At 43.6% G+C, this 46,904-nt stretch carries 33 protein-coding genes and 1 pseudogene; 12 read left to right on the forward strand and 22 right to left on the reverse strand.

From position 1 onward, the window contains the following. The 12 genes and pseudogenes from H589_RS21260 to H589_RS0109995 all read right to left on the reverse strand — a co-directional run. A pseudogene (locus H589_RS21260) lies at positions 1 to 434 on the reverse strand (sulfite exporter TauE/SafE family protein); the annotation flags it as partial. A gap of 313 nt (positions 435 to 747) precedes the next feature. Beyond that, positions 748 to 1,884 carry a succinylglutamate desuccinylase/aspartoacylase family protein gene (locus H589_RS0109945; protein ID WP_245577098.1) on the reverse strand — a complete coding sequence of 379 codons (1,137 nt, stop codon included), beginning with the start codon at positions 1,882 to 1,884 and terminating at the stop codon, positions 748 to 750. A 137-nt stretch (positions 1,885 to 2,021) separates the two neighbouring features. Next, the gene (locus H589_RS0109950) at positions 2,022 to 3,290 is read right to left on the reverse strand and encodes a sensor histidine kinase (protein WP_027721873.1); all 1,269 of its coding nucleotides are present in this window, start codon (positions 3,288 to 3,290) and stop codon (positions 2,022 to 2,024) included. Then, positions 3,280 to 3,966, reverse strand: a complete 687-nt coding sequence (locus H589_RS0109955; protein WP_027721874.1) for a response regulator transcription factor — start codon at positions 3,964 to 3,966, stop codon at positions 3,280 to 3,282. Before H589_RS0109955 ends, H589_RS0109950 begins: the two co-directional genes overlap by 11 nt. A 110-nt stretch (positions 3,967 to 4,076) precedes the next feature. Continuing rightward, positions 4,077 to 4,421 (reverse strand): DUF4405 domain-containing protein, encoded by a 345-nt coding sequence (locus H589_RS20425; RefSeq protein ID WP_051249706.1) that lies wholly within the window; start codon positions 4,419 to 4,421, stop codon positions 4,077 to 4,079. A 226-nt stretch (positions 4,422 to 4,647) separates the two neighbouring features. After that, the gene (locus H589_RS0109965) at positions 4,648 to 7,761 is read right to left on the reverse strand and encodes a multidrug efflux RND transporter permease subunit (RefSeq protein WP_027721875.1); all 3,114 of its coding nucleotides are present in this window, start codon (positions 7,759 to 7,761) and stop codon (positions 4,648 to 4,650) included. Between the two features lie 22 nt (positions 7,762 to 7,783). Beyond that, positions 7,784 to 8,983, reverse strand: coding sequence for an efflux RND transporter periplasmic adaptor subunit (locus H589_RS19600; RefSeq protein ID WP_051249707.1), 1,200 nt, complete (start codon positions 8,981 to 8,983; stop codon positions 7,784 to 7,786). Between the two features lie 352 nt (positions 8,984 to 9,335). Continuing rightward, positions 9,336 to 9,800: a Cys-tRNA(Pro) deacylase gene (gene ybaK / locus H589_RS0109975; protein ID WP_027721876.1), complete on the reverse strand. Its 465-nt coding sequence runs from the start codon at positions 9,798 to 9,800 to the stop codon at positions 9,336 to 9,338. 106 nt (positions 9,801 to 9,906) lie between these two features. Next, a complete protein-coding gene (locus H589_RS0109980; RefSeq protein WP_027721877.1) occupies positions 9,907 to 10,305 on the reverse strand; it encodes a DUF2391 family protein in 399 nt (132 codons plus the stop codon). A 35-nt stretch (positions 10,306 to 10,340) separates the two neighbouring features. After that, positions 10,341 to 11,237: a YitT family protein gene (locus H589_RS0109985; protein WP_027721878.1), complete on the reverse strand. Its 897-nt coding sequence runs from the start codon at positions 11,235 to 11,237 to the stop codon at positions 10,341 to 10,343. A gap of 370 nt (positions 11,238 to 11,607) precedes the next feature. Beyond that, a complete protein-coding gene (aldA, locus tag H589_RS0109990; RefSeq protein ID WP_027721879.1) occupies positions 11,608 to 13,044 on the reverse strand; it encodes an aldehyde dehydrogenase in 1,437 nt (478 codons plus the stop codon). A gap of 268 nt (positions 13,045 to 13,312) precedes the next feature. Further along, the gene (locus H589_RS0109995; RefSeq protein WP_084146940.1) at positions 13,313 to 14,614 is read right to left on the reverse strand and encodes an MBL fold metallo-hydrolase; all 1,302 of its coding nucleotides are present in this window, start codon (positions 14,612 to 14,614) and stop codon (positions 13,313 to 13,315) included. A 192-nt stretch (positions 14,615 to 14,806) separates the two neighbouring features. Between H589_RS0109995 and H589_RS0110000 the strand changes: the two genes are divergently transcribed. From H589_RS0110000 to H589_RS19610, 6 genes are all read left to right on the forward strand, one after another. Further along, positions 14,807 to 15,808 (forward strand): LacI family DNA-binding transcriptional regulator, encoded by a 1,002-nt coding sequence (locus H589_RS0110000; RefSeq protein ID WP_027721881.1) that lies wholly within the window; start codon positions 14,807 to 14,809, stop codon positions 15,806 to 15,808. A 107-nt stretch (positions 15,809 to 15,915) separates the two neighbouring features. Continuing rightward, entirely contained in the window at positions 15,916 to 16,917 is a 1,002-nt protein-coding gene (locus H589_RS0110005) for a C4-dicarboxylate TRAP transporter substrate-binding protein (protein ID WP_027721882.1), read from the forward strand. Between the two features lie 60 nt (positions 16,918 to 16,977). Then, positions 16,978 to 17,463, forward strand: a complete 486-nt coding sequence (locus H589_RS0110010) for a TRAP transporter small permease (protein ID WP_027721883.1) — start codon at positions 16,978 to 16,980, stop codon at positions 17,461 to 17,463. Positions 17,464 to 17,475: 12 nt separating this feature from the next. Then, complete coding sequence (locus H589_RS0110015) at positions 17,476 to 18,756, forward strand: TRAP transporter large permease (protein WP_027721884.1); 1,281 nt, start codon at positions 17,476 to 17,478, stop codon at positions 18,754 to 18,756. 14 nt (positions 18,757 to 18,770) lie between these two features. Then, positions 18,771 to 19,712: a glycerophosphodiester phosphodiesterase gene (locus H589_RS19605; protein ID WP_035075710.1), complete on the forward strand. Its 942-nt coding sequence runs from the start codon at positions 18,771 to 18,773 to the stop codon at positions 19,710 to 19,712. Positions 19,713 to 19,774: 62 nt separating this feature from the next. After that, positions 19,775 to 22,948, forward strand: coding sequence for a hypothetical protein (locus H589_RS19610; RefSeq protein ID WP_035075713.1), 3,174 nt, complete (start codon positions 19,775 to 19,777; stop codon positions 22,946 to 22,948). Between the two features lie 138 nt (positions 22,949 to 23,086). Here the strand turns inward: H589_RS19610 and H589_RS0110030 are convergent, their stop codons facing one another. From H589_RS0110030 to H589_RS19615, 3 genes are read right to left on the reverse strand one after another with little or no spacing between them, the layout of a single operon-like run. Further along, positions 23,087 to 25,141 (reverse strand): acetate--CoA ligase family protein, encoded by a 2,055-nt coding sequence (locus H589_RS0110030; protein WP_035075716.1) that lies wholly within the window; start codon positions 25,139 to 25,141, stop codon positions 23,087 to 23,089. A 12-nt stretch (positions 25,142 to 25,153) separates the two neighbouring features. Then, positions 25,154 to 27,667: a 2-oxoacid:acceptor oxidoreductase family protein gene (locus tag H589_RS0110035; protein ID WP_342664913.1), complete on the reverse strand. Its 2,514-nt coding sequence runs from the start codon at positions 27,665 to 27,667 to the stop codon at positions 25,154 to 25,156. Positions 27,668 to 27,696: 29 nt separating this feature from the next. Then, positions 27,697 to 28,677, reverse strand: a complete 981-nt coding sequence (locus H589_RS19615; RefSeq protein ID WP_051249709.1) for a phosphoglycerate dehydrogenase — start codon at positions 28,675 to 28,677, stop codon at positions 27,697 to 27,699. A gap of 842 nt (positions 28,678 to 29,519) precedes the next feature. Between H589_RS19615 and dctP the strand changes: the two genes are divergently transcribed. From dctP to H589_RS0110075, 6 genes are all read left to right on the forward strand, one after another. Beyond that, positions 29,520 to 30,575 carry a TRAP transporter substrate-binding protein DctP gene (gene dctP / locus H589_RS19620; protein ID WP_051249710.1) on the forward strand — a complete coding sequence of 352 codons (1,056 nt, stop codon included), beginning with the start codon at positions 29,520 to 29,522 and terminating at the stop codon, positions 30,573 to 30,575. A 205-nt stretch (positions 30,576 to 30,780) separates the two neighbouring features. Further along, positions 30,781 to 31,269, forward strand: a complete 489-nt coding sequence (locus H589_RS0110055) for a TRAP transporter small permease (RefSeq protein ID WP_156891709.1) — start codon at positions 30,781 to 30,783, stop codon at positions 31,267 to 31,269. An 8-nt stretch (positions 31,270 to 31,277) separates the two neighbouring features. Then, complete coding sequence (locus H589_RS0110060) at positions 31,278 to 32,552, forward strand: TRAP transporter large permease (protein ID WP_027721888.1); 1,275 nt, start codon at positions 31,278 to 31,280, stop codon at positions 32,550 to 32,552. A gap of 84 nt (positions 32,553 to 32,636) precedes the next feature. Continuing rightward, complete coding sequence (locus tag H589_RS20430; protein WP_051249711.1) at positions 32,637 to 33,383, forward strand: FadR/GntR family transcriptional regulator; 747 nt, start codon at positions 32,637 to 32,639, stop codon at positions 33,381 to 33,383. Positions 33,384 to 33,839: 456 nt separating this feature from the next. Then, on the forward strand, positions 33,840 to 35,141 hold the full coding sequence (locus H589_RS0110070) for a cytidylate kinase family protein (RefSeq protein ID WP_035075791.1): 1,302 nt from the start codon (positions 33,840 to 33,842) through the stop codon (positions 35,139 to 35,141). Positions 35,142 to 35,452: 311 nt separating this feature from the next. Then, complete coding sequence (locus tag H589_RS0110075; protein WP_027721890.1) at positions 35,453 to 36,637, forward strand: pyridoxal phosphate-dependent aminotransferase; 1,185 nt, start codon at positions 35,453 to 35,455, stop codon at positions 36,635 to 36,637. A 187-nt stretch (positions 36,638 to 36,824) separates the two neighbouring features. Here H589_RS0110075 and H589_RS0110080 read toward each other — a convergent pair whose 3' ends face one another. The 7 genes from H589_RS0110080 to H589_RS20915 form a co-directional block, all read right to left on the reverse strand. Then, positions 36,825 to 39,236 (reverse strand): acetate--CoA ligase family protein, encoded by a 2,412-nt coding sequence (locus H589_RS0110080; RefSeq protein WP_027721891.1) that lies wholly within the window; start codon positions 39,234 to 39,236, stop codon positions 36,825 to 36,827. Positions 39,237 to 39,600: 364 nt separating this feature from the next. Continuing rightward, positions 39,601 to 40,821, reverse strand: a complete 1,221-nt coding sequence (locus H589_RS0110085; protein ID WP_084146947.1) for a PAS domain S-box protein — start codon at positions 40,819 to 40,821, stop codon at positions 39,601 to 39,603. Beyond that, a complete protein-coding gene (locus tag H589_RS19630) occupies positions 40,821 to 43,865 on the reverse strand; it encodes a chemotaxis protein CheB (RefSeq protein ID WP_051249712.1) in 3,045 nt (1,014 codons plus the stop codon). The genes H589_RS0110085 and H589_RS19630 overlap by 1 nt, the downstream gene beginning before the upstream one ends. A gap of 481 nt (positions 43,866 to 44,346) precedes the next feature. Next, positions 44,347 to 45,165, reverse strand: coding sequence for an SPOR domain-containing protein (locus H589_RS0110095; protein WP_027721893.1), 819 nt, complete (start codon positions 45,163 to 45,165; stop codon positions 44,347 to 44,349). Between the two features lie 10 nt (positions 45,166 to 45,175). Then, positions 45,176 to 45,562, reverse strand: a complete 387-nt coding sequence (locus tag H589_RS0110100; RefSeq protein ID WP_027720180.1) for a DUF4280 domain-containing protein — start codon at positions 45,560 to 45,562, stop codon at positions 45,176 to 45,178. A 2-nt stretch (positions 45,563 to 45,564) separates the two neighbouring features. Beyond that, positions 45,565 to 46,221, reverse strand: a complete 657-nt coding sequence (locus H589_RS0110105; RefSeq protein ID WP_027720179.1) for a toxin-antitoxin system YwqK family antitoxin — start codon at positions 46,219 to 46,221, stop codon at positions 45,565 to 45,567. Between the two features lie 48 nt (positions 46,222 to 46,269). Then, the coding region (locus tag H589_RS20915; protein ID WP_027721894.1) for a bacteriophage T4 gp5 trimerisation domain-containing protein at positions 46,270 to 46,904 on the reverse strand (635 nt) is incomplete at its 5' end.

The following is a 46,904-nucleotide window of genomic DNA, read 5'->3' on the forward strand; positions in this document are numbered from 1 at the left end:
TCATGCTCGTGACTGTGGTCATGCTCGTGACTGTGGTCATGCTCGTGACTGTGGTCATGCTCGTGACTGTGGTCATGCTCGTGACTGTGGTCATGGTTATGATCATGGTCGTGATTATGCAAAAGCTCAGGCTTAACAATCAGAATTCCACCTAAAACTACAAGTATACCGATAGTTATAATATCTACGACATACCCCAGAGATTGCGGGATACTTAAAGAAATGGATCCAAGAGTAAATCCTATAATGAGGCAGGCTGATGATGTCCCTAGAATAAAAGCCGAAGTGAGATTGAAAACCCGCTTTCCACTCTTTTCACCATAAACAAAAGGGGCCAGAATAAGCCATGAATGTCCACAGGGATTAACCCCGTGTATCAAGCCCAGAAAAAAACTGGACTGCATAGCTACTAAAAATATTGTTTCGAATTCCATACTGTCTCCGTTTAGTTTGAATATCAAATTAAATGATGTCCAAACTTCTTGCCAAACTTTAGTTTGAACGTCAAACTATTTTAAAAAAATAAAGCCGGAAAAAATATTCCGGCTTTATATAAATAATTTATACTTAAAAATTTATAATATTTTAATCTGTAATACGAAGTAGATGTCATCAATTAACACCCATAAAACAAGTTTAAAACTGACCGACATAATGCAGTTGAATACGTCTACAGCGTATTAAAGATCCTATACAATCCTGACAGGTAACTTAAAATCATGACTTATCTTTAACCTACTATCTTTTTTACAAATACCCTTCTTCATACTGCTGTAACTTTGATTCAATCTCAAATTCACGTTGAAATGAATCAAGAGCATTTTCTGCAATATCCATATCACTGATACTGGCAACATGACTGACTGCATCTCCTTTATGAACAAGTGGACTTTGCAATTGCCCGATAACTATACCGCTGGCAGGAGATAGGATTTGATGTTCATGCTCTCCCAGAGGATCAGTAACTATTCCAATCACCTGTTTTTTATTTATAATATCACCTAGATTTACACGTGGTAAAAAAACTCCGCTAGATGATGCTCTTGCCCATGTTGAACTTTTAGCTAGAACTGAAGGAATACGTTTTGAATGAGTCTTTGCTTTCGGAAGCATCCCCAAGTAGCGCATTACCGAAATAACACCCTGTACTCCAACACGAATAGGAATCTGGTCAAAACGCATAGATTGACCACCTTCAAACAAAAGCATGGGAATATTTTTGTCATATGCAGCACTACGCAATGATCCATCACGAAGTTCTGCATCAAGCACGACCGGAGCACCGAAAGCCATTGCCATTTCTTTAACCTTCGGATCGCTTACGACAGCCCTGATTTGCGGCAGATTACTGCGCATATTGGCACCTGTATGAAAATCAATGCCATGCGTTGATCGCAAAACAACTTCTTCCATAAAAATAGAAGCAAGCTGTCCGGTCAAAGACCCAGTTGGAGATCCTGGGAAAAACCGATTAAGATCACGACGATCAGGTAAATAACGAGATCTATTAACAAAACCGAAAGAGTTAACTACCGGAACGGCAATAAGTGTCCCCCGTAAGGAGTTCAATAGTTTAAGCTTAAGCAGGCGGCGGATTATTTCAACACCATTTATCTCATCACCATGCACTGCGCCGGAAACAAACAATACCGGACCGTCAGATTTTCCATGCACGACATGAATGTTCATGAATAATTCATTGCGGTTATAAAGTTTAGCCGCAGCTATATCAATAGTCCCACGTGTCCCCGGATCAATAGATTCTCCGGCAATACTGAATGCTTTACGTCCTCTTCTCACTTTATCACGCGCCTCAAATTTAGTTGTCAAAATGTCTTTTTCATTTCTATTTGCTGCAATGAAGTTATCTACGACCTTCTTCAAAATTTAATTGTCTGGTTTTTCTAATAAATCTGTTTATAGATCTTTGCTTAAAAATCTTCCACACAAATAAATGCAATTGAGATGTTAACTCCAGTCGGCACACTAACTATTGGGCACAGATAATACTTTCTGAAAAATTACTTTAATGAGTGCATGTACAATATAGCAGAGTAAGAATCCGCCCCCTCTTCAAGAACCAGCTTCCAGCCTATACTTTCAATCAACTCCTGAATAAGCATCAGCCCTAGCCCGAAACTGTCACTAGAATCTTCACCGGCATTAGAAGCAATAGCATTTTTAACAATCAGCACTCCATCTAAAAGACTGATTTCAACGTCCCCCTCATAAGAGTGCTGGAAGGCATTACGGATAATGTTACTCCAGATTATCCTTCCCAGTATTTCTGGAACAAGCATGCTTTGGGCATGTATATCTTTCCTGACATGAACATCTTTATCAGCTAATAGATATGAATTTTCTTCAATAATACCAAGTAAATCTTTATCTACACATACTTCATGTCTGGGAACTGAACTCACATCCTTTTTCTCCACCCACAGCAGAGTAGCTATAAGTTCCTTCATATTCTTTACAGCTTTCCGCATGCTGCGGAAGGGTCTCTCAAACTTCTCGTCGCTTCCTACCCCCAGACGATTCAACCAGTCCAAATTGGTTTGCAGCACGGCAACAGGAGTGCGCAATTCATGACTGGCATTACGCAGAAACCGTTTCTCCCTTTGAATACTAGCCATTTGACGGCGCATATTATCCTGATACAGAGCGGCAAGTTGATTAAGCTCTTTATACTCAAAGTTTTGTGCAGAATCCTCCACATTGTCTTTATTGAGTTTAAAAGCCCAATCCACCAGATGGGAGACAAGTCTTGCAATACGGCGCATCATCAGCATGGCAACGAGGATTATTACCAAAAGTGATATCAGGCCTGTAGCTATGGAGTAATATAAAATCCCGTGAGCAGTTGAATGTATAATTTCAGACCTATCCGCATCACCCAGACTATATACAAAGTACAGGACCACATCATCCTGACGTTTCCATGAATAAACAAAATGAAATGTATCCTCATCATCTATATTAGGTTTAACTACGATAAATTTTCCTATTGGAAAATCAGAAGGGCTAAAAACGTCCTTAATGTCGGGAGATAAGTCATTATACTTTTCAAAAGTTCTAAAATTAGCTGCTTCGGGAAGTCTTGCCGCATGGTCTTTATCGTACGCTGCAGAATAAGAACTTGCCTCCAATTCCAGGCGATGCTGTACAGCAAGCCCCAAACCTTTTTCAAAAAAGATATTCACTAGTACAGAGTAAGAAACCACCATTACCGAACATGCAATAAGAACAAAAACAACAACAAGTTTTTTTATGCTCTGACTATTCTGCACATTCGTCCTCCTGTCTTAGAACAACCCCTACTCCGGGAACAGTGTGGATGATTGGACAGAAATCAGGACCGTCAACTTTCTTGCGGAGTTTATTTAGATAAACCTTCAAAAGACTCTGAGACGGAATTGAATCACCCCAGACAGCCTGTTCCAGTTTGGCACGTGAGACAACTTTGGGACTGTTCATCACAAGTTCCTGAAGCAATTTCCACTCAGTAGGAGTCAAATTGAGAGACTGCCCATTACGCCATACTTCATGAGTATCAAGATTCATTTCCAGACCGGCAGCAATAAATTTGCGTGACTGACGACTATAGCGCCTGGATAAAGCTCTAATACGAAGCAGCAATTCTTCCATATCAAAAGGTTTCGTCAGATAGTCGTCCGTACCCGCATTAAACCCGGCAGTTTTATCATCAAGTGTATCCAATGCAGTAAGCATCAGAACAGGGGTATCCAAGCCCTCCTTCCTCAATTTATCGCACAAACCAATTCCGCTCAATCGAGGAAGCATTACATCAAACATCAGGACATCATAATCATTCTGGGTAGCTAATTCATACCCATGCATCCCATTGGAGGCGTGGTCACAACTAATACCTTCAAGCTCAAGAGAGCCTACAACAGCTGCGGCTAAATCATAATCGTCCTCTACAAGCAATACGGATATTCCCACCGAATTCTCCTTTACAACTTTTCATCCTGCAATCAGGGAGACACATGAGTCGCGACTTAATCAACAACTCTATAAAATCAGCATTTACTTAAAAAATCGATAGCAAAAACCTATTTATGCAATCCCTCACTATAAATGACTCCACCCTTATGAAACTGATGACTGCCATTCCTATTTTTACCCCCCAACACAGCACAGGTAAGAGTCAAAACAATTGTCAGGATCAAGGCAACGTGAGCTTCCCTTTTGCTGAAATATTTAAGCAGGCATCTCCAGTTAACCATAATATGGAATGAGCAAAAGATAATAAATGCAAGACCAAGCCACTGATGAATACCTTTAATACCATCAAAGCGAACATGGAACAGCAAAAATAACCCAGACAAAGCAACCGGGATAAAAGTAAAAGCCACTGCCGGAGAAAGAAACGAACGGTCTGCAATTTTTTCAAACATATTATATCCTGCCAAACTTAACTTTAAACATACACTTATAAGTTTATATTAACTTTTCCCACCATTTAAATATCAATAATTAACAATAGCTGATGATGGGTTAATGCAAAGTCAACAAAAAGACATTTACCCTTCATCACGAAAAAAGCCGGAGAAAAACACTTTGTTTTCCTCCGGCAATACCTATTTATTATTTTATAACTAATTATTTTTCTGAAATGCAGTATTATGCATTTTTTCTTTTAAAAAACTCAACGACTGAAAGTACCCCGACAAAGAAAACAGGAGCGAAAATAACACCGAGTCCTGTTGCGCTGATCATACCCCCGATAACACCTACACCAAGAGCCTTCTGACTTGCTGCTCCTGCTCCTGTTGCAAGAGCAAGAGGAAGAACACCTAGAATAAAAGCCATAGAAGTCATAATGATCGGCCGGAAACGCAAACCGGCACTTTTAACGGCTGACTCCTTCAAACTGTAACCATCAGCATAATACTGTTTGGCCACTTCAACAATAAGAATAGCGTTTTTTGCAGCAAGGCCGATAATAGTGATCAGTCCAACTTTGAAGTAAACATCATTGGACATATGTAAAATGGTTACAGCAGCAACCGCTCCTAAAGCTCCAATTGGGACAATGAGCATAACGGAAAACGGAATAGCCCAGTTTTCATACAGAGCAACCAGTAAAAGAAAAACGACAAGCAGCGCGAGAGCGAACAAGATAGGAGCCTGCCCTCCTGCATATTTTTCCTGATATGAAAGCTCTGTCCATTCATATCCTATTCCGGGAGGAAGATCTTTCATAATCTTTTCAAGTTCGGCCATAACTTCTCCGGAACTATGTCCCGGAGCAGCATCCCCCATTATTTTGAAAGCATTGTAACCGTTATAGCGGACAATCTGTACAGGTCCGGTCTCCCACTTAGTGTGGATCAAAGACCTCATAGGAACCTGCCCTCCTCTTGAGTTAGGCACATACAGATTGTCCAGACTCTTAGGATTCTTACGACTTTGAGCATCAGCCTGAATAACGACTCTTTGCACCCTTCCGGCGTTAACAAAGTCTGCGACCATATTTGAACCGTAAGCACTGGAGAGCACTGTCTTGATATCAGCAAAACTTACTCCAAGAGTTTCCGCTTTCTCACGATCTATAACCAGTCGAAACTGCGGAGCATCAGGCAGCCACTGAGGCATGGCGTAGGCAATGATAGGGGAAGCATTAGCTTTGCCCAAAACCATTCCCAAAGCTTGTGTGAGCACAGCTCGACCAACGTTGGCTCGATCCTGAAGACGTAAGGCAAACCCGCCGGTATTACCCATCCCGTCAACAGGAGGGGGGTTAACAGTAAAAATAGAACCGTCAGTATTCTGGGAAAGGACTCTGTTGGCCATACCTACTTCATCTTGTGCGGACTGTCCCTTTCCACGTTTTGACCAGTCCTTTAAAACAGGAACTCCAAGAGCGGCATTTTCACCCAGACCGGAGAAACTGAATCCGATAACAGTAAAAGTCGATTCAACGGCAGGGCGTGATTTAAAATAACCTTCAACATCTTTTATAACATCAAGTGTTCTTGAATATGTTGCCCCAGGAGGAAGCTGAACACTGACAAAAAGGTTCCCCTGATCCTCTGTCGGAACAAATGACTCAGGGAGCTGCATATAAAAATAACCAAGAACAACAAGCATAATACCATATACAAGCATACATCTTACTGTCCGTGTAACAAGTGCTCCAGTCAACTTTTGATAACGACTTCCAAGATTAGCAAAAAGCCTGTTAAACCATCCAAAAAAGCCACCTTTCTCTTCATGATGTCCTTTTGGAATAGGCTTAAGTATTGTCGTACAAAGAGCTGGAGTCAGTGTCAGAGCCAAAAATCCGGAAATCAAAATTGAAACAGCAACTGAAATTGCGAACTGGCGATAAATAACACCGACAGAACCGCTCATAAAACCAAGCGGAAGGAATACAGCAGAAAGAACCAGAGTAATACCGACGATTGCGCCTGAGATCTGCCCCATAGCTTTGATTGTTGCTTCACGTGGCGGCAACCCTTCAGTAGACATTATGCGCTCTACGTTCTCAACAACAACAATCGCATCATCAACAAGAATACCGATGGCTAGAACCATTCCGAACATAGTCATCATGTTGATGGAGAAACCAACTAAATTCATAACTGCAAATGAGCCAAGCACGCACACGGGGACAACAATGGTAGGAATAATTGTATAGCGAAAATTCTGCAAAAACAGAAACATTACCAGAAAAACAAGTGCGATAGCTTCCAGCAGGGTATGAAGAACTTTCTCAATAGCAACATCGACGAAAGTGGAAGTATCCAGTGGAATGGCTATTTCCATATCCGACGGTAAAGTTTTGGCCAGCTCATCAAGACGAGCCCTAACGCGCTGGACTGTTCCAAGAGCATTTGCCCCGGGAGCGAGCTGAACTGCGGCAGCAGCAGCAGGAGTACCATTCAGACGGGAAACAACATTATAGGACTCAGGGCCTATTTCAATCTTAGCAACATCGGAAAGATGAACAGTTGAGCCGTCAAGTCCGGCATGAAGCAAAATTTTTCCAAATTCTTCAGGAGTTTCAAGAAGACCCTGAACCATGAATGTCGCTTGAATCTCCTGATCTGAAGCCACAGGACGCGAACCGAAACTACCTGCTGGGACCTGAACATTCTGAGCCTTAATAGCCGAGGCTACATCAGAAAGATCAAGTCCGAAACTGAGAAGCTTCTGAGGGTCGACCCATACACGCATTGCACTTTCTGAAGCAAAGAACTGCAATGTACCCACGCCGTCAACACGGCGAATTTCATTATTCATATTACGGGCCATAATATCTGCCAGAAGCTGACGATCTTTACCTTCGTTATCTTTTTTATAACGCAAAGCATAAATCATCAGAAAGCCGGAGTTGGCCTGTTCAATTGTAACACCCTGATCTCTTACAGACTGAGGTAGACGAGATTCAGCCTTTTGAACACGGTTCTGCACATCAACTTGAGCCATATCCGGGTCTGTTCCGGGCTTGAAGGTAACTGTGATCTTCGCAGAACCGGTAGAGCTACTGGTAGATTCATAATACAATAACCCTTTTGCTCCGTTAAGTTCCTCTTCAATGAGACTTACTACGGATTCGTTGATAGTCGTTGCTGAAGCTCCGGGGTATTGTGCGTCAATAGTAATCTGCGGAGGTGCAACCTGTGGTAACTTTTCCACGGCCATACCGGGAATAGACAAAACCCCGGCCAATAAAATAAATATAGCGACAACCCAGGCAAAGTTGGGCCTATCAATAAAAAATCGTGACATATATTTTTATCTCTAATCTGATTTATTGCTGTTTACTGTCAGTTTCTTTTAATGCGACGGTAGAATTTTCCACTTTCTTTATAGAGACGGTCATTCCCGGCTTAAGCTTACCGGTTCCGTTAATGACTACGCGCTCTCCAGCTTTAAGACCTTCAGTAATCTGCCAGAGACCACCCTCTTCCATAGATCCGGTTTTAATTGCGCGAGGCTGAACTTTATTTTGACTGTCGACAACGTAAACCTGTGCTGTTCCGCCATGACCGACCATTACGGCTCTCTGTGGGACCAAAATAGCATCACGGCTGTTGCCTAGCTTGATCTTTATGCGCACGAACATACCCGGAAGCAGCATCCCATCATCGTTAGGAAATTCACTTCTAAGAGAAACCTGTCCACTACTTTGATCGACTGTAACGTCAGAAAACAAAAGCTTTCCTTTTGCAACATAATCAACATTATCAACAGAAACAGTCACATCGGCAGCACTATCTTCGTGCACTGCCTTGTTCATTGCAGCCTTGAGTTTAAGGTATTCCGAAACAGGTTCATTAATATCTGCATAGATTGGGTTAAGCTGCTGGATAGTTGCCAGATGAGTAGCCTCGCCCTCACCTACGAGCGCACCTTCTGTTATAAAAGCACGCCCGATCCTACCAGAAATAGGCGCTACAACGGTTGCGTAACTGAGATTTAAAGAAGATGAACGTACTGCCGCCTCTGCTGCATCCTTACTCGCCTTCGCAGCTCTGTATGTGTTTACAGCAGTGTCATACTCTGACTGACTGATCGATTTAGTCTTGATAAGTTTACTGTAACGTTTGGCAGTTGCTTCCAAGTCAACCATGTTAGCTTCAGCTTTTGCAAGATCTGCTTTCGCCAAGGACAATGCTGCGTTAAACTGGGCAGGGTCTATGTGAAATAAAGGCTGTCCTTTTTTCACGTGACTGCCTTCTTTGAAATCTCTGCTAAGAACAATTCCTGCGACTCTTGCACGAACTTGTGCAATTCTGCGAGCTGAAATACGTCCAGGGAGTTCGATTTCTTTACGTAAAGAGGTTGTCTTAACCTCAGCAACATCAACTTGAACAGCTCTTTGCTGAGGTTTTTCCTTAGCCTGCGCCGTCTCGGCACTCTTACAACCGGAACTAAAAAACACCATCACCATCATGCTCGCAGCGACTACAGTCGTAATATTTTTCAACTCTTTTATATAACTATTCATATATACTCCTGAGATATTTAATGCCCTCAAATAAGGTACGTAATTACTATTAAAAATTTAACGATTATAAAATTAAGATCGTGTAAAGATACCATTTGACAGGTTAACTAATGGTTAATCATTGTAAGAATCAGAGATATAATCTCTAAAATTCATGAACTAAGTATGATAACACGCAACCGATAAAAGAAACTAATCCCCATGGTTTTAATCTATAACGCATAAAAAACCGTATTAACTGACTACGATAAAGTCAGCTAATACGGTTCACACATGTACTATGCTTTCAATTCACTCAAAAACAGACCACCTGCCAGCCATAAAAAACAAGAACAAAAATTGATTGAAAAAGTTATTTAGCGAACGCTTTGTAGGATGCCTTCAGAAGTTTAACAAGATCATCTGGAGAAAGTTCTATATCCACTCCCCTGCGTCCGGCACTGACAAAAATGGTTTCACACCCTTCTGCTGAACTATCAATATAAGTCGGGAGCAATTTTTTTTGGCCGAGAGGACTGACGCCACCGACAACATACCCTGTTGTCCGTTCCACAATCTTTACGTCCGCCATGCCTACCTTTTTTACACCAACAGCTTTCGCCAGCAATTTAAGGTCTAACCGCTTCATAACCGGAACAACTGCTACTATCAGATTCTTGTCATTTGCCACTACAAGAGTCTTAAATACTCTGTCGGGGTCAACCCCCAGCTTTTCAGCTGCTTCGACGCCGTATGATTCAGCTGCCGGATCGTGTTCATATTCATGGACAGTAAATAGAATCTTTTTCTTTTTGGCTATATTAATTGCAGGAGTCATATACCAATTCTACAAAATGAAACTTTGTTTTGCAATATACTATTTTTCGCCTTCATCTATCCCCGCCAGAGAAAACAGTCTGTTCAATGCTAATGCACGACAAAAATCACTCTTTATCAAGGCCATCAACAACAATCGCGCCCATAGAAGCCGGCATTGCAACTACTATCAATCTTCGAACGGCAATCAGAGGCTCTGTAGCCATTGGAAATTTATCAATAGACGTAAGGACTAAGGCAACGACGACTCCGGTGATTATATAAGCCAAAAAGACTCTCAAGATAAAACCCAAGCGTCTTTTCTTGATTTCTCCTTGAAAAACGACTTGATATGTAAACAAAGCTAAGCTTAAAATCGATAAACCGGTAATATAGACCAAATTCAATACCGGCAAAGTCTCACCCAGACGCCAGGCTTCTTCGGAGAATGATATGGGGACAGCCAAGGCAAAAGCCCCTATGGACAATTGACTCAGGTCTTCAAAATTGAAACTCCATTCTTTCATAAAGCCTCCTTAGGATATTGCGGAAAACTGTACTCCTAATAAACTTTACGCCTTGAAAAACTTGATCCCATCACAGAGAAAGTGTTTTCAACAATCAGTAGTACCTTTTCATCGTGCCTGAATGCGATTTCTTCCAACTTTTTGAGCTGAATATTATTGACTACTGTCATCAAAATATTTGTATCCTCACGTAAATACGCCCCCTGCCCTTTGATAAAAGTGGCACTCTGCTTCATCTCATGAAGAATATCGTGGCAAATCATTTCAATACTTTTAGAAATAATAAAAACAACTTTTCTCTGGCTAAACATTGAAAGAGTTTGATCAACAACAACAGAAGAAATAAAAACAAGAATAAATGATGCAATAATCACATCAAGAGAGAGCTCAGTTAAACTCAGGCTGAAAATAACTGCATTAAAAATAATGTAAACCTTACCAATTCCAATATTAAATCTTTGAAAAAGGTATACGGCAAGTACATCAAGTCCACCGTTTGAACCTAAAGAACGTAAAACTATACCGGAACCTAGTCCGACCAAAGCCCCACATGCAACAGCTGCGTACAGCTCATTATGCACAGGCATAGGAATTGTGAGTAACTCATAAGCTGCTGTAGTAGTAAAAGTCGCGTAAAGGCTATACCAGAAAAAGCGTCTACTGACCTTCACCCAGGCAAAGATAAAGAGCGGAATACTAAGTAAAAAATAAATCCAGCCGGGAGAAAGCAGTTCGGTTATATAATAAATAAGTGAAGCTAATCCAAAAACACCTCCAGCCATAAACTCATAGGGTACAGCAAGGCTTTTAACAGCTACGGCAGTGATTACTGTTCCGCATGTAATCAAAAAAAGATTCCACCAGACGGAATAAGCAAACTCTATATGAAATGAAGACCCTTTGCCTAAAACAGATTTAATTGGTTCTAACATATTCTCTTTTAATTTTTATTTAATATTTTCCATCGCCGACTAAAACCATATACTTAAAGTTAAATGGAAACCCAAAAACACAATATGATTTGGACCTACATTACATTTGTGAATATAATTTTAAACATCAAGAAAAAAATTATATGTTTATAAATTATTCTTAGCTGAAATTATGAATAAGTACTTAAATTATATAATCTTATCATTAGCTTAAAAAATATTTAATAATTAAGACGAAGCTCCCACATAAGAAAAAAGCCGTCCCTTACATATCTAACTACGATAGCAAGAAACGGCTTATTTAAGGTCAAGATAACTTTAGTGTCAGTGATAACATCAGGACTTTCTGCTTTATAAAAGATATCGCAGATTAATACTGAATATAAGCTACATGAGTCTGAAGATACTCATACAAACCGTGCTTACCATCAGCACCACCGATACCGGATTTACGCCATCCAGCATGAAATCCCTGAATAGCTTCAAAGTGCTCTCGGTTTACGTAAGTTTCACCGAACTTAAGTTCATTGATAGCACGCATCATTTTACTAATATTATTGGTAAATATAGATGAGGTCAAGCCGAACTCACAATCATTAGCCATATTAAGCGCCTCATCGAAATCAGTAACTTTTACCACAGGCAGGACAGGACCAAAGATTTCTTTGCGTATAATCTCCATATCCTGTGTACAACTGGCCAGCAATGTCGGCTTGTAGAAAAATCCTGTAGGCTGATCTTCACAACGTGATCCTCCGACAAGGACTTCAGCCCCTTCTTCCAGGGCCTTAGCCACCATTCCCTCAATTTTGGTGAGCTGAGCCGAATTAATCTGACAAGACATATTCGGAGCTGGATCAGCAAACGGATCACCGTAAGCAACCGCAGCCATAGCTCTGGTAACTTTATCCATAAATTCATCGTAAACAGGAGCCTCGACGTAGACACGCTCTGCGCAGTTGCAGACCTGTCCTGAAAAAATAATTCTTGAATCAACTACAGCTTTGACCGCCATATCCATATCGCAATCTGCACAAATAATAACAGGGGCCTTACCACCCAACTCAAGTGATGTCTTGGTGATGTTCTCAGCAGTGGATGCAATGATTCGCTGACCGGTTTCAACACTACCGGTAAGAGTAACCAATCCAACCTGTGAACTGCGAACCAAAGCATCACCCAAAGTGCTGCCACCACCGGAAACAAAATTAAGTACTCCGTTTGGCAGACCTATACTGGAAACCAATTTAGCAAACTCAAAAGTCGTATTAGGCGTCTCACTACTTGGCTTAAGGACAATAGTGCAACCGGTAAGAATGGATGGAGCTACCTTGCGGGCCATTACGAAAAATGGAAAGTTCCATGGGCAAATCCCCACAACCACACCAATAGGCTGGCGATAAAGGAGTATATTTTCATTGGTCCTGTCACTCTCAATGACCTCGCCCTCGTATTTACGTGCCCACCCTGCATAATAATCAAAGTATTCAGCTGTTGCATCAATTTCAACTTGAGCTAAAGGAAAAATTTTAGCCTGTTCTTCAGCTAAAGTCCGAGCCAACATTTCTCGATTTTCCCGGATAACCTCTGCCATTTTCTTCAAGAAACCAGCACGCTCTATGCAAGATTTAGCTGCCCACTCCTTCTGGGCCACGCTAGCAGCTTCCAGAGCAAGTTCAGCATCATGCTTGCCTCCTTTCGGAGCCATGGCTATTATCTTCTCGGTAAAAGGATTGATAACCGCAAACTGCTCATTGGAATCCGCATTACGGAATTCACCATTAATGTATTGCTGATAAGTGTTCATACAAGGGCTCCTGAATTTAAAAGTTTTATGTAAAACACATATAATTTTTAAGCATCCAATCTAGTCACCGGGAGTTATACCTATATACAGCGTATAAATTCAATACTTTTTTATCAGGTTACGTAATTATTATTTATAAAAATATATTTTAATAGTCCTCACTTCTATATTACCAACAATACAATAGACATAAAATCCTAAAAACAGCTCTCTATCATACAAAGAGAACAGACTACTATTACTGCCATGATTAACTATCCTATCGCTATCAATTCCAAGCGCCATCCAAAACATAAAGAACCCCTTCCTGCGCCAGAGGAAACGGACTGTTCTCAAGAAACGGGGTGTGGTAGCCGAGAACTTTTCCGGAGATATTCTGCTGAAGAGATTCAACCTGTTTCCAGTGGGTATGAACACTTTTGGCATTATCAAATTCAATCTCATGAAAAACAAGATCACACGTAGCGAACCACTCTGCTGTCAATTCTTTACGCTTTAAGATACGGTTGATCGTTTCATCATATTTGGTATCACCTGAATAGCCGAAACTCCTTCCGCCAGCGGATATCCTGAGACCTAAAGTTCCATAAGGCAGAATGTGATGATTCCATCGACTGTCAATTTGCAGAGATCCCAGCTGCAAAGGATTCCCAGGCAGCAACGGAAGCATGTTGATATGGTCTTTCAGGTCAGGAAATAATGGAGTATAAAGATCAATTAAAACTTTGAATACGTTATCTGCAACCAACAGGTTCAGCTTGCGTCCAGTCATACGGGCGCGGTACATACAGGCAGTGAAACCCTGAACATGGTCTTCATGATTATGAGTAAACAAAAAGTGAGTAATATCATCCCAATGAATATTATGTCGCGCAAGAGTATGTGCTGGATAACCGCACGGATCTATCCAGATTACATATTCTCCAAACCTGACTATGGTATTGGCAACAGTCCCGGAAACACCGTTACCACAACCAATTGGAAGAACCTCCAGGCAGTCCCTGTGTACTCCGTCTCGGGGAATGCTTGTCAGCAGAGATTCAATTTTGTCATCGGGAGATTCATAAGAATCAAATTGTTTGCGGTCATAAACAGTGCTTCCACCTTCATAAATAGTAATATTTCCATTATCGCAACAAATCTGCACATCACCGTGACTATAACATGGGTCAGCTATATTCGGGCTAAACCAGTTCCGCAGCCATTTCTTGCGTACGATAGAAAGACACTTCTCATCAAAAAAATAAGGAAAAATGCGTTCAAGATGGCTATTGACCTGATTGATATTAAATTCTTGACCGACATATTCTTTTAAAACCCCACCCCTGATCTGGGCCTGCCAGAGAATAAACTCTTCACCGGTCCGGTTATCACCTGCCAAAGAGACCTCCCAGTCAGGAACCACCACTGTCTCCTCGCGAAAACCGTGTTCCGTCAAGAATTTCGCAATATCGGGCATACTGCCAATCCGCACTGTTCCGTTAGATGTCCGGACGAGATCTACATGCATACCGCAATATTCAATCCGATGTATCCGGTCTGTCAGCTCTATTAAACAACTTCTTGTCATTCACGCATCCTCTATGAATGTATATGTTTACATTTCAGTAATATTATCGAAAGAAAATTGTCACTACAAGTTATTTAAAATAAGTTAAACATGGCTGATATACCTTTATAATAAACAGTTTTCATAAAATTGTTGACATTTTTGAAAACATACTGCTACCAAAATGTAAACGTTTACACATAGAGGTTGCTTGTGAGTACTATTCTTGATGTTGCACGACTTGCACAAGTCTCGACAGCTACAGTGTCGAGAGTTATCAACTCCCCCGAAACAGTTCGTGAAGAGACTCGAGAAAAAGTTCTACGGGCGATGAAGATGTGTAACTACAAGTACAATGCCCTTGCGCGTGGATTCGCCACCAAAAGATCCAATACTATCGGCCTCATCATCCCCAATATCAACAATCCTGTTTTCGCCAAGTCTACAATGGGAGTTCAGGAATATGCCGATCAGAAGAACATCAAAGTAATTCTCGGCAACACATCATATAAATATTCACAAGAAGAAAATCTTATCAACGCACTCAGGGAAAGTCAGGTGGATGGACTAATTATCACCACGACCAACCCTAAAGGTAAGGTTATCAAGTCACTGGTAGATGAGGGGGTTCCTCTTGTACTCCTTTTCAGCACGATCAAGGGAGGAGCTATCTCGGCAGTTGGTGTTGACAACTACCGGGGGGGCTATCTTGCAACAGAACATCTTATTTCTCTTGGACACAAAAGGATAGGGATGGTCGCTGGAAACTTCAATGTAACTGACAGAGGCTACCACCGCTGGCACGGGTATAAGAGATGTCTCAAAGATAATGGGATTGCTTATGACAAGGAATTACTTGTCCAGACAGAACATTCCCTTATAGGAGGACGGAACTCTATCAAGACCCTCCTCAAACTATCCTCGCCTCCCACCGCAGTTTTCTGTTCCAACGACTATATTGCCCTTGGTGCAAGTAAAGGCGCAAGAGAGTCAGGGCTTAACCTTCCCGAGGATCTGTCAATCGTAGGTTTTGATGATATGCCTACAGCTTCTTACATGGTCCCGTCTCTGACCTCCATACGCCAGCCTGCCTATGAAATGGGGAGACGCGCCTGTGAAATTTTACTGCAGATTATGGCAGATCCGACTACCCCGGTACAACATATGATGGAAACAAAACTGGTTGTCCGAGAATCCACAACGGCAATAGTCTGACGAAATAAAAAGTAGAAAACATAAAAGAATAAACCGTAGCAAGAAGGCGGCTGGAATTGTTGCAGCAACCATTTACGCTAGGCGAAATAACTTTAGGAGGAAGAAAAATGAACTTCAAGAAAACCGTTACCATCCTTTGTGCAGGAGCCTTTCTGGCTCTGTCCATTGGAACCCAGTGCATGGCTGACGACTACAAACTAACCCTGAAACTGAGCCATGTTTTCAGCCCGGCCGAGCAGCTCTCCAAATCCATGGATGCAGTAGCTGAATCCATATATGAAAAAACCGACGGTGCTATTAATATTCAAACTTTCCCACAAGCTCAATTGCCTGCATATAAAGAAGGTGTTGAACAGGTTGTACGTGGCGCCAGATTTATTTCTGTTGAAGACCCATCTTTCCTAGGCGACTATGTCCCCGACTTCAAGGCGCTATACGCACCGATGCTTTATCGCAGCTTTGATGAGTACGTAAAACTGACTCAGTCCAAACTCGTCGCAGATATGGAGGCTAAAGCCGAAAAACAGGGTATCAAGATTCTTGCCCTCGACTATATTTATGGTTTCCGCAATCTGATCACCAAAAAAGTTATTAAGACCCCGGCGGATCTCAGCGGCATGAAAATCCGTACCCCCGGCTCCAAGTCATATATTGACACTCTTACCGCAATGGGTGCTGTAGCTACACCACTGCCATGGGGTGAAACTCTCTCAGCAGTACAGCAGGGGGTTGTTGACGGTCTGGAAGGATCAGAGTTTACCAACATTGGAACAAAAGTATACGAAGGTCCTACCAAGAACGTAGCAAAAACACGTCACATTCTCGGAACCTGCGGTGTATACATCTCCACTAAAGTATGGAGCCAAATCCCTGCTAAATATCAGACTATCATTCAGGAAGAATTCACCAAGGGTGCAACTAATATGGTGGAACTGCTCAAATCGCAGCACGGTGGTGTTGTAAAAGAACTTGAGTCTTACGGCGTTAAATTCAACGAAGTTGACGGCGACGCTTTCCGCGCAGCTCTTGCCCCACTGTACACTGAACAAAAAGGCATGACCCCCGGAATCTTCAAGAAGATATTCTCCGAACTCGACGCAATGAGATAAACAATACTGCCGGTGCATGGGAGGATATATCTCTCATGCACCGCTCTAAAGTGGTGAACAATGTCTACAGCATCTAAAGTTCTTTTAAAAAATTTCGATCTGATTTTAAGCGGTTTTTTTCTATGTATTACTGTATTGGCCGTTATCATCAATGTTGCCCTTCGCTATCTTTTTCAAAGCGGCCTTTTCTGGGCTGAAGAGGTTGCTACATCTGCTTTTATCTGGAGCGTATTCGTTGGTTCTGCTGCTGCGTATCGATACAAGATGCACATCGGAATCGACTTTGTGGCTAAAATAGGCCCCCAAATATGGCAAAATTTTATCGCAGTAATCATCGATTGTATGATGTGCATAATCAATGGATACATCGTTTATCTCAGCATCCTTTACATCCATGCGAACAAGTTAAAACGTACGCCGGTACTCGATATTCCAGCAATTTATATCAACTCCGCACTTACGGTCGGCTTTTCTCTGATGACTATTTATGCTTTGGCTTTCCTGTACAAGGATTTATGCCAGCTTTTCGGTAAACAGGCAGGATAAGGAGAGAAAACCATGCTTACATTCCCAATAGCCATTGTAATGGCCCTATATTTTACAAGTATCCCCATTGCCTTTGCTCTGCTGGCTGCGGCTCTTTCATATTTTACCTTTGGAGATGTGGGAACACCGCCAGACCTGATCCTGCAGAAATTCATAACCTCCACCGCATCTTTCCCTTTACTGGCCATTCCATTTTTCATCATGGCCGGGGAAATAATGAACTTTTCAGGAATCAGTTCAAGCCTGATGAAAATGGCCGACGTGCTGACCGGGCATCTTCGTGGTGGTCTTGCTCAGGTCAACGTCCTACTGTCAACCCTGATGGGGGGAATATCAGGATCGGCTAATGCAGATGCAGCTATGCAGTCTAAAATACTGGTCCCCCAGATGACGAAGAGAGGTTACAGCACTCCTTTTGCTACCGCAATCACCGCGGCATCTTCCGCCATTGCTCCGGTTATCCCTCCGGGAATTAACCTGATCATTTACGCCCTTATTGCGCAAGTCTCTGTGGCCAAAATGTTTATCGGTGGATACACTCCGGGTATTCTCATGTGTTTCGCCCTGATGCTAACCGTACATTTAATTGCAAAGAAAAGAGGCTACAAACCGTCACGGGAAAAAATGGCCTCCCCCAAAGAGATTTTTGCACAATTTAAAGAATCTATCTGGGGACTGCTCCTTCCACTTGGCATCATCGCCGGCATCCGTTTCGGAGTTTTCACTCCTACAGAAGCGGGTGCTATGGCAGTTCTGTTCTGTATTATTATCGGGGTATTTCTATACAAACAGCTGAGATGGGAACATTTTCCAATCATAATGAAAAATACACTGCTGGGCACAAGCTCAGTCATGTTAATCATCATCGCGGCCTCAGTATTCGGCCAATATATGAGCTGGGAACGGATTCCCCACCAGTTGACCCGCAGTATCCTGGCAATCTCCAACTCACCTTGGATGATTCTGGTTGTGATCAACATTCTGCTGCTTGTCTTAGGTATGTTCCTCGAAGGCGGTGCTTTGCTGATCATAGTCGCACCACTTCTGGTCCCACTAGTCAAAAGCATGAATATCGATTTAATTCATTTCGGATTAATCATGATCGTAAATATCATGATCGGAGGGATAACGCCGCCGTTCGGCTCCATGATGTTCACCACATGTGCCATAACCGGTGCTACTGTTGGAGAATTTATCGGTGAGATCTGGCCTTTCATTCTGGCTCTGCTTGTCGTTCTCCTGATAGTAACCTACATGCCATCCGTGGTCATGTTTCTTCCCAACATCATCTAATGGAGACTGATAAAATGATGCTTATTGGACATAGAGGATGCAAATATCCAGGATATAACCAAAATACGATCCGTGCGTTTGAAAAAGTAACATCTGAAAATGTTCCGGCCATAGAATTTGACGTGCAGCTTTGCGCCGATGGAGAACTGGTTGTAGTCCACAATCTCGACCTTGAAGAAGTATCAACGGGTAAAGGTGAAGTATCAACGACGGATTCCAGAACACTGAAAAGCCTTTATGCAGGTGATCCGGAGCAGGGCAAAGACCGAATTCCGTTTCTTCCTGAAGTCTTTGATTTCTTTGCCTCTTGTGAACCGGACAAACGTCCGGCAATCCACCTGGAGCTCAAGGGCAAAAACACAGGCCGGCGGGCTGGTGAGCTGTTTAAAAAATATGTTGCTGATGAAAAACTGGCTATTTCAGACATTCTGGTTAGTTCCTTCAACTGGAAAGAACTCGAAGCCTTTCGTGAAATCTGTCCTACTGCAAAGATTGCGCTGCTCGACGGAGCTATTCGTCGAAATATACTTCTGGCAAAAGCCGGTCCGAAAGCGGAATGCTATTTTGCAAATGTTTTTGCCTATGGTAATGAAGACTATATGCTCCCGAGATTTGCAACTCTATCGGAAAATCTCATGTTGCTCGATGAAAAATGCAGTGACCAGAATATCCGTTCAATCCTGGCACAAGAGATAGAAGACTGCCTTGACGGACGTTTTTACAATGAGAAGCTGCTAGAGACTGCCTGCTCAATGAACGCAACTTCAGTCAATCTCTGGTTCCGTACAGTGTCTGCAGAATTCGTTGAAAAAGCCCACGAAAAAGGACTTTCCGTATTTGTATACACTGCCAATCTCCCGCAAGAATGGGAAGAACTGAACGCCATAAAAGTTGATGGTATCTTTACTGATTTTTACGCAAAGGCTGTCAGCGCACTGGCTGTACATAAATCTTAACTGGACGATTGGGATAGGAGCGAAGTTTCCAGCTTCGCACCTACCCCACGCTTTTCTTTATCATGACCAAAATATCTCCTCTCTTTTTCGATAAACGCGACTACCAGCTACTCCAAATCGTGGACGACGTTCTGAAGCGAGGCCCAAAGTCACGTGCTTTCCGCTCACTATTAGTCGAGCATATGCATCCTCATGGAATAAAAGAGATGGCAGCACCACAGGGACTTCGAGTCGCCTATGCGGTTATCAGCCTGCTTGGGAGTTTTGAAAAAGGTCTGGCCCACGACAGATTAAAAGCACTTCGTTCATTGCGCGACGAAGTATTCCTGTCCTCTTCAACATATTACCGGAAAAATACTGCGCGCGTTCTTCTGCAGATTATGAAAAAGCTGGTTCGCTCAGACAACAGCGAATTACGCCGACTAAAACTGGCCCACGATTTCCGTATGATTTCAGCTGGAAACCCACGCAAAATTAGAAAAGAGCTGGCTAAATATCATCTTGTTGAAATGCCGGAAGAATGGAACCAGTTAGCCTTCGATGACCATGTACACGATGCAAACACTAAGGGCAGAAAATCGCCTACCCATCTGATTATGGATGCCTGGATCAAAGGTATTAGAAATCTTACCGTGGTCTATTATAACTATGTCCGCCCTCAAGTTATCGAAGAGCTTCTTGAAGCAGGGAGTATTCTGGATATCAAAGTTCAGGTCGGCATTGAGCTTTCTGCTCGCTTTCGGGATAAGTATGTTCGTTTTACATGGGAACCAAATGTGCTTTCCGATAGCGCCACCTATAATAATTTTTTAAAAAAAGACCGCGTTATGGATTTCCTTGAAGAAGGAAGAGAAGTATCCCGGTATCAGCAAAAATATGTTTTCGACATACTAGCCGAATTCAACGAAAAACATCGTAAAATACTGAACACAGAACTCAGCTTAAAACTGTCCCCTTTGAGTAAGGATGAATTCCTTAGCTTTGTCGGAACGGGTCAACCTTCCATTCTTCACCTTGGCCGCTTTATCCACAACAAACTTTCGGAACATGTTGAATCGCTTTCTTCATATTCTACAGATAGCGATAGCGAAGAGGGCCCACTTACTCCTGAGCTGAAAGAAAAAATCCGCCGGTTAAGCGTCAAGTCGATCATTGATGACTTCTTTGCCCCTTCTAAAAACCCGGAAGTACATGACCCGACCGAACCTCATGACGATACAGAACTGCCAAAACTTTTACACTGCGGTATTAACGAAATATTGACGAGATTACTGAGACTTCATCCCAGCTCAAAATTTACCCTAAACCTCGCAAACCTCACCGCGCAAGATACATTGGAATTACTTTACGCCGGAGGGGGGATGATTACGCATATAGAAGCATATAACCTTAAAGAAGCCTACCACAGTACAAAAGAAAGTCTTACTGCCGGGAATAAGACTTCCGTAGAAAAGACTTGCCAGCTGGATAAGTGTGAAAGCCATTATATACCAATCGGCAGACTGCAAAAGGCACTGAATGATGATAGCGTTATCAGTCTTAAAAACGCCATTCGCGAAATCATCTATGACTATGAGAGCCAAATATTACAACTGAAGAATGAGATCAAAGTAACCTTACAGATAGGTGAGAATATTGCCGGCTTAGAGGATAAACTCAAGTCGATGCAGAACCGTAAACCGGAACTCATTGAGATTCTTTCAGATCTTGAAAACTTCCACAACAGCTACCGTAAACGCAGCCTCAGGACCAGAATTGGATCGGGCTCTACAGGACAGGCCGAGCACAGTAATGGAATGGGCTTTGTTGTTCTGGATACTCTCCCGTCCAGAGCCCGCAAACCATTTTACCGGAGCAATAGAGGGGATGATCTCACCCGTATTCCAGTAAGCGCTTTAATTACGAAAAACATTCACAACCGGAAAGGATTTGGGAGCCGAAAATTAAGCAGGACCTATGGCAGAAGAAATGGGCCAGAGCGCTGGGTGAACTGGAGTCTTGATGCATTTATGATACATGCCGGAGAACAGGGGAATATCGCGACTCTCGGAGGTCTTAGCAGACAGCCTGACAACGCCATCGCTATATCTCCTAAAAAAAACCAAGAATCCCGGCATACCCCGTGGAAGTATCTAAACACCAATATAAAAAATACAGCTAAAGTTATGCTGGGATTTATTCCAGCTTTCCTGACTTTTTATCTGACCAAAGACTGGTGGCTTCTCTCATATTTCGGAGCGGTTATATGGTTTGCAATCACCGGAGCACGCAATATTATCCAATCCGTCCTCGGTGGAGGAGGATTGAGCCGTTCTCCGCTTCTTCCCTGGAATTCTCTGGTCAGTTGGAGCCGTATTTCGGACTCGCTCCTATACACAGGTTTTTCGGTACCGCTACTGGACTACCTTGTCAAAACTCTGCTGCTTGATAACACATTTGGAGTAACAACGGCCAACAACCCTATACTGCTGTATTCAGTTATGGGACTAACTAACGGCATATATCTGTCTACTAACAATGCAATACGAGGCCTGCCCAAAGGAGCTACCGTAGGTAATTCCTTCCGTTCTATACTCGCTATCCCTGTAGCAGTACTATTAAGCGGAGTTATCAGTTTTCTCCTCGCTTCAGCTGGAGTCCCTGATGTAAGCGGAATCCTGCAGAGATGGGCAACTATTATCTCAAAATTAGCCTCGGATTTTGTTGCGGCTTTAATTGAAGGATTAGCCGACAGACAAACCAACGTCATGGCAAGAATCACTGAATACAAGACAAAAATATCCCAGCTTTTTAAAGTTTTCTCACGGCTGGACCTTATGTTCCCGGAAGAAGATGTTCTTGAAATGCTTCAGACCCCTAAAATCATGATGAAGACTTTAAGTAAAGAGGCTCAGGATCTTGAAAAGCTGATTATTGTTAATGCCTTAGACCTTATGTATTTCTGGCTGTATCAAGCACGATCACGAAAAGCACTGTCTATAATCCTGCAAAGCATGTCCCGCGAAGAATGGCTTATATTCTACCGTTCACAACTGATTCTGAAAAGGCACAAGGAAATAAGTCAAGTCTTTGTTGACGGTCTGGTTGGCAAAAACTTCTCTAAAGCTCTTGCCTTTTATCTGGATCAGTCTCCTCAATACCTGGCTGATATGAAAAAACTAGGCGAGAGATGCGGACAATCAGGTCATTTGCGAGATAAAATTTTGGAATCATCTCTAGCAAAAATACATTTTTAAGTAACATAAATTCGAAAGCTTAGAAGATTTATCTTCTAAGCTTTCTTAGGTGAGGATAAGTCATTAAAGAGGTCATCTGTTTAAGTTAGATCAAAGAGGAGCCCCGCAGAGCAGGACTCCCGTAATAATATTTTAAACTTATTCACAAATGATTCTGGCATCCACAGCATAGATGGCAGAACCAAATCCCTTCAAAGGATTAATATCCATTTCCACAATCTGAGGAAAGTCCGCAGCCAATAGGCTGACACGAACAATTTGATCCGACAGGATGTCCAGATCCATACCTTGTTCTCCGCGCACCCCCTTGATAATGGGAGCTGCTGCAATGGAGTTGATCATACTCATAGCTTCTTCAGGAGCAAGTGGAGCCAGGCGAAACTGAATATCCTTCATAGCTTCGGCATAAATGCCGCCTAGGCCGAACGCCGTAAGTGAACCGAAAGGCTCTTCGCGTTTAATCCCGACTATGACTTCAGTACCCTGAATCATCTGCTGAACCAGCACACCAACAGCATCAGGGATGTCCATCAGCTTATCGAAAGCGGCTTGCGCTTCCGTCAGGTCACCGATGTTTAACATAACACCGCCAACATCAGTCTTATGTAACGGCCCTTCTACTTTCATCACCCATGGAAAAGGAAATTCACCAGTCAGTTCACTCAAAGCTTCTTTTGTCATAACACTTTGTTGACCAGGCAGGTTGATACCGGCAGCAGTCAAAAGATCGGCTACAGTTTCAGCATCCAGAATCCCAGTCTTACCATCCATAATTGTCTTGATTCGGTCCAAATCATATCCTTCCGGTATTTCAGAGGACATAGCGATTTGCGGACGGTTAACGACACGTCCGAGTGCTCGTCCCATGGCTACTTCATCTTCAAAATAGCACTTACCCACTTTGGTAAAGGCTGATAATGCTTTAGCCGACGTTACAGCAGTACAGAAGGAAGGAAAGACAGGCATAGGTAAAGTATCCATCGCCTTAATAATCACGTCATAGATAGCACTGATATCCGAAAGACCCGAATCACCAAGCACCACCATTATGTAATCAATGCTGTCAGCCTCTTCTTCTGCAAGGATCTTAAAGATATCGGCAAAGTGCTGAGCTGTGCGGGCTGGTAGACAATCAATCGGGTTAACCATGCTGGAGCTAGGTAACAGAGCATCTGCCAGACGTGCCTGAGTTTTTGCTTTGAGAACTGGAGCTTCAATGCCCTGCCTATTAAGTTCGTCGGCCAGCATTACTCCAGGACCGCCGGCATCAGTAACGATGCAGACACGTTTACCATCAAGCTTATCTTTGGCAATTCTCATGATACAAGCAATATCCACCAGTTCAATTCGGGATTGAACCCGGATAATACCGGCTTTGTCAAACATGGCCTGCACTGCGGTGTCACTAGAAACCAGCGCACCAGTATGGCTGGCAGCAGCCCGATTGCCTGCTTCAGTAGCACCAGCTTTAATTCCGGCTAGATGACACCCTTTAGCAGCCAGACTCTTAGCGCTTGAAATCAGCTTTTGGGGATCGTTGACAGTTTCCATATACAGAATCTTTACTGTAGAGGATTTTTCATCATAAGATTTATCGAACAACTCCAAAAGATCTGTGACCTCTGTCTGAGCTGAATTGCCAACTGTCATAAAGGAATTGAAGGGCAACCCACGTTTAGTGGCCTGTTCCGCCAGATAATCAATCGTGGCACCAGATCCACTCAGAAAGTCAATGCCTTCCGTAGACATGAGGGGCAGGATTCCAGCGAATTTGCCCGCCACTTCAGTGGTCATAACGCCTAAACAATTGGGTCCAAGCAAAAGCATATCATTAGCGTCAGCTATTTCCTTGAAACGCCGCTCTTCGGCCTTGCCTTCTTCATTGAGCTCGCCAAAACCGGCGGAAAGAATCACTGCTGATTTTCCGCCTTTGGCACACAGGTCTTCAAGGCTTGAGCGTACAAACTTAGCCGGAATTGCCAGATAGGCAAGGTCTGGAATCTCAGGCATATCAGCTATACTTTTATACGCCGGAACACCTTGGACACTATCACTTTTGGGATTTACAACCATGACCCGTCCCTCGTAACCCCTCTCAAGAATATTTGAGAGGAGCCGTCCTCCGGGTTTCCTTATATCATCACTGCCACCAATGATGGCAATGCTTTGCGGGCTTAATAAACGTTTGAGCATATTCATATCCACTTATAATAGTGTGGTGCCTGCCAGGAAGGCGGCGTAGTTAGTATTCCAGATGACCGGCTTAGGGCTGACGCCCTTGAGAGCCATTAGCCAGAACTCATCCGGAAAAACATTGAAAGGAGCGATTTTGCTCATGGCGCCCATCATGACTACGTTAGCACATCGTCCGGTAGGATCACCCAGATTCAAAGCCTGTTGCAACACATCTACGAATACAACGTTATAGTCAGCCAATTCAGTTTTAATGAGTTCCTCAGATGGATAATCGCTGATATTCATGCCGGGAGGCAGAATAGATGTTTTGGCTAGAACCACGGTGCCGTTAGGCTTCAAGAGCTCGACAAATCCGGGCCGGAAGACTTCACTCATTTCCATTGATACCAAGCAGTCAACAGAGCCTGGAACCAGAACTGGACTTAAGCTTTCACCGCAGGCAAAAGTCGAAATAACCGGCCCACCCATTTGTGCCATGCCGTGAGTTTCACCCTTGACGACATTGGAATCACTATAACCGCTTAGAAAAGCTAGTTTGGTCAAGACGCGTCCGAAGAACAGGTTGCCCTGCCCACCAACGCCGCGAACAGCCACTGAAAGACGTCTAGGCAATATATTCTTGTCGTAGGAAGGAGTCTCGATAGCCTCGGGAGCGACTGGTATAGTTACTGAGCTTTTTATTTTTTCTGCTGGTGTCTCGTCTATCGAAATGGCTCCGACAGCGCAACGTTGCATACAGGCAGGTGTCTCGGACACACATCCGGTACAGAGATTAGTGAATTCAGGGATACCCTCTTCGTCAACGCTGATTCCAGGACAGATGTTACACATGCCGCATTTTTTACACTTTTCGGCGTCTACAATCAGCTTCTGACCATATCTATCTTTTGGAACTTTGCGTATACAAGTTCCTTGGATAATCACGGTTGTGAACTTGCCCTCTTCAGCAGCCTTTAAAGCATTTTTCATGGACTTACGGATGCCCTTGTAGTCGTACCCACTAACTTCCACAACGTCGGTACCCTGTGTGCGAACGGCCTCAGCAAGATTGAAAATGGTTGGTTCTCCGGCGAGGTTTACCGGTGAAGAAGCCGAAGGCTGCCCCCCTGTCATGGCTGTCCACTCATTGTCTAAAATAATCTTGACACCTGCAGCATTACGGAAAGCACTGTTACGGGTTCCGTCCATACCGCTGTGGCATTCACAACTATCACCTATGACACTGATACATTTAGATGCTTTTTCCGGATTTGACAGAACATATCCGCAACGTTTGTTTTCACTGGCCCCCATAGCTACACCGGTATCCAAGGCATTCATGAAGTAAAGCAATGAGTTACAGCCAATATCGCCAAATATAGCTTCAATGTCTTTTTTCTTCAGCATGGAACTGGCTATTTCACCGAACAGGCGGTAAGGGCAACCGGCACAAATCATAGGTGGACGCATCAGCGGCTGAGTTTTACTTCCGCATTTTTCGATAGTGTGACCAAGAAATTCAGCTATGGCTGCGGGGTCCCATTCAGTAAGATGCGTATATTCTGGCTTACCAGTAACCTTGATACCCTTACGCTCAATTTCCTCCTGCACATAATGAAAACCATCATCCAGCACAAAAACTTCGCCTTCGATAGATTCGCAGAATTGCTTAATGAGATTCATAGGTAGAGGATTTGTGAACCCCAATGAGAGGATGTCAATATCAGGTTCGTAGAGAGCCTTCACTTCTTTCATGTACATGGTGTTAGGACCGTATACTATGACACCACGCTTGCCGGAACCTTTAATCCATTGGTTCAGAGGACTTTCTTCGACCATCTTGACCAACTCTGGCATACGCTTGTCCATCATCGTATTGTAGTTTTTACGAGTCATCCCCGGCAGGCAGTTATATGCGTGCAAGCTTTCCGGCATAGCGACGGGTTCTCGTGACTGTTCGTCCATAAAGCGGACCAGACCTTCACTGTGACAGAGCATACCGCTGGGTAGAATTACGACACTGGTGTTATATTTTCGACCTATTTCAACTGCAATGGAAGCAGCCTCATGCATTTCCTGATGATCACGAGGCTCAAACACAGGAAGAAAACAACTTTTAAACAGATAACGTGGATCCAGAACATGTTGCGTGGAGCTTGGAGTAAAATCTGTTGCGACATAATAAATAAGAGCTCCGCGATCCTGAGTAAAAAAAGAAGCACTGGTGACAACATCACCCGCCTGCATCAAACCTGGAATTTTCATGGTAACAACACAGTCTTCACCAGCTAGAGTATGCCCAAATCCAACACCTACTGCGACAGCTTCACTGACAGACCATCCCACTTTTATCATGTCCTGAACTTGTGACAATCCTTTGTCGATCACTTCTGAACTTGGAGTTCCCGGGTATCCGTCGGCGCAATGTATCCCGGCACGAACACAGCCGACGGCAAAAGCAATATTACCTTGTAAAACTTCTGGCTGACCACTTGGAGCAGTACACATTTGTTTTATGGGATTCATTTGTTGTGTAGTATTCATTAATGATTCTCCTATTTTTATGGATGAGGTTAACCAATATTGATATTATTGACTGTTGGACGCGGCTGGATCCCACGTGAAAAATCGATTATCTGATCCGTTACTTGCATATCCATGTTGCTGAATGACTCTACCGTAAACGCAGCTGAGTGCGGCATAGCCAGAACGTTATCCAGAGTCAGTAAAGGAGATCCTGTGGGTGGCTCGTTGGTCCAGGCATCAATACCTGCACCGGCAATCTCTCCACTCTTCAGAGCTTCATAAAGAGCATCCTCATTAATGAGTTCACCACGTGCTGCATTGACGACTATAGAAGATTTTTTCATCATCTTAAATTGGTCAGAACCTAGCATCTGGGCATTATCCTTTGTCAGATTGCAGTGAAGGGAAAGAACATCCACTTTCGGCAGCATCTCTTCCCATTTCTCTATACGCTCAATATTCAATGCATCTGCTAATTCGGCAGGCCAGTAAGGATCATACCCTAGAATACGCATTTTGAAGCCATTGGCGCGCATTGCCACTGCCCGTCCAATAGCTCCGACACCGACAAGCCCCAGAGTTTTCTTCCAGAGTTCAGTACCCTTGAAACTGGTATGGTCATATTTACCCTGCCGCATATGGCTATCCCCTTGAGGAATCATTCGCATCAAGCCAAGAATCATTCCCAGAGTCTGATCAGCAACTGCCTGACAATTACAACCGGGTGAATTACAGACCGCAATATTACGTTCGGTCGCAGCAGGAATATCTACCATGTCCAGACCGACTCCGTACTTGCCGATCATTTTCAGACTTTTCATCTGATCCATCAATTCAGAATTAATCTGCAAATCATTACCGTTAAGCAGAACATCTGCCCTGCAAAGATCATCCATAAAGCCAGGAGTATCAATATTTTGTCCCCGGCGATCAATAATTTCCAGATCAGCTTCGCGTAATTTGTTCAACGCATCTTCACTGCCTGCACAATATGGAGGTGCTTGGATGAAAACCACAGTTTTTGACATACTTTCTCCTTTAGCTGTTGAATAATTATAAACTTTTACATGGGTGTGTTTGGCGTTTGTTATTTTTTCTACTGCTCATAATTTAGAGAGAACAGTAGATTTTACACTGACTACTCAGAAGAATTCAAAGCCAGTTCTTATGGGCACATTGAAAATTATCCACTTTCTTAAACTCTGTGCTTTATTTGGTCTGACAAATAGAGCTAACGGCAAGTGGAACCAATAAAGATAAGGGATTAGTGTTAAAGCATGTTCTAAAAATTTTGCTACACCAACTTTTTTGCAAACCATAGCTGCCTCCTTAAAACAATCGATTATCTAGTATTTGTCATACCAATGCTTCTACTCGAAACTATAGATATTAGTATGCTCGTGGTTAGCGGCTGAATGAAAATAAGTTACCTTAAATCTGATCAATATTTTGCATATTTATGCTGATATAATTCATTTTATGCTGCACAATATTAATTTACAGACACTAGTTTCTGAAAAAAAGACTACTTTAACACAGCAAATCCATCACTCCACTTTGCCGCCACCACTAACTTAAATTAATTCTTTATAGCAATAGGTAAGACTTTTAAACTGAGAAGCATAATCATGTCAAGCTAAGTGCAAAAAATTATGCTTAAAACCTATTTTAGAAAATAAAATTCAATGAAAACAATATAAACATGCCAAAAAAAACAAGAGAAAGTACTTTTTTGTAAAATTACTCTTGATATAACATTATTTTTACCATAAGGTTTGACCTAAATTATCCCTTAAACACAAGGGTTTTGTGTGTTTGGAATGACAGAGTGTTCCTTTAAGTTAAACTTTTATCGAGTCGGAGATTAGCAATGCAGAAACGGTTATTTCTCGCACTGATCGTAGCACTAGGATTAATGGTTACTGGAACGGCGTTCGCAGCCAAGCATTGGAAATACGGGCATGTTGCCCCTATCCAAGTAGGTGAATTCATTCAGGGTCATCAGCAGGGATGTTTAGCAATGGCCGAATACGTAAAGAAAAAAACCGATGGAGACATAGAGATAGCAGTTTTCCCCCTCAGCCAGTTAGGTCCTGAACGCAGTATGCTTGAGCAAACTCAGTTTGGACTGCTGGATATGATGGACTGTACAACGGGTACACTTAGCAACCTTGTTCCACAGGTGGGATTGCTGGATCTATTCTTCATGTGGCCAAGTAAAGACGTTGCACACAAAGTAATCACAGATCCTGAATTCATGAAAATCTACGGTGATCTTCTCCTTCAAAAGGGGCTTGTACATGTTGGTTACAGTGAAAATGAGATGCGCGATTTCGATTGCACCAAACGATGCGTAGTATCTCCTGAAGACATGAAAGGAATCCGTGTCCGCGTTATTGAATCTCCAGTATTTCTTGATGGATTTCGCGCTATGGGGGCCAACCCTGTAGGCATGCCATTTGGCGAAGTATATACAGCGCTGCAACAAGGGGTAATTGATATGCAGGACAACCCCAACCCGACTACCGTGGCCATGAAATTCTCCGAAGTTGCCAAATTTCTCACCCGTAGTGACCATGCATACACCTGTCTTTTCAAACTGATGAGCAGAGACCTTTATGAAAGCCTGAGCGATAAAGAAAAAGAACTCATAAAATCTGGAGCTAAAGTTGGACAGGAACTTAACTGGGCTGCCAATAATGAAATTCGCAAGGAAATGGAGAAAAAGGCTATAAAGCAAGAAGGCTGCACCATTAAAGACCTCACCCCCGAACAACGCGAAGCTTTCCGAAAAACTCAGGAAAAGGTCTGGGCAAAATACGCCCAAAAATGTGGCAATATCCCCAATGATTCCAAGTATGGAAAGTATGCCGGGGTAGCCTACTTTGATATGATTCAAGATAAGATTAAACAGTACAGCAATTAATACTATTTGCAGTAGGTGACTTACTCTCCCACGTGACTGCATCTCCGTTAATTTTATGAGGACCTGAAGGTCCTAAGTTTGGGTGCGTTGCATATGGATTAAGGAGCAATTGTTTTTCACGGTTTTAAGAGCAAGTCATTATATAAAACAGCAGGGTGGCGATGGCCAATGTTCAGGTTTCGCCGCCCTCGCAAGGAGAAATGCGGTGAGATTCAACGAAATTTTTAACTCATTCGAAGAATTGTCCATCGGCGGCCTTCTGCTCCTGCTGGCAATGGCAACAACTTTTCAGGTTATAACGCGATATTGTTTTGACATCACCTTTGACTGGATGGCTGAAGGTTCTCGTTACCTAACCATTTTAGCGACTTTTGCCGGAGCTGGACTGGCGGTTAAATCAGGCGCGCACTTCACAATGGATGCTGCAATTCACTTCCTACCCGAGCGGCCCACCTTACTTGTCAAATCAATAGCGCATTTCTTCAGCTCATTCATTATGTTCATTGTGGGCTATCAGGCTTACGTATTAGTCAAGAAATTAGCTCTCTTTGGCATGAGTACGGCCTCTCTTGGTCTCCCCATGTGGGTTGCCTACCTGCCTATCCTGTTCTTCAGTCTGGTCATAGGTTGGCGTTTCTTCCATGAAGGCATCAAGTCTCTTCGTGCCTTCATTAACCCGGCATCAGCCAGCTAGGAGATATCATGGAACTGTTTCTCGTCATCTCCTTCATCTTTCTACTGGTACTTTCTGTTCCCATTGGAATTGTAGTTTTAGCCACTACCGCCGGTGCAGTATACTTCTTTCTAGGAATGCCCCTGACCACTCTAGTACAACAATTGTTCAACGGGTTGGATAATTTTCTTCTCTTGGCCATTCCATTTTTCATCCTCGCCGGAAATATTATGGCCGAGGGGAGAATAGCCACTGTATTGGTTGAAGCCATGAAAGCTCTCACCGGGCGAATACCCGGAGGTCTCGCAATCTCAGGCCTGCTAACCTGCATGTTCTTTGCTGCTATTTCCGGTTCCAGCCCGGCTACAGTTATCGCCATTGGCGGCATTATGATTCCCGCCCTGGTCAAAGCCGGCTATGACGAAAAATTCAGTATTGGCCTCCTGACCAGTGCCGGAACGCTTGGCATCCTAATCCCCCCTTCCATCCCGATGGTCCTGTATGCAATGGTCGGCGACACATCGGTGAGCGACATGTTCATGGCCGGTATCGTGCCGGGTATCCTGCGCGTTGTATTCTTCGGAGTATACGCTATGGTTCTTGCTAAACGCTTTGGATGGTCCGCAAAAACAGTCTATTCATTTCGCGATACAATACGAATTTTTGGACAGGCGACCTGGGGCCTGCTTATGCCGATAATCGTCTTAGGCGGTATTTACAGCGGTATTTTTACACCCACAGAAGCTGCCGGTGTCTCCGTGATATATGCCCTGTTCGTGGAAATGGTCATTTACAAATCCATGAATTTAGCTAAATTCAAAAAAGTCCTTGTTCAGTCGGCGATACTTTCCTCTGCACTTTTGTTCATCATCGCCTGTGCGATGCCGTTCATCTGGCTGCTGACCCGTGAACAGTTACCGATGCAGGCGGCTGAATTCATCGGAAGTATTGTCTCCAACAAGTACGTTTTCCTTATGCTGGTCAACATCCTTTTGTTGTTTATCGGCTGCGTAATGGATATCGTGGCGGCCATTCTGGTCCTCACGCCGATATTCAAACCCATGCTTGCCATGTTCGGCATTGATCCGGTCATGTTCGGTATTATTATGATCTGCAACGTGGAACTAGGATTCCTGACCTTCCCGTTCGGATTAAATCTATTTGTCTCCATGGGATTAACCAAGAAACCACTGACATACATCGCTGCGGCAGTTTTGCCATTCTTAGGCATGTGTGGCATTTGTCTTCTCTTGGTTACATACATTCCCTGGTTATCCCTATGGCTTCCCAATTTCCTGAAATAAACAAATACGGGGCGGGAATGACTTTCTCGCCCCTTTGCCACAAAAAAACTAATTTAACAGGTATGTTCGAATAAAAGAGAAATTATGAGCAAGAAACAGGTATTCGCCAAAAAACAAAAAACAGGACGTTTTGAAGACGTCGTTTCGTTGATCAAACGTGAAATCCTGCTGAAAACGTACAAAGTCGGCGATATGCTCCCACGCGAGGAAGAACTAGCTACACAACTAGGCATCAGCAGACCTATGGTCAGAGAGGCTCTCGCTGTTTTGAAAACAGAGGGCTATCTGGAAGCCAGACGCGGAGTCGGTGGCGGCACTTTTGTTAAGGATATTCTGCAAAGCAGCCAAATGGGTGAACTTATATCCGATCTGATCGTCATGGACCAGATGTCCATTGCTGATCTTTGCAACGCCCGTCTTTTCCTGGAACCGGAGTGCGCACGTGCAGCCGCTTTAAACGCTACCCCAGTAGAGATCAGAACCCTCGCCAAGATTCTCGATAAGACATCCAATGCAAAGAATCGTGTGGAAGCGGTAGAACATACGTCAGATTTCCACAATTACGTCGCCTTGTGCAGCAAGAATATTTATTTTGCAATGAGCATTCGAGCAATGATGGGGTTTACCAGCCTATTCATTGAAACGTTGGTAGATCTCAATGATGATATCCATGACGACAAAGCTCACGAAATTATTTTCGATGCTATTGCTTCCCGTAATCCACAAGAAGCATATGAACAAATGTTCGTCCACGTTGTGGAACTGAAAAAATCCATGTGCAAACTGGAAGCTCATTTTAGAGAAGTCACAAACAATAACATGAGAGAGTAAAATGAGAGTTAAAGACGCATAATTATAGCTGTAATATATAAGGTCCAACTTACTTTGTTCTAAGTCATATGACCAACCTGCAGAACGGTCATATTGGGCGCTTATTATCGTTTCGCCCATAAGCATTACCAAAATATACCGGTATTATTATCCAACGGTATCCCAACGGAGAACCAGCTTGTGTTCAATGCTTTCCGGGTACACGGCCTGCTGTTGATCCCTTCAACTCCTCAATGTGTTTGTCTAGTACGTCTTATGTAACTTCAGCCAATCCTTGGTACTGGTCATACAAAACGACACTAGGACTAAACTTCTCGGGTTATATTCTCGACAAGTGAGTCCATCAAAAGACGTTTTAGAGCGTCATCACGCGACAATAAAAATAAACTTTTACGCTAAACATATAAATCCCCATCCGATCGACAGGATACAGAGAAATTGAAAGGTAGAGCAATTATGAAAATTATGAATATGACTAAACGTACTGTTACTTTTGTCCTTGGTGTTTTCATCATGGCAATTGGTGTGACCTTGTCGGTCAAAGCAAATCTTGGCGTTTCAGCAATTTCATGCATACCGTATATCTACAGCCTAAAGTACAACTTTACTATTGGTGAATTCACAATATTCATGAATATAATTTGCATCTTGCTACAGATCATACTGCTGCGTAAAAAATACTCGCCTGTGCAGCTTTCTCAACTTGTTGCCATAACAGCATTTGGTTATTGCATTGATTTTTCGATGTATCTTCTAAGTGGGATAGATGCTTCGTCGTATTTGTTGCAGGTTGCTTGGTGTTTACTCGGTTGCGTTGCCCTTGCCTTCGGAGTTTTTCTGTTGGTGAAAGCAAATCTCACGTATCTTCCTGTTGACGGTCTTTCTGTTGCAATTTCAGATGTTTTTAAAAAGGAATTCGGGAAGGTCAAAGTTGGAGTTGATTGTTCCCTGGCATCTCTTGGGATTGTTAGCTCTTTCTTATTACTGCATAAGTTGGAAGGGATACGGGAAGGAACAATTGCAGCAGCTCTGTTTGTCGGAATGATGGTAAAATTCTTCAATGCCAAATTACCAATAGTTGATAGGTGGTTAGGTAACAAGACCTTAGAAGAAGAAATAGAAGATGATATTAATGATATAGAAAATTCTTTTTTTGTCATTACTATAGCCAGAGAATACGGCAGTGGTGGACATGGGATAGGAAAAAAAATTGCCGGTAAGCTAGGAATTTCCTTTTATGACGACCAATTGGTCGATATAACTGCAGAGAAAAGCGGTTTTACAAAAGAATATATTGCACAAAATGAACAGAAAATTGCCAATACGTTATTAGATGAGCTTTATGTTCAAAATTATGCATATGTAAATGACCATCTCCCCCCCTCTGACATTCTGTTTCTCAGACAAAGCAAAATAATCAGGGAAATTTGCAGTAAGGAATCTTGTGTTATTGTCGGCAGATGTGGCAACTTTATTTTGAAGGACAACCCCAAATGCTTTAACGTATTTATCCATGCAAATATGGATTATCGACTGTCTAAAATAGTAGATGAATATGGTGTTGAAGCTGAGATATCAACTAAAGAGCTAAAACGTTCTGACAATGAACGTAGCAACTATTGCCTGAAGTACACAGGAAAAGACTGGGCTGATTCTAGGAATTATCACATTGCGATAGACAGTTCACTTGATGACGATGAGGGCATAGCTCAAAAGGTTGTTAATATTCTGCAAGGGACAAATTTAGCCAGCTTTTAGATTGGTGTATTATACATATCTGAAATAGAACTTTTATAGTGCCTTCCCTGAAGATTAGGGCCTGCAGCAAATATGGTTTTACAGCATACAGTTAAATGGATCCCCTTATTGGCCTTGCGCAACCCTTTCTATTTGGATAGTTAATACTGATCTTTTAAACACCGCAATGCAGCGGCCTTCATTGAACTACCGTTCTTTTTCCACACCAGTCAATTACTCCGTTCCCAAGGAGGATGACACCCATCTGATACTGAGAGGTTGTCAAACATCTACCGGAACGTATTGAAATATAAAAAGCCAAGGAGCCTAATATGCAACTCGTATCAGATGAAATGTCGTCTTATGTTGGTAAATCTTCATGGATCCGCAAAATGTTCGAGGCGGGAATAGTACTGAAAAAAAAGTACGGTGAGGACGCAGTATGTGACTTCTCACTGGGTAACCCTGATCTGGCTCCTCCGCCAGCTGTCAAGGAAACATTGCTCAAGATAGCTGAAAACGCTGACAAACCTTTTGCACTGGGTTACATGCCTAATTTCGGATACCCTGATGTACGAGACACTCTGGCACGTAAGGTCACCGAGGAGCAGGAAGTAGAAGTCGCAGGATCAGACATTATCGTGACTTGTGGTGCTGCAGGAGCTCTGAATATCTTTTTCCGTGCGATACTTAACCCCGGCGATGAGGTTATTTGTTCCAAACCAGTCTTCGTAGACTACTCCGCCTATGTAGGCTCTCATGGTGGGATCCTTAAACCGGTATCATGCAATGAATCAGACTTTTCGCTGGACCTGGATGCTATTGAAGCAGGAATTACTGACAAAACCTGTGCAGTACTCCTCAATTCCCCCAACAATCCTACAGGCGTGATCTACAGCGCCAAGCAACTCAAAGAGCTGGGCGAATTGCTGACCCGCAAGAGCGAAGGGCGCAAGCGTCCTATCCTGCTGGTATCAGATGAGCCATATCGATTCTTGGCCTTTGACGGAGAAAAAGTGCCATCCATGCTACAGGCGTATACATACAGCGTAGCGTGCTCTTCTTTCTCCAAGAATCTAGCCCTTGCAGGTGAAAGGGTTGGATACGCAGTAGTTAACCCGGCTATGGAAGGAAAGGAACAGTTAATAAATGTTATGACCATGGCCAACCGTTTTCTGGGCTTCATCAATGCCCCCTGTATCGGCCAGCGTTTGATGCAAGGAGCCATCGACTCGCAGGTAGATATTTCCATCTACGACGAACGCCGCAAGGCCATGGCCGAGGTACTTGACGAGGCAGGATATGAATACCCCATGCCTAAGGGAGCCTTCTACTTCTTTGTTAAGGCTCCGGGAGGCGATGACGTAGCTTTCTGCCAGCGCCTTATGGAAGAAAAGATTCTGGCGGTTCCGGGAACAGGTTTCCAGTATCCAGGCTACTTCCGACTTTCCTTCTGCGTAGACACGGCCATCATCCGCCGGGCTGCTCCTGGTCTCAAAAAGGCTATGGAAGGATAGTTCACAACAATATAAAAAACGCCCCCCAATGCTCTCATTAGCATCGGGGGGCATTTTTTTTATGCTCTTCACATACTCAGCTCTATTATGATGACACTCACCGCCAGAACATCTTTGGCAACAAGAACGGTAGGACTTAACCCCGTCAGATGAACTCCACTCGATAATATTTCTTCAAGCTCTTTATTTAGATGAGTGACTCAGTTCGGATACGTTCGGCATAAAGCCTGGCTTCGATGTAAAGAGACACAGCAGCCACAGCTCGATCGCAGACCTGAAATACAGGAATACCGCTACTGTTCAAAACATCTCGCATAGGATCATAAAGCCTTCCACCATCAATGACACAGATAATAGGCTTTTCACTTTCCTTGGACACCTTAGTCAATAATTGCACGATACCATTATCCGCATCCATATTAAAAGCAGTGTTGTCACTGCCATACAGTGTGTGCATGGCAGGCGAGAGCGGATCTAAACCAATGACAATAGCGTCTATGCCCGCATCCTCTGAAAGGACCTCAGCTACGAACGCGTGGGTCTCATCATCTGACGAAGGATTGATATCCAAAGGATTGTGTACAGTGACCAGACCAGTCAGTTTCTTGGTCTCCAGAATCTCCGTTATCCGCTTGACCGATTCAGTAGAAAACTCGGCCAGCCTAATCTGGTAATCATCGGACTGGATGGAGTCAGCCATGCCCACAGCTTCAAAACCTGCTCCGCTGACAGCAGCCAAACGGTTGCCATTGATCTTTTTGCCGGCCATGTTCTCAGCTAATAAAAACAGATCCTGAAATTCAGTGAAATTGCGGGCCACGATGGCACCGGCCTGCCGTGCGCATGATTCGCATACCATATAGTCGCCTGCCAGAGAGGCTGTATGACCACTGGTAGCGCTCTTACCTTCAGGAGTTCGACCAGCTTTATAAAAAACTACTTCCTTACCAGCCAGCACCGCATCACGTACAGCAGCGCAGAATTCCAGCCCATCCAAATCATTAAATCCTTCAGCGTAGACCGCAATGACGTCCACTTCATCGGAATCCTTAAAATATTTAACCATATCACCGAGGGTTAAATCGGTCTGGTTACCTAATGAGACCATATAAGCAGGGTTCATTTCTGGACACTGGCTGGAACGATGAAGCATAAACGCGCCAGACTGGCTGATCAAGGCCGCCCGATGTTGTAAATTTTTACTGTTCTTGGGCAATTTTTCTTCAGGAATAAACCACGTATCGTAGCGGCCAGGGTGGGAAACAACTCCCATACAGTTGGCTCCTAGAAATACAGGCCCTCCGTCTTCTGTAGCATGGGCTTCATTAATCGCCGCAATAACCTTGGCAGCGCGCTCCTGACTTTCCTCAGTCTCGCCCATACCTCCCGGAATAAGCATCACTGAGTTGGCCGCATCCAAACGCACCACATCATCTACCAGATCCGGGACCTGCGACGCCCCGACAGCAACAACCAGCAGGTCGAGCTTTTCCGGCAGTGCTTTGAGATCGGGATAGCACTTGACTCCATCTATTTCATTCACGCCGCCCTTAAGCAGACAGAGATTCTCTTTAGAAAAACCCTCTGCCAAGATATTGTCCATAATAATGCGGCCAAAGTTCTTACGCTTAGTAGATACTCCGATGATACCAATGTTTTTCGGGTGTAGCAGGTTATCTATTTTTGAGATGGGACGATGACTGAACTGAGGTTCAGGAAAGCCGAACTTGCACATACCGTCTAGCGGAACCATGAGAAAATCTGTGAATGCATATGGATTTATCTCCATTTCAGTAATCACAAACTCGGCGTCCGGATTCATAGATGAATAGTGGCGACCCATATCAATGAATGAAGTAAAACATTCAATAAGCTGTTCATCCGTAACAACACGGCGCTGGCCTCGGGTGAGCCCTGCCAGCTTCTTATAGGAAATAGTCTTGCGGAAGAGTTCAAAAAAAGCATCACCGTCGATCAATTCGCAGGAGGCCGCGATGATCGCTTGTCCCTTACGGAATCGTTCGGCATATAGCTCGGTATCCGTGCCACCCAGACCAGCAGAGATGATCATCCCGAACTCTCTGGTATTGCGCAGTCCCACAATCAGTTCATTGCCGAATGCAGAAGAGTCCGGAGGCATAAACTGAACCATAAGCACTCCCTTGATATCACTCCTTATGGCATCTTCAAGGGCATCACCAGTCAGTCCTCGATAATCCTCTGGAGCATGGGCAGGGTCTAGATTAATCATGGTGGCGTATTTTTCGGGCACTTCGTATAGCATACGACGCATGGCCGAACGAATTTTATCAGGGTCTTTTGGAACACAACGTACGCCGCCCACCTCGGTCTTATGGATGATATTCGGGGAGACGATCTTGAGCACCACCTTTTCACCGGGCAAAGCCTTAAGCTCGTCATCAGATGAACGCGCTCCACGTGGCAGTAAGATACACTTTGGTGGAGTCTCTGCACCGGAATTACCCAGCAAATTGTAGACTTCATATTCGAAGAGATGACCACGGCCCTCGTTTTGAGCAGACCTGAATATTTCGGAAATTGCTTCGTAATCTATATGGGTAGTAGCTGTAGATATCATATCCTGCTGTCCTCATTGGATAAATGTCGTAATGTTGATAATGATGCATTAATATCTATTAAAAGTCATACTTTTTGTCAAGTCAGCAATACATGCATATTACAGCATAAGACACTGTAATAAAATAATATTTATAAAATATTATTTTTAAAAATACCGTTTTACGGGAGTAAAAACCACTCTAAGCCTATAAAGAGGCTGTTTTTAGCTATAATACGTCATACTATTATAACTAAAAGCTGGAACGGCAAAAAAAAGGGGAGGGACTGAAATAGTAGAGACAACGCACATCCTCTCTAGGCATGCAGTATTGGTCACTCCTATGATAGACTGTAAGCATCCGGCAGTCCAAGCGAAAAGAGCGCTATTCGATGTCGCAGATGGGAAGCTCAACGGTAACAGTGGTCCCTTCGGCTTCGGATGTAGTGAACCAGATATGGCCGCCATGAGCCTTGGCTATAAGCTGAGCACTGTATGTTCCAAGACCTGTGCCGCATCGCTTACCCATAGTGACATACTTTTCAAAAAAACGAGCCCTGATTGGTTCCGGCACAACTCCGGTATTGTGGATTTTGATGTGAACCGTACCGGATTCCTTTAGGCTGGTGATAGTAACACATTCACCTGCTGAGGAAGCCTCAATCGCATTTTTTATCAGATTCATAAATATGTCTTCAAATAAAAAAGCTTCCCCGCACACCATCACACCAGCCCGTGGACAATCTGACGTAGCTTGGAGAACAATGGTAACCTTATTCTGCGAGGACAGTCTTTCCAGAGAATTGTTCACGGTTTCAAGAATATGATTAATTTCTATCGGAGTTTTAGCTGGTAAATATTCTCCCTTTTTCATCTTCCTCAAAGGCTCAGCAGCATCAATAAGATGAATCACTTGCCGAATACCAAGAAGAATCTGTGGAAATGCCTCCACCAAAGAGGCTTCATCGCTACCGTTCACTACCAACTGCGCCAAGGAAAAGATATTGATAAGCGGCCCTTTGATGTCATGATGGATGATACGCTCAACATCCTTGCGAAATTGTTCTTCCTGTTTACGCTCAGTAATGTCGTGTATCACGATAAGACAGACTGGAGCTCCCTTGGCATCCCGTGAGATCGTTGCTGTTAAGTGTACCCAAAATACATCTCCAGCTCTTTTTACCAGACGTAACTCAAACGCCGTTGTAGCCATCGGTATTTCTTTTTTAAAGAGATCTTTGCTTTGCAGGTAATAAAGGTCTTGGTCATCCTCGTAAATAAATTGGGTCCAAAACTGACCTACTATTTCACTCCGGGACACACCAAGCAGTGTCGCAGCCGTGAGATTTGACTCAATAGTCACCCCCTGCTGGCTGACCGTGCAATAACCGACCGGAGCCAGATCATAAAGATCGAAATAACGCGCCCGTACGGCATCCAGCTCTTCCTGTGAACGGCGCAGTTCTTCATTTTGCAATTCCAGTTCGATCTGATGAACACGCAGTTCGTGAAGTGACTGCTGCATTCCAGCAAGTGTAACGGGATACTTATTCGCAGAATCGTCCTCAGCGACTAATTTCTCGGCTTGACGTCTTAACTTGTCCATTATGTGTTGTCCCTCTTCATGGTAATGCGGTGAGTTACCGCCATGGCATAGACATGACCTGCATCATCTGCCAAGAGACTGGCCGTGAGCCACACCGTTAAAACCTGTCCATCCTTGTTCATGCGGCGTGTTTTATATGGCACCGGCACGTCACCCGCAGCGACCAGCCGGATATTCTCTAACTCTTGCGATTGTATATCCTCCGGAAGCATGTCCTGAAGCCTCAAGGTCAATGCCTCCTCCTCTGTCCAACCGAAAATTCTCTGCGCAGAAGGGTTCCATTCCAAAATATCGCCATCTGTATTTAATACGATAATTGCATCCTGTGAATCTCGCACAATCACTGCCAAACGAAGCTGGTCATAGGCTTCCTGCAGCAATACGTGTGACTTCTTCATTTCGGTTATATCTACAAATGTGATTACCACACCCTCAATCACATTCTCAAGAGTTCGGTAAGGTTGGATGCGCATAGTGTACCATTTCTCTTCCGCGGTCTGTACTTCCAATTCTTTAGGAAGCAGTGTTTCCAACACCGATTGTACGTCAGTAACAAGGCTGTCATATCCTACCATCTTGGAGACGATGTGACCAACAGGTCGTCCAATATCAACCGGAATCAAGTTGATGATCCGAGTGGCGGCCGGGGTAAAACGCATAATGCATAGTCGATTATCAACAAATATAGTGGCTATGCCAGTACCGGAAAGTAAGTTGCTCATATCATTATTGGCATGCGACAGATCGGTTAATTTATTTTGCAGTTCAGTATTAACGGTGGCTAATTCTTCATTAACGGATTGCAGTTCTTCCTTAGAAGTCTCAAGCTCTTCGTTCGAAGACTGCAACTCTTCGTTTATGGATTGCATTTCTTCGTTGGATGATTTTAGTTCCTCATTGGATGTCTCCAATTCCTCAATGGTACTTTGAAGATATTCATCCTTAGCCAACAACTCATGCCGCAACGTAGCAACATCCATATCATCGCCTTCATCTGCCCCGTCTACAACTTTTCCTAAACCCAAAAGATCGTTTTTTTGCACTAACTCACAGTCAAACTGCGATGTAGGCTTCAGGATAACCAGATAAAGAGGGGATTCAAATTCAGTCAGATCTGTCGATACCGGACAGACAGCTAGATCAACGGATGTGAAGTGTCCATTGGTTTTAACTTGCAAAGCTGGATTGCGTGTTGTTTCATTTGATGTCCGGGTTTTGTGCAAAGCTATACTCAATTGCCTGCGCAATCCCTCCCGTGCCATTTTAAGGATGTTGTTGACTCCGGCTACGCCTTGCGCAGGCTCTAAATACTGACCAGTACGGCCATGAAGATAGAGAATATCGCCATGAGCATTGACCAGCACACCTGCTGGAGCAAATTGTTGCAGTAGCGTCTGTTCGGTAAGTTCCCGTAATGGCTGTTGCACAGGACTGATCTCTTTTATGGATATACGTCGATAGGGTGATGGCTCAACCGGCAGCATGGGAGATAAAAAACGGCCAATGGTCGAAGGTATTCTGCCATTAAGGTCTTCCTTGCGCAGGTAAAGCTTTGATTTTCGATCTATAACTGAGAACAGATCGCTAAAATCACCCACGGTTTCCGATGTGCCCAAAAAGAGAACTCCTCCCGGACGCAATGCGTAATGGAAGAGTGGAATGAGTTTTTTTTGTAACTCCCCTCCCATGTATATGAGTAGATTGCGACAGGCGATACAGTCCAGCTTAGAAAATGGAGGGTCTTTGATCACGTCCTGTTCAGAAAAAATCAGCATATCGCGGATATTTTTATGGATCCGGTAGACGCTTCCATCGTTCTCAATAGTAAAAAAACGTGCGATTCTCTCCGGCGTAACATCGGTGAGTATGCTTGCTGGATAAAGTCCGCTACGGGCTGTGGCTATTGCCTGACTGTCAATGTCGGTGGCAAAAATATGTACCTTAAAGTGCTGTTTGGTCGCTTCCATATACTCTTGCAGGAGGATTGCAATGGAGTATGCTTCTTCCCCGGTAGAACATCCCGTCGACCAAACTCGGATTGAAGAATCCACTGATTTGCCGGCAAATATTTTAGGAATAACCTGTTCCTCAAGTACCTTGAAGACCGCGGGGTCCCTGAAAAAACTAGTTACGCCAATTAGTAAATCGCGAAAAAGCGCTTCAACTTCTACAGGAGTCTGCTGCAAATACTGAATATACGCATCCATCATGTCGATCTGATGAATGGCCATGCGCCTTTCGATGCGGCGATGTATGGTACTTGGTTTGTACATGGAAAAATCATGCCCCATCTGGGATCGTAGCAGGATGCATATTTTTTGTAATGAGTTTTCACTTATAGATTTCGGCTTAGCTGTCGTCTGAAGTGTCGATCCATATATTTTAGATACATAGGCTATGATATGTGATGCCATCTCAGGGGGTGACAGTTCGTAATCCACCAAACCTGTAGCAATTGCGCTGCGCGGCATACCATCGTACTCGCAGGAGTCGGGAGTTTGGGCAATAACCATGCCTCCTTCGCCTTTAATGGACCGCACACCCAGGGTGCCGTCGCTACCGGTTCCTGAGAGCACTATACCTATTGCTGCCTCATGCTGGCTCTGAGCCAGAGAGCGGAAGAAAAAATCAATGGGCAGTCGTTGCCCACGGGGGGCGACAGGCTTAATTAATTGAAGTCTACCATTCAGAAAAGACATATCGCGATCTGGGGGAATAATGTAAGCACAGTTGGGCAAGACTTCCATCCCATCCTCGACTTCGAAGACCCGCATACGGGTATAGCGCCGAATGAGTTCAGTAAGCAGGCTCTTGTGGTCAGGGGCAAGATGCTGCACCAGAACAAATGCCATTCCAGGATCGACATCTGCAGGCATACCTGAAAAAAAAGCTTCGAAAGCAGCCAAGCCTCCAGCTGAGGCACCAATTCCCACAATGGGTAAAATCGTTTCGTGCCCCTGCTTGGAATCACTTTTTATTTCGTCAACCGATACAGGCAGATCTTTCTGAGCCCGAGGATTTTGTGTATTTTTTTTCTTTGTCATGAGGATACCTTTATTTGCAGCTATATTATATATCAAGCTATTGCCTTGTAAGATGAAAGTGAGCCAGGCACCTTTAATGCTGACAAATTGAAACTTTATTAACTAATAAATTAATAAATTCTAAAATTTAGCAACTGGAATACCGCCACAGCTTGAGGTGATTTTTAACGCCGGGTCAGAGGAAATGGAAGGAATTTTTCAACAAGTCAGATCGTCGTGACCAGTTTACGCATGCAGGGGACGATAATGCCTATTAACTTAGCACATATTACCCTGCGAAAAAAGAATTATCTCCATTAGTTATTTTATGCCAATTGCCAGGATTTCCTCGCTTAAAAATTATTTCATTTAAAGTACATGAAAAGCATCAACTGGCCATTGCAAACCTACATGTGTTGGGACATGATTTAATCAGAATATCTCCAATATTTTGCAATACCGCAAGTGACGTAACTCAAGTAGTTGAAGCAACAAAACAGGACTACTTGTCTTGCTTCTTAGATTCTTTCATTCCAGCCTTGCGGGCTTCAAATATCCCTTTATCAATAGGATAAACAATACATTCCCCATTTACCTTCCCTTTAAATGCGGCACATGCCTCTTTTGCTTTAGCTTTATCGGGAAAAGTTCCAAGAATAACTGCATACCATAGCCTGCTTTTCTTATCATAAAGAGGAACCACACTTGCCTTTATTCCCTCATTTTTCAGATTAGCAACCTCAGTCCCAGCAGATCGCGGGGTGAGAAATGACCCAACCTGCGCCAGCCAAAGTGGAATTCCTGCTTTTCCCGGAACAAGAGCCGCTTTATCAATCGGCACAATTGAGGCTGCTATTTTACCCTGCTGTTGAAGACGTTTTGCCTCGGCACTGGCTGTTGCCATATCTGTAAAATTTCCAGTCCACACAACATAGACTGGCGGAGATTTTTCCTGAATATGTACTTCCGCTTTAAATCCCAGTCCGGCTACTCGTGCAGCCTCTTTTTCTGCAGAATTCAGGCTGAGATATGATCCAACCTGCAAGGTCAATACATTAGAATTTGTTACTGAGGAACCGTTTGTTGCGACGGTGTTACTGGTCTTTCTTCTTGGATAGACAATGGCAGGCAATGCTGTGGAGTTGACTATGTACTGTGGTGGTGATGCAACCTGCCCCTTCACTTGAGATTTAGTTGCATTCGAAGCAGACCCCATATTTTCGGATATAAGCATTCCTGCAAACAAAACAGCTCCGAGCAGAGATAAAATAAACCCTGTTATGGCTACATAAAGAAGAACTTTCATTTTGGTCTTAACCATAATATTTCCTCTATGGAACGGTTGTAGTAAACTGTCCGGCACTGACGATTGATATACTACCCGCCCACATACACATAAGGGTTGAACTGTTATTCAAAGCAGGCATTTTCCCGAGTAGAACCGTTGGCGAACCGGTAATCCACGGAGCAACGAGACTCGGGATGCAGGGCATCGGAGTCAGTACGCCTAAGGCCGCAGCCGTGGCGGAAGCAACTGTGGGATTGGCCAGCGAAGTACACATAGCAAATCCCGGCACATTCACCATAGGAATATAATCCATGATATTTGCCGCCGGAGTAGAACACATAACTCTGTTCATAGGCATGACCACCAAGGAGCATGGCGCGACTCCGAATGAACACTGGAGCATAGCCCCTGAAACAACCAGTTGTGACATGCCTACTTGCCCCCGAAGATTGCCTGATGCCAGGATTTCTTCTTGGTCGAAAGTTCGTCAATAAGCTTTTGTGACAGAACGTTTCCTTTCTCGTACTGTACTTGCCTTTCCAGTTCTCCGGATTCCGAAAAAGTTAAAGACTCGCCATGTTTCAACCCTTCTACCCAATGTGTTTTTTCACGTATTGTACCGGAAGAAAAAAGTTGTTCAGCTGATCCATGCAACATTCCATTCTGATAGTTCAACCGTTGCATCAGTTCACCCTGCTCCCCGTAAACAAGTGATTCTCCTTCTTGCTTTCCATGCAGAAGGGTCGTTTTCGCCGCCAACTGTCCATTAGGATGCCATACCTGCATGATACCATTTGGCTCGTTATTTACATAGTTCATAAGAATATGAGGCCGCTGGTGTTCAAAAGTACGAAGTTCGCCATTGAGCTTTCCATTTTGCATATTCGAAACCTGCACAAGATGCCCATCCTCATCAAACCGCCGCACTTCTCCTTCTACTACGCCATGTTGATATTCCATCTGTTGCACTATACGCCCCTCGGAATTGAACATATGTCCTGTCCCGTGCGGCTTGCCATCTTTCAAAGGAACCCTGAACAGGATATTTCCCTGATCGTCACGCTGTACGTAATCATTATCCTCATTCATACTGCGCTCCCTGCACGAAGCTGCATAATTTCGAATCATATCAATTCACTAATTTATACTGACCATACCGCCTTTAACTGTCAGTGCACCTCCTCCGTCAACCTCGCCCGAAGCATCTCCTTTAACTGAAAAACTGAGCCCTTGTACTGTGATGGATGTAGAGGCCTTATGTGTTGCGCTCATACCGGCTTCAGTATTCAGGTCCTGCCCCCCTTTCACCGTCACATTCTGCCCTGCTTTTATGGTAACATTGCCGTCAGATGAGATGGTGATGTCGCCAGTTACTTTCAAGGTCATGGCTCCCTTAACAGTGAGATTGTAGTCACCATCAACAGTTGCTGTGTAGTCAGCTTTGTTGGTTCGCGTTTCAGCATCTTCCACCGTAACACTGCGTGTACCTTTTACATGATGGGTTTCAGTTCCTTTCTGGATGTCCAGAGAACGGTTGCCCTCTTCCAGCGTCAGGGTATCGTCAGCTTTTTTGATGGTAGTAGTACGTTCGTTTTCAATGGTAGTATTCATATCCTTTTGCGCATGAATGAACACTTCCTCCTCACCGGCCTTATCCTCAAAACGCAGCTCATTAGAACCTTGCGCATCCTTGCTGGAATTGGTTTTAATAACTGTACGTGTGGCGTTATCCGGTAGAGTGTAAGGTACAGTCTGGTTTGCATTATAAACCG

This window comes from Maridesulfovibrio zosterae DSM 11974 (genome assembly GCF_000425265.1).
Taxonomy (GTDB): domain Bacteria; phylum Desulfobacterota; class Desulfovibrionia; order Desulfovibrionales; family Desulfovibrionaceae; genus Maridesulfovibrio; species Maridesulfovibrio zosterae.

Coding starts and splice junctions, on each gene's coding strand:
- H589_RS0110075 (WP_027721890.1), top strand. CDS start 35,453: ATGCAACTCGTATCAGATGAAATGTCGTCTTATGTTGGTAAATCTTCA.
- H589_RS0110035 (WP_342664913.1), bottom strand. CDS start 27,667: ATGAATACTACACAACAAATGAATCCCATAAAACAAATGTGTACTGCT.
- H589_RS0110070 (WP_035075791.1), top strand. CDS start 33,840: ATGAAAATTATGAATATGACTAAACGTACTGTTACTTTTGTCCTTGGT.
- H589_RS19605 (WP_035075710.1), top strand. CDS start 18,771: ATGATGCTTATTGGACATAGAGGATGCAAATATCCAGGATATAACCAA.
- H589_RS0110100 (WP_027720180.1), bottom strand. CDS start 45,562: ATGTCACAACTGGTTGTTTCAGGGGCTATGCTCCAGTGTTCATTCGGA.
- H589_RS0109980 (WP_027721877.1), bottom strand. CDS start 10,305: ATGAAAGAATGGAGTTTCAATTTTGAAGACCTGAGTCAATTGTCCATA.
- H589_RS19600 (WP_051249707.1), bottom strand. CDS start 8,983: ATGAATAGTTATATAAAAGAGTTGAAAAATATTACGACTGTAGTCGCT.
- H589_RS0109965 (WP_027721875.1), bottom strand. CDS start 7,761: ATGTCACGATTTTTTATTGATAGGCCCAACTTTGCCTGGGTTGTCGCT.
- H589_RS19615 (WP_051249709.1), bottom strand. CDS start 28,677: ATGTCAAAAACTGTGGTTTTCATCCAAGCACCTCCATATTGTGCAGGC.
- H589_RS0110095 (WP_027721893.1), bottom strand. CDS start 45,165: ATGGTTAAGACCAAAATGAAAGTTCTTCTTTATGTAGCCATAACAGGG.
- H589_RS0110010 (WP_027721883.1), top strand. CDS start 16,978: ATGTCTACAGCATCTAAAGTTCTTTTAAAAAATTTCGATCTGATTTTA.
- H589_RS0109995 (WP_084146940.1), bottom strand. CDS start 14,614: ATGACAAGAAGTTGTTTAATAGAGCTGACAGACCGGATACATCGGATT.
- H589_RS0110005 (WP_027721882.1), top strand. CDS start 15,916: ATGAACTTCAAGAAAACCGTTACCATCCTTTGTGCAGGAGCCTTTCTG.
- H589_RS19610 (WP_035075713.1), top strand. CDS start 19,775: ATGACCAAAATATCTCCTCTCTTTTTCGATAAACGCGACTACCAGCTA.
- aldA (WP_027721879.1), bottom strand. CDS start 13,044: ATGAACACTTATCAGCAATACATTAATGGTGAATTCCGTAATGCGGAT.
- H589_RS20430 (WP_051249711.1), top strand. CDS start 32,637: ATGAGCAAGAAACAGGTATTCGCCAAAAAACAAAAAACAGGACGTTTT.
- H589_RS0110060 (WP_027721888.1), top strand. CDS start 31,278: ATGGAACTGTTTCTCGTCATCTCCTTCATCTTTCTACTGGTACTTTCT.
- H589_RS0110080 (WP_027721891.1), bottom strand. CDS start 39,236: ATGATATCTACAGCTACTACCCATATAGATTACGAAGCAATTTCCGAA.
- H589_RS0110105 (WP_027720179.1), bottom strand. CDS start 46,221: ATGAATGAGGATAATGATTACGTACAGCGTGACGATCAGGGAAATATC.
- H589_RS0109985 (WP_027721878.1), bottom strand. CDS start 11,237: ATGTTAGAACCAATTAAATCTGTTTTAGGCAAAGGGTCTTCATTTCAT.
- H589_RS0110085 (WP_084146947.1), bottom strand. CDS start 40,821: ATGGACAAGTTAAGACGTCAAGCCGAGAAATTAGTCGCTGAGGACGAT.
- dctP (WP_051249710.1), top strand. CDS start 29,520: ATGCAGAAACGGTTATTTCTCGCACTGATCGTAGCACTAGGATTAATG.
- H589_RS0110030 (WP_035075716.1), bottom strand. CDS start 25,141: ATGCTCAAACGTTTATTAAGCCCGCAAAGCATTGCCATCATTGGTGGC.
- H589_RS20425 (WP_051249706.1), bottom strand. CDS start 4,421: ATGTTTGAAAAAATTGCAGACCGTTCGTTTCTTTCTCCGGCAGTGGCT.
- H589_RS19630 (WP_051249712.1), bottom strand. CDS start 43,865: ATGACAAAGAAAAAAAATACACAAAATCCTCGGGCTCAGAAAGATCTG.
- H589_RS0110015 (WP_027721884.1), top strand. CDS start 17,476: ATGCTTACATTCCCAATAGCCATTGTAATGGCCCTATATTTTACAAGT.
- ybaK (WP_027721876.1), bottom strand. CDS start 9,800: ATGACTCCTGCAATTAATATAGCCAAAAAGAAAAAGATTCTATTTACT.